The organism is Bacillus sp. JZ39 (genome assembly GCF_053903145.1).
In genome coordinates this window covers 2167916-2225586 of sequence record NZ_CP096389.1, presented here as the reverse complement: position 1 = coordinate 2225586, position 57671 = coordinate 2167916, and the positions used below count along the sequence as shown (strand labels likewise).

Sequence of the window (57671 nt, the reverse complement as noted above, 5' to 3'; positions counted from 1 at the left end):
TCGAAAATTATGCAGCACAATGCCGCAGATGGCGATGGGCTTCACTTATCTGCCTAGGCTTATTATGTGTTATGATCATGATCAAAAGCCCGGAGCCTCAGCTTATACTTCAAGAAATACTTAGCCATACCTTTTATTTATTTTGGATGCTGGCAACCGCTTTTGCCTACTGCACTTCATATTATTTCAAGAAAAAGGAAGAAAAATCCGAGACTGATTTCCATAAACTGAGATGTGAAATTATTCAGAAAAGTACTGATCTCTGGCCGCAGCCCGATAAATGGAAGGCGAGAGAGTCTGTTTTTCATATGATGAAGCACAAATATGACATTAATCTATATTTTGAAAGTAAATAAAATGGGGCGTTTTCTCAAACGATAGAAACGTCTTTTTTTTATTGTCCGTCTTATTGATAAGTTCTAAAAAGAATGGAGAGTTTTTTATGAAGCTATCAGTGAAAATTGCCGGTGTACTAACTGTTGCGGCAGCGGCAATGACGGCAAAAATGTATGCAACAGCAAAAGGCAATCATTTGAAGACACATACGTTTCCTTTATCAAAGATGAAGGGCAAGCCGCCTCTGACAATCTTTTTTATTTCAGACATTCACAAACGTCTCATTGATCAAGACCTTTTAGAAAAAGCGCGAAGCCATGCCCCTCACTTGGTTATAATCGGCGGTGATTTAGCTGAGGGCGGGGTGCCCAGTGCGAGAATCGAGGAAAACATCAAAAGGCTTGTACATTTCGGGGTCCCTATCGTGTTTGTGTGGGGGAATAATGATTATGAAGTCAGGCAGCATAAGCTGTATTCCATATTTAAAGCGCACGGCGTCATCACTCTGAGAAATGAGTCAGTCCCGTTTTCATACAATGGGCATACGATTGCGATTGCGGGGGTTGATGATATCAGGATGGAGATGGATCATTATGAGGAAGCCATCAAAGAACTTGATGAAAGCCAGCTGAATATTCTGGTTTGTCATAATCCGGAGATTCATGAACAAATCAATGAAGATGACGGTATTGATGTGATACTCAGCGGACATACCCATGGAGGCCAGATCAGGTTTGGAAAATTTGGCCCTTATGAACTGGGGAAAACAGGTATTGTTAAAAACGCGGCATATCTGATCAGCAACGGCTACGGCACGACAAAAGTGCCTCTTCGTTTAGGTGCTGAGCCTGAAACACACATTGTGACTCTTTGCGGGCCAGAATAACTTCTAAAAAGCAAAAATCAATATGGCAATAAAAACTGCATTGTGCTTGTCTTACTAGTGAACTCAGTGTAAACTGATAACAATTAAGAACCTATGACTCATCATCTCATATAATGTGTTATATGATTTGTGTGCAAGTAGAGGCAGGAGGGAACGTTATGCGGCTTGAGCGTCTGAATTATAATAAGATCAAAATCTTTTTAACCCTCGATGATTTGACAGACCGGGGATTGACAAAAGAAGACCTCTGGAAGGACTCATTTAAAGTCCACCAGTTATTTAAAGATATGATGAATGAAGCAAATACAGAGCTCGGCTTTGAAGCGAATGGACCGATTGCAGTGGAAGTGTATTCTCTCCAAGCACAAGGGATGGTCGTGATTGTAACAAAGAACCAAGACGCCGATTCAGAAGACGATGAGTATGATGATGATTACATCGAAATGCAAGTCAAGCTTGATGAAAGCGCGGACATCATATATCAATTCCATTCCTTTGAAGATATCATTCAGCTTTCAGAAAGCTTACAGCGAATCGGTATCACAGGGGGAACTGTCTACCACTATGACGGGCAGTACTTTTTAAGCCTTGAAGATCTAGGGTCACATACGGCTGAAGGGGTTGTGGCGGTTCTGGCTGAATACGGCAATCCGACAACTTTAACGATTTATCGCCTGCAAGAGTATGGTAAGCTCATTATGGACGGTAATGCCGTAGAAACGATACAAACTCATTTTTCATAAGAATGCAACGGAAAACTGCTGATTTCAGCAGTTTTTTTTCGTTAAAAAACATGGAAAAACATAACGTTTATTCTATGCACAGATCATATGAAGGTGTATACTATTCTCTGAAAGGGAGCATGTGAGAAACAGAAGATTCTAGGAGGTTAACTCAAATGGCAGCCGATCGAAACACCGGTCATACAGAAGAGGACAAACTTGATGTATTAAAATCAACCCAAACCGTAATACATAAGGCTCTGGAAAAATTGGGATATCCCGAAGAGGTATACGAATTGTTAAAAGAGCCGATGAGATTATTAACGGTAAAAATACCTGTTCGTATGGACGACGGTTCAGTAAAGATTTTCACAGGATATCGTGCGCAGCACAATGACTCTGTCGGTCCAACGAAAGGCGGGATACGTTTTCACCCGAACGTAACAGAAAAAGAGGTGAAGGCGCTTTCAATTTGGATGAGTTTAAAATGCGGCATAATTGATCTTCCATATGGCGGTGGTAAAGGCGGAATTGTTTGTGATCCAAGGGATATGTCGTTTAGAGAGCTGGAGCGTCTGAGCAGAGGGTATGTCAGAGCGATCAGCCAAATTGTCGGCCCGACAAAAGACGTGCCGGCACCGGATGTATTTACAAACTCACAAATCATGGCTTGGATGATGGATGAGTATTCAAGAATTGATGAATTTAATTCGCCTGGATTTATTACAGGCAAACCGCTTGTGCTTGGCGGATCTCACGGGAGAGAATCTGCGACAGCAAAAGGTGTTACCATCTGTATTAAAGAAGCGGCTAAGAAGAGAGGCATCGATATTAAAGGTGCGCGTGTCGTTGTCCAAGGCTTCGGAAACGCGGGAAGCTATTTGGCAAAATTTATGCATGATGCGGGGGCAAAAGTTGTCGGCATCTCAGATGCGTATGGCGGACTTTATGATCCGGAAGGCCTTGATATCGATTATTTACTCGACCGACGCGACAGCTTCGGTACCGTAACAAAGCTTTTCAACGATACCATTACCAACCAAGAGCTGCTGGAGCTGGATTGTGATATTCTCGTTCCTGCTGCGATTGAAAATCAAATTACAGAAGAAAATGCCCATAATATCCGGGCTAAAATTGTCGTTGAAGCAGCGAACGGACCAACAACGCTTGAAGGAACAAAAATTCTTTCAGACCGGGACATTCTGCTTGTACCAGACGTGCTGGCAAGTGCCGGTGGCGTAACAGTTTCTTATTTTGAATGGGTTCAGAATAACCAAGGCTTCTACTGGAGTGAAGAAGAGGTAGAAGAAAAATTAGAAAAAATGATGGTCAAATCATTTAACAATATTTATGAAATGGCTAACAACCGAAGAATTGACATGAGGCTCGCTGCATATATGGTCGGCGTTCGCAAAATGGCTGAAGCTTCGCGTTTTAGAGGCTGGATATAAGTTGATGATTTGCATAAAAATAAAAAATCTCCTATGATAAAATAGGAGATTTTTTTATTCGGAAATAGAAAATATGAAGTGGAATGCCAATCGCAGGAGTTGACAGAAATGATTCAAGAAAAAGCAATTATTATAGGCGGAGGGCCTTGCGGACTATCTGCTGCCATTCACCTAAAACAAATTGGCATTGATGCCCTCGTCATCGAAAAAGGCAATGTCGTTAACAGTATTTACAATTATCCGACGCATCAAACCTTTTTCAGCTCAAGTGAAAAGCTCGAAATCGGAGATGTGGCATTTATTACGGAAAACAGGAAGCCTGTCAGAATTCAGGCTTTATCGTATTACCGGGAAGTCGTCAAACGGAAAAACATCCGTGTTAACGCATTTGAAATGGTGCATAAAGTGACGAAAACGGAAAATAACACATTTGTTATTGAGACGTCAAAAGAGACCTACACGACGCCATATTGTATCATCGCCACAGGCTATTATGATCATCCAAACTATATGAATGTACCCGGTGAGGATTTGCCGAAAGTATTTCATTATTTTAAAGAAGGCCACCCGTATTTTGATAAAGATGTTGTTGTTATCGGCGGGAAAAATTCAAGCGTGGACGCTGCCCTTGAACTCGTGAAATCTGGAGCGCGTGTCACAGTTTTATATAGGGGCAATGAGTATTCTCCAAGCATTAAGCCGTGGATTCTGCCGGAATTTGAAGCCCTCGTCAGAAACGGTACAATCCGTATGGAATTTGGCGCTTGTGTCGAAAAAATCACCGAGGATGAAGTTGTGTTTCGCTCCGGAGAGAAAGAACTCATTACCATTAAAAATGATTTTGTATTTGCCATGACAGGCTATCATCCTGATCATCAATTTCTTGAAAAAATTGGTGTTGAAATTGATAAAGAAACAGGGCGTCCATATTTCAACGAAGAAACGATGGAAACGAACGTTGAAGGTGTCTTTATTGCCGGTGTTATTGCTGCGGGAAATAATGCAAATGAAATATTTATTGAAAACGGCAGGTTTCACGGGGGGCATATCGCAGCGGAAATCGCCAAAAGAGAAAACCATTAAAGATGAGGAGCATATGATGCATTCGTATGCTCTTTTTGTTTTTTTAAGTGCAGACAGATGTAAAATTTTAAACAACATGGTAGGATAGACGTAGGAATATAAAGGAAAGAGGTTGCCTGATGTTTGCAATCATCTCTGCAGGAATTGCCCCCGGCATCGCGTTATTAAGTTATTTTTATTTAAAAGATCAGTATGATAATGAACCTGTACATATGGTGCTACGGTCGTTTTTTCTCGGGGTTGTTCTTGTATTTCCCATCATGTTTATCCAGTATGTACTTGAAAAAGAGAATGTAGGAGGCGGAAGCTTTTTCGTTTCTTTTTTATCTTCGGGGTTTTTGGAGGAATCATTAAAATGGTTTATACTGATGATCAGTGTTTACCCGCACGCCCACTTTGATGAGCATTATGACGGGATTGTGTACGGTGCAAGTGTATCACTCGGTTTTGCAACCCTCGAAAATATTCTTTATTTAATTGGCCACGGCGTGGAGCATGCGTTTGTCAGGGCGCTGCTGCCTGTTTCATGCCATGCCTTGATTGGCGTTATAATGGGATTTTACCTTGGAAAAGCCCGTTTTTCCGCTGATAAGGCGCGTGTAAAGTGGCTTACTCTTTCTTTAGTTGTCCCATCCCTTTTGCATGGATCATATGATTTTATCCTAACAGCGCTTAGCAATTGGATTTATTATATGCTTCCATTTATGGTGTTTTTATGGTGGTTTGGTTTGCGTAAAGCGAAAAAAGCCCGTTCCGTTAATATGATGCAAGTATAGAAGCCGCACAGCAACCGTGCGGCTTTTTTGTGTGCAGTTTTTATGTTCTGAGGGATAACAAGGAAAGAGTGTATAAAAATAACCTCGTTACAGAAAATACGATTACACTTAAAAATTTGCAGTAGGAGGCTTGAAAAGATGAAGTCCAAAGGATCGATTATGGCATGTCTCATCCTTTTTTCCTTTACAATAACGACGTTTATTAATACTGAAACGATCTCTGCCTTTTCGAATCAGGTCATTCAAAGAGGGGCAACCGGGGATGATGTGGTCGAGCTTCAGGCGCGTCTTCAATACAACGGATATTATAACGGAAAAATTGACGGGGTTTATGGATGGGGGACGTACTGGGCAGTTCGGAATTTTCAGGATCAATTCGGGTTAAAAGAGGTTGACGGCCTTGTAGGAGCTAAAACAAAGCAAACCTTAATATGTAAATCAAAATACTATCGTGAATATGTTATGGAACAGCTCAATAAAGGGAATACATTCACGCATTACGGAAAAATCCCGCTGAAGTATCAGACGAAACCGTCAAAAGCAGCAACACAAAAAGCAAGACAGCAAGCGGAAGCGAGGCAGAAACAGCCTGCGGAAAAAACAACGCAGCAGCCTAAAGCGAATGCGAATAAACAGCAAAACAATACACCAGCAAAAGCAAGAAAACAGGATGCGGTAGCAGCGAACATGCCTGGTGGATTTTCCAACAACGATATCAGGCTGCTTGCTCAAGCGGTTTATGGCGAAGCCCGGGGCGAGCCGTACGAGGGGCAGGTTGCTATTGCAGCAGTCATTTTAAACCGTTTGAACAGCCCGTTATTTCCAAATTCAGTAGCGGGGGTTATTTTTGAGCCGCTTGCCTTCACAGCAGTAGCCGACGGACAAATTTACATGCAGCCGAATGAAACGGCACGAGAAGCAGTGCTGGATGCCATCAATGGCTGGGACCCATCAGAGGAAGCACTTTACTACTTTAATCCGGATACGGCTACAAGTCCGTGGATTTGGGGGCGTCCGCAGATTAAAAGAATCGGTAAACACATTTTCTGTGAGTAGCAGATATGAGAAAGCATAAAAAGAGGTGTGATAAATGATCAGAGGAATTTTAATCGCCGTGCTTGGTATTGCAATAGTCGGTACAGGCTACTGGGGATACAAAGAACACCAGGAAAAAGACGCAGTTCTTCTTCATGCTGAAAATAACTATCAGCGGGCGTTTCATGAGCTTACCTATCAGGTGGATCAGCTTCATGATAAAATCGGAACAACACTTGCCATGAACAGCCAAAAATCACTGTCGCCTGCATTGATCGATGTGTGGAGGATTACATCAGAAGCTCATAACAGCGTCAGTCAGCTGCCGCTTACATTAATGCCGTTTAATAAAACTGAAGAGCTATTATCAAAGATCGGCGATTTCAGCTATAAAACGTCAGTCAGAGATTTGGACCAAAAGCCGCTTGATAAAAACGAGTATACATCACTAAATAAGCTATATCAGCAGTCCGAAGATATACAAAATGAATTGCGTCATGTTCAGCACCTTGTCATGAGCAAAAACCTTCGCTGGATGGACGTAGAAATGGCTCTGGCTTCTGACGAAAAACAAAGTGATAATACGATTATCAACAGCTTTAAAACAGTCGAAAAAAATGTTGGTGCATTCTCCACTGGCACTGATCTTGGCCCGAGTTTCACCAGTACGAAAAAAGAAGAGAAAGGCTTCAGCCATCTGAAGGGAAAACAAATTTCCGAACAGGAAGCAAAACAAATTGCTGAGCGCTTTGCCCCAGATGACAATTATTCAATTAAAGTGGTAAAGAGCGGAAAAAAAACAAATCGCGATGTATATAGCATCAGCATGAAAGACCCAGACCATAAAGCAGTGATTTATATGGATATTACGAAGAAGGGCGGGCATCCGGTATACTTGATCCAAAACAGAGAAGTGAAAGATCAGAAAATCAGTTTAAATGACGGATCGAACCGAGCGCTTGCATTTTTAAAGAAAAACGGATTTGAAACAGATGATTTGGAAATTGATGAAAGTGCCCAATATGATAAAATCGGTGTATTTTCATATGTTCCTGTTGAAAATAAAGTCCGGATGTACCCCGAGGCAATTCGTATGAAAGTGGCCTTGGATGACGGTGAGGTTGTCGGCTTTTCAGCAAGAGACTTCCTCACATCTCACAGAAAAAGAACCATACCTAAGCCTGCAATTACTGAAGCAGAGGCAAAGTCTAAATTAAATAAAAATGTACAAGTGAGAGAAACAAGGCTCGCTTTGATTACAAATGAACTAGGTCAAGAAGTGTTATGCTACGAAATGCTTGGGACAATTGAAAATGACACATTCAGAATGTATATCAATGCCAAAGACGGATCGGAAGAAAAGGTTGAAAAACTAAAAAATGCAGAACCTATATATAAAGACCTATAAAAAACAGGAGGAAAGGACTAAATGTCTTTTCCTTTTTTTCATTACGTGCTTTAATAAAAACGTGAGTATATTGAATGCGAAAGAGTGAAGTCAATGATAGAGATTGGAGAAAATGTACTTTTAGAATATATAGAAGAAAATGAATTGAAAAAGGCAAAAAGCAAGGCGGTCAGCATCGAAAACAATGAACTTTTGATCGCGTATCCTGTTGATGTAGTTACAGGGCGAACTGTGATTTTACATAACGATATGGAAGTAACGGTAGAGTTTGTGGGAAAAGACGAAGTTCCTTATCGCTTTATAAGCCGTATAAAAGGTAAAGTGAAGGACAAACTTCAAATGATCTGTCTTGAAATGCCTCCCCGTGAAAAAATGAAAAGAATCCAGCGCCGCCAATATGTAAGAACTGATGCGGTATTAGATGTGCAAATTCAGCCGGGAAATGAAGAAGAGTTCCGCACACTATCCTATAACATCAGTGCAGGCGGCATCGCCGTGGTTTTAGATGATGGCCTTTCTTTTCAATCGGGGGAATCATTGCGCCTGATCATCCGTCTTCCTGAAGAGGAGCACACACGTCAAATAGAAACAGAAGCAGTTGTCAGACGAATCTTTAATGACCCCAAGTCAGGAAAACGCAAAATGACTTTAGAGTATTCAGAAATTGCAGCAGGTGACCAGCAGGCTTTGCTTCAATACTGCATCAGGCGCCAGTTAAATAAGAGAAGAAAGGCCCGAATGGAATAAACATCGGCAAACACTTCCATACTATTTGTAATGGAGGTGCTCCAATGAAAACATTTGAACGGTTGCTGATCAAATTATTGTTCATTCAGGCCATCATTTTATTTGGTGTCCAATTTCTTTTTTACTACCAGCATATTGAACCATACGTATCAAAAGTGATTCAATATGAAGGGGTGGATAACATGGAGGGGGACAATAAGATTGAAACCTTCAAACATTAATTTTTCATCAATTTTTCACCCTTTTTCATAAAGTTCGTGATACAATCCATAGAGGAGAAAAGAGCAAGGAGAGGAATTATGGAAAAGAAATTATCGATTGCAATTGACGGCCCGGCAGCTGCAGGGAAAAGCACCGTTGCCAAAATTGTGGCTGAGAAAAAATCGTACATATATATTGATACAGGAGCAATGTATCGAGCAATTACGTACGCGGCTTTACAAGAAAACGTTGAGCTGACAAATGAAGAAAAACTGGCTGAGCTGCTAAAGCGGACAGACATTGAGCTGATTACAACAAAAGATGGACAAAAAGTGCTTGTAAACGGTACCGATGTAACTGATGCGATCAGAACAGATGAAGTCAGCAACCAAGTTTCAATTGCGGCCAAGCACAGAAGTGTCAGAGAAGAAATGGTGAAACGCCAGCAGCAGCTTGGGGAAAAAGGCGGCGTCGTCATGGATGGTCGTGACATCGGGACGCATGTGCTGCCAAATGCAGAAGTAAAAATCTTTCTTTTGGCATCTGTTGAAGAGAGAGCGAAACGCCGTTATGAAGAAAATGTGAAAAAAGGCTTTGATGTCAACTACGAAACATTAATTGAGGAAATTGCAAGAAGAGACAAGCTTGATTCAGAGCGCGAAGTATCTCCGCTGCGTAAAGCAGAAGACGCTATTGAAATCGACACGACATCGCTTTCCATTCAAGAGGTAGCTGATAAAATCCTCGAGGCTGTGGAGCAAAAGTCCCACTGAGGATGGCAAATGCCACTTTTTTTGAATTTTTCAACGAAGATAGAATGTTATTGCTTGACAAACCTGTCCTTTTATTAGAAGTTAATACTAATAAAACTTTTTATTGATCATTCAAAAAACTTTTTTGGATGATTCTTTAATACATATTCGGCTAAAAGCGGGCATGTTATATGTTCAGCTTTCAAACCGTTTTAATTAAGCTGTGTAGGTTTGGACCAAGGAGGTTATTCAAATGACAGAGGAAATGAATCAAATTGATGTTCAAGTGCCAGAGGTTGGAGATGTAGTTAAAGGGATTGTGACAAAGGTAGAAGACAAACATGTAGATGTAGAAATTATCAATGTCAAACAATCCGGTATTATTCCAATCAGTGAATTATCAAGTCTTCATGTAGAGAAAGCATCGGATGTTGTTAAAGTAGACGACGAGCTTGACCTGAAAGTAACAAAAGTGGAAGACGATGCTTTGATTTTATCTAAACGTGCTGTTGATGCAGACCGCGCTTGGGAAGACCTTGAGAAAAAATTTGAAACAAAAGAAGTGTTTGAAGCTGAAGTGAAAGATGTCGTGAAAGGCGGCCTTGTCGTTGATATCGGCGTTCGCGGTTTTATTCCGGCATCGCTTGTTGAAGCACATTTCGTTGAAGACTTCACTGACTATAAAGGAAAAACACTGTCACTGCTCGTTGTAGAGCTTGACCGTGATAAAAACCGCGTGATCCTTTCACACCGTGCTGTTGTTGAAAGTGAACAAGCGAATAAAAAACAAGAACTTCTTCAGTCTCTTGAAGTTGGAAGTGTACTTGATGGCAAAGTACAGCGCCTGACTGATTTTGGCGCGTTTGTTGATATCGGCGGCATCGACGGACTTGTACACATTTCACAGCTTTCCCACTCTCATGTAGAGAAGCCGTCTGACGTTGTTGAAGAGGGGCAAGAAGTAAAAGTGAAAGTGTTATCGGTTGACCGTGATAATGAACGTATTTCTTTATCAATCAAAGATACACTGCCTGGACCTTGGAGCCAAATCGGCGAAAAAGTGAAGCCTGGAGATGTGCTTGAAGGAACTGTACAGCGTCTTGTAAGCTTCGGTGCCTTTGTTGAAATCCTTCCAGGTGTTGAAGGTCTCGTTCATATTTCTCAAATTTCCAATAAACACATCGGCACGCCGCATGAAGTCCTTGAAGAAGGACAGACTGTAAAAGTGAAGGTTCTTGATGTGAATGAAAATGAGGAGCGCATTTCACTAAGCATGCGTGAACTTGAAGAAACGCCTAAAGCTGACCAGGAAGATTACCGTCAGTATCAAGCGAAGGAAGAAACAAGCACTGGCTTCCAGCTTGGAGATCTGATCGGAGATAAGCTGAATAAACTAAAATAATTGGTGATAAACGTGACTCGAGCAGAACGAAAAAGACAACACATCAATCATGCCTTGTCCACCGGCCAAAAGCGGGAAACAGGTCTTGATGATATTACGTTTGTTCACGTCAGTCTGCCCGATCTTGCATTAGAACAAGTAGATATTTCCACAAAAATCGGCGAACTTTCAAGCAGTTCGCCGATTTTTATCAATGCAATGACTGGCGGCGGCGGAAAACTTACATATGAGATTAATAAATCGCTTGCGCGAGCGGCTTCTCAGGCTGGAATTCCCCTTGCTGTGGGATCGCAAATGTCAGCATTAAAAGAGCCATCAGAGCGTCTTTCCTATGAAATTGTTCGAAAGGAAAACCCAAACGGGCTGATTTTTGCCAACCTGGGAAGCGAGGCAACGGCTGCTCAGGCAAAGGAAGCCGTTGAGATGATTGGAGCAAATGCGCTGCAGATCCACCTCAATGTGATTCAGGAAATTGTGATGCCTGAAGGAGACAGAAGCTTTAGCGGCGCACTGGAACGTATTGAACAAATTTGCAGTCATGTCAGTGTACCAGTCATTGTGAAAGAAGTCGGATTCGGTATGAGCAAAGAATCAGCAGGAAAGCTGTATGAAGCTGGTGCTGCAGCTGTTGACATAGGTGGTTACGGGGGAACAAATTTCTCGAAAATTGAAAATCTCCGAAGACAGCGGCAAATCTCCTTTTTTAACTCGTGGGGCATTTCGACAGCTGCAAGTTTGGCGGAAATCCGCTCTGAGTTTCCTGCAAGCACCATGATCGCCTCTGGCGGTCTGCAAGATGCACTTGACGTGGCAAAGGCAATTGCGCTTGGGGCCTCTTGCACCGGAATGGCAGGGCATTTTTTAAAAGCGCTGACTGACAGCGGTGAGGAAGGACTGCTTGAGGAGATTCAGCTGATCCTTGAGGAATTAAAGATGATTATGACCGTGCTGGGTGCCAGAACGATTGCCGATTTACAAAAGGCGCCCCTTGTGATCAAAGGTGAAACCTATCATTGGCTCACAGAGAGAGGGGTCAATACATCAAGCTATAGTGTGCGATAAATGATGAAAGCCCAAAACCGTATGTGGTTTGGGCTTTTTGTATTATGATTTTCGCTTTTTGAATCTTCCGTTTTGTTCAAGGCTTGTCGCTCCGTCATAGTGAATGGACTGGTCGCGGTCTGATTCGACTCTGCCTGAAGCTTTGAGTTTTTTCTCTTGTCTGTCTTTTCCCATGATCATACTCCTTAATGTGAGATCGATTGTTTAAAAAATGTGCTTGAACTCCATACTGGGAATATGGAGGAAGTAAAATGGAACAATTTTATTACTATTGGTCAATGTGGTTTCTGTGGGTTCTGACAACATTTATTTTTGAAAAGACGAAAAGACGAATTGCCGTCTCTGTCTTTATTTTAACTAATATTATTCTAAGCATACATGACATCGCTTTATATTTTTCCCTGAATGCTGCATATTTGATGTTTTTCGTTTGCGGATGTGTCTATGCCGGGTATTTGGGAATGTATCGTTTTCGTTATATCATGGTCTATCTGACGCTTGTTGCCGCGTATGCGTTTGTTTATCTTTTTGCATTATATGACCCGGTTTGGTTCATCATAAAACCTGAGTGGGCTGCTGTTATATTAATAGTGCTTTTAACAGCTTCTGTTGAAAGGAATTTTGAGAAGCAGCTTGTCTTATTTGTCCTAGGGATGTGCCAAGGCGAACTGGTGTATTCATTTGTGATCCAGAAGTTGGCCGGGGCTATGGCTGTCGGCGGCTTTCAATGGCTGAATGCGTGTTCTGCGGGGATGATATTGCTGTTTGGCATATCTAAATACGAACACCTCGCAAGCCAGATTGGTCAGAAAAGCAAAAGATCAAACAAAGGAGCTACCAAAATGTCATGAGTGATTACATCTATCCGATTATTGCTGGGGTCATTGCCGGAATTGCGACAAGGCTTTATATGCTGAAAACGGATTACCGCCAGTATCCGACCTATGTTCATGGGAAAGTGATTCACATCGCGCTGGGGTTGATAGCGGCTGGTTTAGGTGCAATTATTATGCCGGCGCTTTTGCAGGAGGAATTTACGGCCATCACATTTTTAACATTGGCAGCGACGCAATTTAGAGATGTCCGAAACATGGAGCGGAACACATTGACGCAAATGGATTCGTATGAACTTGTCTCAAGGGGAAGCACATATATTGAGGGGATTGCCATTGCGTTTGAAAGCAGAAATTATATTGTGATCTTTACAGCGCTTTTGACAACCTCTGCGTATGTGTTTTTATCCATCTGGGCTGCTGTCATAGCGGCTGTCGTTTGTTTTTTACTGGCCATGAAATTTATGTCGGGCAGTGTGTTGAAGGATATTGTAGACATCGAGTACATAAAGCCGCGCTTTGACGGTCCGGGACTGTTTGTTGATAATATTTATATGATGAATATCGGGCTTCCAGAGAAACAGGAACTGATTTTAAAGCATGGCATGGGCTTTATTTTAACGCCAAAAAACTTTAATTCAGCAGCGACGATAGCAAATTTAGGGCAGCGTCAGGCCATTTTATTTGATGTTTCCAATGTGCTTGGGGTTTATCGGGATTCAGGAGAGCCATCTTTGACACCAATTGCAAAACGGGATTTAAATGATGGGAGAGTGGCGGTATTTGTTCTCCCGCAAATTCACCATCCCGAAACGGCTGTTCAAATTATTAGCAATGTTCCAACCCTGGAAAATGCGATTAGAATGCCGACTGAATTTATCAAGAATCAGGATAAGGTGATAGGATGAGTGAATCTCTTACGAAAGTGATTTTGTCTGTAATCACGACAAATCCAAACCGGGCTGCAGGGGGAGCACCTGTCTTTTTTTGCAATGACCAAAAGGAGATGGAGCTTTTCGCTAAAAATCTTGAGGCGATCCTTGATGGAATAGCACACAGAATCGGAGATGACGTGTATTTGATCGTGAAACATTTTTAAGAATAGTTGTGATCCCAGTAAAAACTGATATAATAAATGAGTTAAGCCCTTCCTCTGAAGGGTTTCTTTTCATAAAAGTGAATGAAATGATTTTAATAACCGGTTGAAAATTTATGTAAAAATGAAAGCGGCTGGATTGAAAGGAAGGGTACTATGGGTAAACCTGTCGTAGCCATTGTCGGGAGACCAAATGTAGGAAAATCCACAATCTTTAACCGGATTGCGGGAGAAAGAATTTCAATAGTAGAAGATACCCCTGGCGTGACAAGGGATCGGATATACAGCTCGGCTGAATGGCTGAATTATGATTTTAATTTGATTGATACGGGCGGTATTGATATCGGTGATGAGCCGTTCTTAGCGCAGATTCGCCAGCAGGCTGAAATCGCCATGGATGAAGCGGACGTGATTATTTTTATGGTGAACGGCCGTGAAGGCGTGACAGCTGCTGATGAAGAAGTGGCGAAAATTTTGTACCGCACAAAAAAGCCTGTTGTTTTAGCGGTTAATAAACTGGATAACACAGAAATGAGAGCGAATATGTATGATTTTTATTCGCTAGGCTTTGGTGAGCCGTATCCAATTTCGGGAACACACGGACTCGGACTGGGTGATTTACTGGATGCCGTTGCAGAGCATTTTAAAAACATTCCAGAAACGAAATACAATGAGGAAGTTGTTCAATTCTGTCTGATCGGACGTCCGAATGTCGGAAAGTCTTCACTTGTGAACGCAATGCTCGGCGAAGAACGCGTTATTGTCAGCAACGTGGCTGGAACGACAAGAGATGCTGTTGATACGTCATTTACTTACAACCAGCAGGAGTTTGTCATTGTCGATACTGCAGGTATGCGAAAAAAAGGGAAAGTCTATGAAACGACTGAGAAGTATAGTGTACTGCGGGCGCTGAAAGCGATTGACCGCTCAGAAGTCGTGGCAGTTGTGCTGGATGGCGAAGAAGGCATTATTGAACAGGACAAGCGTATCGCCGGTTATGCACACGAAGCGGGCAAGGCCGTCGTAATCGTCGTAAACAAATGGGATGCTGTTGACAAAGATGAGAGCACAATGAAAGAATTTGAAGAAAATATTCGCGATCATTTTCAATTTCTGGATTATGCGCCAATCCTATTTATGTCTGCCTTAACGAAAAAACGGATCCATACGCTGATGCCTGCGATTATTAAAGCAAGTGAAAATCATTCACTTCGAGTTCAAACAAACGTCTTAAATGATGTCATTATGGACGCTGTGGCAATGAATCCGACACCGACTCATAACGGTTCTCGTTTGAAGATTTACTATGCGACTCAAGTGTCGGTAAAGCCGCCAAGCTTCGTTGTGTTTGTAAACGATCCGGAATTGATGCATTTTTCATACGAACGGTTTTTAGAAAACCGAATCAGAGACGCGTTCGGTTTTGAGGGGACACCAATCAAAATATTTGCAAGAGCTAGAAAATAAAAAGGTGTGAATCAAACATGAAAAAAGTCACAATGCTTGGAGCAGGGAGTTGGGGAACAGCACTGGCTTTAGTTCTAACTGATAATGGAAATGAAGTGTGTGTGTGGGCTCACCGTGCAGATTTAATTCATCAAATTAATGAGTTGCATGAAAACAAAGATTATTTGCCGAATGTTAAGCTGTCTACATCCATTAAAGGAACAACAGATATGAAAGAGGCTGTTTCAGACGCAGATGTCATTATCGTTGCGGTCCCGACAAAAGCAATTCGGGAAGTGCTGAGACAGGCTGTCCCTTTTATAACGAAAAAGGCAGTCTTTGTTCATGTCAGCAAGGGTATTGAGCCAGATTCACTTCTGCGCATTTCTGAAATTATGGAAATTGAGCTCCCGAGTGATGTCAGAAAAGATATCGTTGTCCTTTCCGGCCCGAGTCATGCGGAAGAAGTAGGGTTGCGGCACCCCACAACTGTTACTGCATCTTCAAAGAGCATGAGGGCAGCAGAAGAGGTGCAGGATCTATTTATTAATCACAATTTTCGGGTGTACACAAATCCTGACATTATCGGAGTTGAAATCGGAGGGGCTTTAAAAAATATTATTGCCCTTGCTGCAGGAATTACAGATGGTTTAGGGTACGGCGACAATGCCAAAGCTGCTTTGATTACACGCGGACTTGCCGAAATCGCGAGACTCGGAACGAAAATGGGCGGAAATCCCTTGACGTTCTCTGGATTGACAGGAGTAGGCGATCTGATTGTGACGTGCACAAGTGTTCATTCCAGAAACTGGCGTGCGGGCAATTTGCTCGGAAAAGGGTACAAGCTTGAAGATGTTCTTGAAGAGATGGGAATGGTAGTCGAAGGCGTCCGCACGACGAAAGCGGCTTACCAGCTTTCGAAGAAATATGATGTTAAAATGCCGATTACAGAAGCTCTCCATCAGGTCCTATTCAACGGACAAAAAGTGGAAACCGCTGTTGAATCTTTAATGGCGAGAGGGAAAACCCACGAGATGGAGGATTTGGTAAATACGTTTGAAAATCAAGTGAAGTAAAAGTGTCAATCGTATGATGAAACGCATATCTTAATTGAACGAAAGCCCGAAAAACAGAAGAACACCCAAGTCTTGGGATCTCCTGAAACATTTTGCCGATTTAGGCAATAGAGGATGCATCTGTATGCCAAGTCGCATACTATAGCATCGAAGTCCAAGAGAGTGTTTCTTAAACGTGCAGGTGAATATAGTCAAGTTGACTGAAGCGAAGGTCCCCCTCTTTGCTTCAGTTTTTTTGTTCTATCAAAGGATGGAAAATCCGGTTGATCTTTTCCGGCGCTGTATATTAAAATATAATATAACGCTTACATCATACATATCGGGGAGGCGCACGTCATTGAATCTGGCATTGATGAAAATGTGGTTTGCTCTAGGGTCCATGGGTCTGATGTTTCTGGCTGTAGCTTCCATCTATTTAAGCCGCTTTAAGTGCCAAAACCGTTTTTTGAAGATTACGATTTCATCATTCGCATACATGTGTATGCTCATATCTGGAATTATTGTGTTTGTCGTGGTTTTTAGCGGCCCTGTCAATGAATAAAGCTGTAAAAGGAAGTGCTGTATGGGTAAACTGAAGTGCGCAATCATTTTTGCGGCAGTCGTGTTTTTATCCGGATGTTTATATCCAAATGAACGGAAAAGCAGTGTGCATGCCATTCCTTATCAAGACCAGCTAAAGCAGGTTCAATCTGCTGTTGATGAATTTCAAAAGGCAAATGGAGGGCTGCTTCCCATTCAAACAAAAGATATGTCGACACCGCTATATCAAAAATATCCGATAGACTTTAACCGGTTAGCGCCAAGATACATAGCTGAACCTCCAAGTACGGCATTTGAAAGCGGGGGAGACTATCAATATGTGCTTGTTGACGTAGAGAACGATCCGACTGTTAAATTAATTGATCTAAAGATGGCAGAAAAAATTCGCGATGTGAAATTGCGCATCCAAATGTATCGTCAGGAGCATCAATATCCGCCTTACAAGGATGTGCTATCTCGCGATTTATTTACACTCGATGAGAAGAAGCTTGGGGATGGAAGCTCTCTTACAGTGACAAGCCCAATCTCAGGGAATTCCTTGCCGCTTATGATTGACGGAGACGGAGAAATATATGCTGATTACCGGACTGAGCTGGCTTCTTGCCTCAAAAAAAGCAAAAAAACGTTTAAACCCGGGACTGAAATCCAGGATATGATTTGGGAGGAAACCCCCTTTGTCCCCGCGTTTTCTGTAAAATATACGGTAAATGACAAACAGGAACCTGTTTTTTTAGAAAATGATATGAAAAAGGAATGAACCTTTCTCCCTTGCATACAAATAGGGAGAAAGGTTTTTTTATATTAATAGATTGAGGATGAGAAATTTTCTAAAGATGTCATATTCAAATAGGACAACGTCATACACATATAGTGTCCTGTGTTTGATTGAAAGAGCTTAATAAAATTGAAAAGGATAGGAAGTCCGGGAGGGGATCACTTGGAAAAGGTCGATATTTTCAAGGATATCGCTGAACGAACAGGAGGCGATATATACTTAGGAGTCGTAGGTGCTGTCCGTACAGGAAAATCCACGTTCATTAAAAAATTTATGGAGCTTGTGGTGCTCCCGAATATCAGTAACGAAGCAGACCGGGCCCGAGCGCAGGATGAACTGCCGCAAAGCGCAGCCGGCAAAACCATTATGACTACAGAGCCTAAATTTGTTCCGAATCAGGCGATGTCTGTTCATGTGTCAGACGGACTCGATGTGAATATAAGATTAGTAGATTGTGTAGGTTACACAGTGCCCGGCGCTAAAGGATATGAAGATGAAAACGGGCCGCGGATGATCAATACGCCTTGGTACGAAGAACCGATCCCATTTCATGAGGCTGCTGAAATCGGCACACGAAAAGTCATTCAAGAACACTCGACCATCGGAGTTGTCATTACGACAGACGGCACCATTGGAGATATCGCCAGAAGTGACTATATAGAGGCTGAAGAAAGAGTCATTGAAGAGCTGAAAGAGGTTGGCAAACCTTTTATTATGGTCATCAACTCAGTCAGGCCGTATCACCCGGAAACGGAAGCCATGCGCCAGGATTTAAGCGAAAAATATGATATCCCGGTATTGGCAATGAGTGTAGAGAGCATGCGGGAATCAGATGTGCTGAATGTGCTCAGAGAGGCCCTCTACGAGTTTCCGGTGCTAGAAGTGAATGTCAATCTCCCAAGCTGGGTAATGGTGCTGAAAGAAAACCATTGGCTGCGTGAAAGCTATCAGGAGTCCGTAAAGGAAACGGTTAAGGATATTAAACGGCTCCGGGACGTAGACAGGGTTGTCGGCCAATTCAGCGAGTTTGAATTCATTGAAAGTGCCGGATTAGCCGGAATTGAGCTGGGCCAAGGAGTGGCAGAAATTGATTTGTACGCGCCGGATCATCTATATGATCAAATCTTAAAAGAAGTTGTGGGCGTCGAAATCAGAGGAAGAGACCATCTGCTTGAGCTCATGCAAGACTTCGCCCATGCGAAAACAGAATATGATCAAGTGTCTGATGCCTTAAAAATGGTCAAACAGACGGGATACGGTATTGCAGCGCCTGCTTTAGCTGATATGAGTCTCGATGAGCCGGAAATTATAAGGCAGGGCTCGCGATTCGGTGTGAGGCTGAAAGCTGTCGCTCCGTCGATCCATATGATCAAAGTCGATGTCGAAAGCGAATTCGCCCCGATTATCGGAACGGAAAAACAAAGTGAAGAGCTTGTACGCTATTTAATGCAGGACTTTGAGGATGATCCGCTCTCCATCTGGAATTCCGATATCTTCGGAAGGTCGCTGAGCTCAATTGTGAGAGAAGGGATTCAGGCAAAGCTGTCATTAATGCCTGAAAACGCACGGTATAAATTAAAAGAAACATTAGAAAGAATCATAAACGAAGGCTCTGGCGGCTTAATCGCCATCATCCTGTAATACCGGTAGACCTCTTTATAGAATGGGAGGTCTTTTTTCTTTGCTCTTAATAATGGAAAAGGATCAAGGAATAGGATGAAAAAAGGAAAAAAAGGAATATTTGTTCGGTAAATCACCTTAAATCCTTGACGAGCAAGGGATTGACGCTTTAAAATGCTTGATATGGCTTTTTATATGTGTTACTCTACATACAGAAATTCTTCACTTTGTTGGACAAACATTCCTCAGAGTGCAGTTTTTCTTAAAAAGCCGTTTAATTGTCTTTCTCTTGCCTGCTCTCATTTTTTTGTGAGACAGGTTTAGAATCAGACTGAACTGTGAAGAAATGATAATAAACGAACTGAATGTATCCTTTTGGGAGGAGGTGAAAGGCATGAACAAAACAGAACTTATCAATGCGGTTGCTGAAGCAAGCGAATTGTCTAAAAAAGACGCTACAAAAGCAGTTGACTCTGTTTTTGATACGATCTTAGATGCACTTAAAAACGGTGATAAAATCCAACTGATCGGTTTTGGTAACTTCGAGGTGCGTGAACGTTCTGCACGTAAAGGACGCAACCCTCAAACAGGTGAAGAAATCGAAATTCCAGCAAGCAAAGTACCTGCTTTCAAACCAGGTAAAGCGCTTAAAGACGCAGTTGCCGGAAAATAATTGTGAATATAGATCGTGTATGCATCTAGCTTACATACACTTTATTTCTTCACAGAAAAGCCCCTTTCTAAGGGGCTTTTCATATTTCAAGAGCATGGGCTTCCTGACAGGGCATTCACTTTGCTTTTAGCGGGACATATGTGCTAGAATCGAAATTAAATGTATTCATTGGTGGAGGACATAGAACATGAAAGAAGTTAATAAAGAGCAAATCGAACAAGCTGTTCGTCAAATTTTAGAAGCGATCGGAGAAGACCCGAATAGAGAAGGGCTTCTTGATACTCCGAAAAGAGTCGCAAAGATGTATGCCGAAGTATTCTCCGGCTTGAATGAAGATCCAAAAGAACATTTCCAGACTATCTTCGGTGAAAACCATGAGGAGCTTGTTCTTGTAAAAGATATCGCGTTTCATTCTATGTGTGAGCATCACCTTGTTCCCTTTTATGGAAAAGCACATGTTGCATATATCCCGCGAGGCGGAAAGGTCACAGGACTCAGCAAACTGGCACGTGCCGTTGAAGCCGTTGCAAAGCGCCCGCAGCTTCAGGAACGCATCACTTCTACAATTGCAGAAAGCATCGTAGAAACGCTTGATCCGCATGGCGTAATGGTAGTGGTTGAAGCGGAACACATGTGCATGACGATGCGCGGTGTAAGAAAACCGGGTGCGAAAACTGTGACTTCAGCAGTCAGAGGCGTTTTTAAAGATGATGCCGCTGCCCGTGCAGAAGTATTGGAACATATTAAACGCCAGGACTAATAAAGATAGAGGGTGCTATAAATGAACCAAAAGCATTCAAGTGATTTTGTCGTCATTAAAGCCGTTGAGGACGGAGTGAATGTGATCGGCCTGACAAGAGGAACAGACACAAAGTTTCACCATTCCGAAAAACTCGACAAGGGAGAAGTGATCATCGCTCAGTTTACAGAGCATACTTCTGCCATTAAAGTCAGAGGAGAGGCACTGATTCAAACCGCGTACGGAGAAATGAAAAGCGAAAAAAAATAAGCTGGCTGTCCCCGCTGTTAAAAGCAAATGCTCGCAAACAGCGGGAGGATACAGCCAATTTCTTTTTTTTATGCTATAATGATACCTGCGTAAGCGAATGAAAAGATAAAACTCATACATAGATTAAGAAATAAATGTGAATTTGGGGACAAGGGTGATATTTTTGCAAGACATCTACGGAACTTTAGCCAATCTGAACACGAAATTAAAACAAAAGCTGTCTCATCCTTATTTAGCGAAGCATATTTCTGCGCCGAAAATTGATGAGGATAAGCTTCTTCTTTTTCATGCTTTATTTGAAGAAGCTGACATAAAAAACAACGACAGAGAAAATTATATTGTAACAGCGATGCTTGTACAAAGCGCCCTTGATACCCATGATGAAGTGACGACAGCTAGAGTCATAAAACGAGACGAAAACAAAAACCGCCAATTGACTGTTCTCGCGGGCGATTATTTCAGCGGGCTGTACTACTCTTTACTATCTGAAATGAAGGATATCTACATGATTCGGACGCTTGCTACAGCCATTAAAGAAATCAACGAACATAAAATTCGTCTGTATGACCGTTCTTTCAAGGACGAAAACGATTTTTTCGAAAGTGTCGGCATCGTTGAATCAGCTTTATTCCATCGTGTGGCGGAACACTTCAGCCTCCCGCGCTGGAAAAAGCTGTCGAGTGATTTTTTTGTATTTAAGCGGCTTATGAACGGAAATGATGCATTTCTGGATGTGATCGGCAGTTTTATACAGCTGGGAAAAACAAAAGAAGAGATATTAGAAGATTGTTTTAAAAAAGCGAAAAACAGCATTGAGTCACTTCTGCCTCTAAATTCACCTATTCAGAACATTTTAATAAACCGTCTGAAGACAATCAGCCAAGATCAAACCTATCATCAGAAAGTGGAAGAAGGGTAAACCATTATGCAGGACTCAAAAGAACAGCGCGTACACGGAGTATTTGAAAAAATATATAAAAACTATGACCAAATGAACTCTGTCATCAGTTTTCAGCAGCATAAAAAATGGCGCGATAAAACGATGCGCATCATGAATGTAAAAGAAGGCGCAAAAGCACTTGATGTCTGCTGCGGAACGGCTGACTGGACGATCGCTCTTGCAAAAGCGGCCGGCAAAAGCGGCGAGATCAAGGGCTTGGATTTCAGTGAAAATATGCTGAGTGTCGGCGAGCAGAAAGTAAAAGACGGCGGATTCAGCCAAATTGAACTGCTGCACGGAAATGCGATGGAGCTTCCTTTTGATGATGATACATTTGATTATGTCACCATTGGCTTCGGACTCCGCAATGTCCCTGATTACTTGACTGTACTGAAAGAGATGAGACGTGTAGTGAAGCCGGGTGGGCAGGTGGTATGTCTGGAAACGTCCCAGCCGGAAATGTTCGGATTCAGACAGGCTTACTTTATGTACTTTAAGTATATTATGCCGTTTTTCGGGAAACTGTTTGCGAAGAGCTATAAAGAATATTCTTGGCTTCAAGAATCAGCCAGAGATTTCCCTGGAATGAAGGAACTGGCAGGCCTGTTTGAAGAGGCGGGCCTGAAAAATGTTAAATATCATTCGTTTACTGGCGGAGTCGCTGCCACGCATATCGGATGGAAATGAAAACACAGATGTTTGGGTGAATGATATGAAATTTAAAATGGCCTACTCTTTTTTAAATGACGATATTGATGTAATCGAAAGAGAACTGGAACAAACCGTACGTTCCGATTACCCGCTTTTAAGCGAGGCAGGTCTTCACCTGCTGCAGGCCGGAGGGAAACGTATTCGGCCTGTTTTCGTGCTGCTTTCCGGCATGTTTGGCGATTACGATATTAATAAGATTAAATATGTCGCCGTCACTCTGGAAATGATTCACATGGCATCTTTGGTCCATGATGATGTCATTGATGATGCGGAGCTTCGCCGAGGAAAACCGACAATCAAAGCAAAGTGGGACAATCGTATTGCGATGTACACAGGCGATTATATGCTTGCGGGATCTCTTGAAATGATGACGAGAATTAACGAACCGAAAGCCCATAGGATTTTGTCACAGACGATCGTTGAAGTTTGTCTAGGGGAAATTGAGCAGATCAAAGACAAATACAACATGGAACAAAATCTCAGAACGTATCTCCGGCGTATCAAAAGAAAAACGGCTCTCTTGATCGCGGTCAGCTGCCAGCTTGGTGCCATTGCGTCTGGAGCTGATGAGAAGATTCATAAGGCATTGTACTGGTTTGGGTATTACGTCGGCATGTCTTATCAGATTATTGATGATATTCTTGATTTTACTTCAACTGAAGAAGAGCTGGGTAAACCCGTTGGAGGAGATTTGCTTCAAGGAAACGTCACATTGCCAGTGCTGTATGCCCTGAAAAATCCTGCATTAAAAAACCAGCTTAAATTGATTAACAGTGAGACAACGCAGGAACAGCTTGAACCAATCATTGAAGAAATCAAAAAAACAGATGCAATTGAAGCATCTATGGCAGTAAGCGAAATGTATCTGCAGAAAGCTTTTCAGAAATTAAACACGCTTCCTCGAGGGCGCGCACGCTCGTCTCTTGCAGCCATCGCAAAATATATCGGTAAAAGAAAATTTTAATTTTTGTAGATATTAAGAAATTTCTCCGCCCCGGATTGATTAATTATCAGAAAGATGTTACGATTTCGGTGTGCAGTGTGAAAGCCTATACATACATAATGATGGGGTGGAGAATATGATGGAAAAGACTTTTATCATGGTGAAACCAGACGGTGTCCAACGTCAGCTCATTGGGGACATTTTATCTAGATTCGAACGTAAGGGCTTACAATTAGCTGGCGCCAAGTTAATGAGAGTGACTGAACAAATGGCTGAGAAACACTACGCCGAACATCAAGGAAAGCCTTTCTTCGGAGAGCTCGTTGAGTTTATTACTTCAGGACCTGTATTCGCAATGGTGTGGGAAGGCGAAAATGTCATTGAAGTGACGAGACAGCTGATCGGAAAAACAAACCCTAAAGAAGCTTTACCTGGTACGATTCGTGGGGATTATGGCATGTTTGTCGGAAAAAACATCATCCACGGCTCTGATTCTCTCGAAAGTGCAGAACGCGAGATTAACATTTTCTTTAAGAATGAAGAATTAGTATCATATCAGCAGCTTATGGCAGGCTGGATCTATTAATCATTGTGAAAATAAGTAACAGAGCCGGCATCATATAACGCCGCCGGTTTTTGATCTGTTTTGTAAAGGTTTACATTAAAGTGAATAAAGGGTTGAATGGCAGTGTGCATCAGACCTCTGCCTTTCCCAACGATCTAAAATCAGCTGAAAAGCTGATTTTTTTATTGAAACAATACAATTTCCTGATAAAACAAGCTATACTAGGACAAAAAGACAGCGAGACTGGGAGAGTAGAGATGGATACATACAGCGTATTTACAACGAAATGGAAACAATTAACCGGAGTCGATTTAACATTATATAAAGAAGCACAAATGAAGAGAAGGCTAACGTCACTTTATGAGAAAAAGGGGTTCCAAAGCTTTAAGGACTTTGCTGCGGCATTGGAAAAGGATCAAGCTCTCTTAAATGAAACATTGGACAGAATGACGATCAATGTTTCAGAATTTTATCGTAATTATAAAAGATGGGAAGTTCTTGAGACTGCAATTCTGCCGTTAATCAAGAGCTCTAGGCCTTTAAAGATTTGGAGTGCCGCCTGCTCAACGGGTGAGGAGCCATACACGCTTGCCATGCTTTTGGACCAGCAAAAAGGTCTTCCGGGTTATCAGATTTTGGCGACGGATATTGATGAAAAAGCATTGGAAAAAGCGAAAAAAGGCGTTTATCAGGAGCGGTCTTTACAGGAAGTGCCGCTATCTGTGAAAGATCGTTATTTTACGCAAAACGCAAATAGAAGTTATGAAGTGAAACCGGAAATCAAAAAGAATATTACATTCAAAAAGCACAATTTGCTGGCGGATCGTTATGAACAAGACTTTGACTTAATCGTGTGCCGCAATGTATTTATTTATTTTACAGAAAGCGCGAAGGAAGAGCTGTATTTAAAAATGGCACATAGCTTGAAGAAGAATGGAGTTCTTTTTGTCGGCAGCACCGAGCAAATCTTCAATCCCGAAAAATTTGGCCTAGTCCCAGCCGATACATTCTTTTATCAAAAAAGATAGACTGACTTTTTGCTGAAAAATATGTTATAGTAGTCTTACTTAAAAGCGTTAATGCGATGAAGGGAGAAGAAGTCATGAGATATTTAACAGCCGGAGAATCACACGGCCCCCAACTGACAACCATTATTGAGGGTGTACCTGCCGGGCTTTACATAACGGAGGAAGATATCAATTTTGAGCTTGCCAGACGCCAAAAAGGACACGGCCGCGGCCGCCGCATGCAGATCGAAAAAGACCAGGCCAAAATTATGAGCGGGGTGCGCCATGCACGTACACTCGGTTCACCAATTGCTCTCGTAGTTGAAAATAACGATTGGAAGCATTGGACAAAAATCATGGGCGCCGCTCCAATTACAGAAGATGAAGAAAAGGAAATGAAGCGCCAGATTTCCAGACCGAGACCTGGGCACGCTGACTTAAACGGTGCAATTAAATATAATCATCGTGATATGAGAAATGTGCTTGAGCGTTCTTCAGCAAGGGAAACAACTGTCAGAGTGGCGGCAGGGGCTGTAGCTAAAAAGATTCTTTCTGAGCTTGGCATTAAGGTGGCGGGCCACGTGTTGCAAATTGGCGCTGTTAAAGCTGAAAAAACAGAATATACGTCAATTGAAGACCTGCAGCGCGTAACGGAAGAGTCTCCTGTCAGATGCTACGATGAAGAGGCAGGCAAAAAAATGATGGCTGCCATTGATGAAGCAAAGGCAAACGGAGATTCCATCGGCGGAATAGTAGAAGTCATTGTCGAGGGAATGCCGGTAGGCGTGGGCAGCTATGTCCATTATGACCGCAAGCTGGATAGCAAGCTTGCTGCCGCTGTACTGTCAATTAATGCATTTAAAGGTGTGGAATTCGGGATCGGATTTGAGGCGGCAGGCCGAAATGGAAGCGAAGTCCATGACGAGATCATTTGGGACGAGGAAAAAGGATACACCCGTGCTACTAACAGACTTGGCGGACTGGAAGGCGGCATGACGACAGGGATGCCGATTGTTGTCCGCGGAGTCATGAAGCCGATTCCGACTTTGTATAAACCGCTGAAAAGTGTCGATATTGAAACGAAAGAACCGTTTTCTGCCAGCATTGAACGTTCAGACAGCTGTGCTGTTCCTGCGGCAAGTGTAGTCGCTGAAGCGGCTGTCGCTTGGGAAATTGCGAACGCAGTCGTTGAACAATTCGGATTAGATCAAATTGACCGCATTAGAGAAAATGTGGAGAATATGAGAAAACTGTCGAGGGAATTTTAATGAAGACACTGCATGTTCAAACTGCTTCCTCGTCATATCCTGTTTTTATCGGACAAGGTATCAGAAAAAAGGCCTGCGAACTATTAACCTCTTTAAACAGGCCTTTAACAAGGATTATGCTTGTCACGGATGAAGAAGTGGACCGCCTGTATGGTGATGAAATGCTCCATTTGCTGCAAGAAAAATGGCCTGTGAAAAAAGTGACGGTACCGAGTGGAGAGCAGGCAAAATCCATGGACATGTACACAAAGCTGCAGAGTGAAGCGATTCGATTTCATATGGATCGCTCCTCATGCATCATTGCTTTTGGAGGCGGTGTTGTAGGAGATCTTGCCGGTTTTGTGGCTGCCACTTTTATGCGCGGCATTGATTTCATCCAAATGCCTACGACGCTCTTGGCGCATGACAGCGCAGTCGGAGGAAAAGTAGCCGTGAACCATCCGCTTGGAAAAAATCTAATCGGTGCGTTTTATCAGCCGAAAGCCGTGCTCTATGATACAGATTTCCTGAGGTCTCTGCCTGAAAAAGAGCTTCGGTCCGGAATGGCAGAAGTGATTAAACACGCGTTTATCTATGACAGAGCGTTTCTGGAGGAGCTGCTGAATATCCACTCACTGCGTGATATCACAAGTGATCAGCTGAATGACATGATTTTTAAAGGTATTTCAATTAAAGCTTCTGTCGTTCAGCAGGATGAAAAAGAAGAGGGGATAAGAGCTTACTTAAACTTTGGGCATACGCTCGGTCATGCCGTTGAGGCGGAATATGGATACGGGCAGATCACTCACGGTGATGCCGTAGCCCTCGGAATGCAGTTTGCTTTATATATAAGCGAAAAGACTGTAGGCTGTGAAATGGACAGAAAACGTTTGGTCGGCTGGCTAAAAAGCCTGGGTTATCCAAGTCAAATCAGAAAAGAGACGGAAACTTCGGTTCTCTTGGACCGCATGATGAATGATAAGAAAACCCGCGGCGGGAAGATTCAGTTTATTGTGCTCAACGAATTAGGGAAAGTTGCTGATCATACATTTTCCAGAAATGAACTTGAGAGCTGGCTGAACAAATGGCGATTGGAGGAGACATCATGATGATTCGCGGAATTCGCGGAGCAACTACAGTTGAACGGGATACTGAAGAAGAAATTTTACAAAAAACAAAACAGCTGTTAGAGAAAATCATAGAAGAAAATCATACAAAACCGGAAGATGTTGTTCAAATGCTTCTTTCGGCTACACCTGATTTGCACGCTGTTTTCCCGGCAAAAGCTGTTCGCGAGCTTTCAGGATGGCAGTATGTACCGGTAACATGTATGCAGGAAATGGACGTAACAGGCGGTCTGAAAAAGTGCATAAGAGTCATGATGACCGTCCAGACAGATGTCCCTCAGGACCAGATCAGACATGTATATTTAGAAAAAGCCGTCGTATTGAGGCCCGATTTATCATTGACAAAAAATACTGAATTGTAATACGATAAGAATAGCTTAGAAATACACAAGAGTGTGTATAAAGCGATTAGAATGAGTTGAGTTAGAGAATAGGGTAGCAGAGAATGAGTTTAGTTGAGCTGAGACATGTATGTTTATTCTACCCAAAAGAAGTCTTTCTTTTGGGTTTATTTGTTATATAGTATTTTATCCTCTCATGCCATCTTCTCATTCTCCTTGCCATAAGGAGTGAGAGCAATGAATTTCCAATCAAACATTTCCGCATTTTTAGAGGACAGCTTGTCCCACCACACGATACCGATTGTGGAGACCTTCACAGTCGATACACTGACACCCATTCAAATGATAGAGAAGCTTGACAGGGAGATTACGTATCTTCTTGAAAGCAAGGACGATACATCCACTTGGTCCAGATATTCGTTTATCGGCCTGAATCCATTTCTCACAATTAAAGAAGAGCAGGGCCGTTTTTCGGCCGCTGATCAGGACAGCAAATCTCTTTACACAGGAAAAGAACTAAAAGAAGTGCTGAACTGGATGAATACCACATACAAAATCAAAACACCTCAGCTTGGCATTCCTTTTGTCGGCGGAGCTGTCGGGTACTTAAGCTATGATATGATCCCGCTGATTGAGCCTTCTGTTCCTTCGCATACAAAAGAAACAGACATGGAAAAGTGTATGCTGTTTGTTTGCCGGACATTAATTGCGTATGATCATGAAACCAAAAACGTCCACTTTATCCAATATGCAAGGCTTAATGGAGAGGAAACAGAAAACGAAAAAATGGATGTATTCCATCAAAATCATCTGGAGCTTCAAAATCTCATTGAAAAAATGATGGGCCAAAAAAACATAAAAGAGCTGTTTCTCTCTGCTGATTCATACAAGACACCCAGCTTTGAGACGGTATCTTCTAATTATGAAAAATCGGCTTTTATGGCTGATGTAGAAAAAATCAAAAGCTATATAAAAGCAGGCGATATCTTCCAGGGTGTTTTATCACAAAAATTTGAGGTGCCGATAAAAGCAGATGCTTTTGAGTTATACCGAGTGCTTAGGATCGTCAATCCTTCGCCGTATATGTATTATATGAAACTGCTAGACAGAGAAATAGTCGGCAGCTCTCCGGAACGGTTAATACACGTTCAAGACGGGCACTTAGAAATCCATCCGATTGCCGGTACGAGAAAACGCGGTGCAGACAAAGCTGAAGATGAGAGACTGAAGGTTGAGCTCATGAAGGATGAAAAAGAAAAAGCGGAGCATTACATGCTCGTTGATCTTGCCCGAAACGATATCGGCAGAGTAGCAGAGTATGGTTCTGTTTCTGTGCCGGAGTTCACAAAAATTGTTTCCTTTTCACATGTCATGCACATTATCTCGGTGGTTACAGGCCGATTGAAAAAAGGGGTTCATCCTGTCGATGCACTGATGTCTGCTTTCCCGGCGGGGACTTTAACAGGCGCACCCAAAATCCGTGCCATGCAGCTTTTGCAAGAGCTCGAGCCAACACCGAGAGAGACATACGGAGGATGTATTGCCTACATTGGGTTTGACGGGAATATCGACTCTTGTATTACGATTCGCACGATGAGTGTAAAGAACGGCGTTGCATCGATACAGGCAGGTGCTGGCATTGTTGCTGATTCTGTTCCGGAAGCCGAATACGAAGAAAGCTGTAATAAAGCCGGTGCGCTGCTGAAAACGATTCATATTGCAGAAGACATGTTTCATAGCAAGGAGGATAAAGCTGATGAACAGATTTCTACAATTGTGCGTTGACGGAAAAACCCTTACTGCCGGTGAGGCTGAAACGCTGATGAATATGATGATGGCAGGGGAAATGACTCCTTCTGAAATGGGTGGTATATTGTCTATTCTTGCTCATCGGGGGGAGACGCCAGAAGAGCTTGCGGGTTTTGTGAAGGCAATGCGGGCACACGCTCTTACAGTCGATGGACTTCCTGATATTGTTGATACATGCGGAACAGGGGGAGACGGTATTTCCACTTTTAATATCTCAACGGCCTCGGCAATTGTTGCCTCGGCAGCTGGCGCGAAAATCGCTAAGCATGGCAATCGCTCTGTCTCTTCTAAAAGCGGAAGCGCTGATGTTTTAGAGGAGCTAGAGGTTTCTATTCAAACCACTCCCGAAAAGGTCAAAAGCAGCATTGAAACAAACAACATGGGATTTCTTTTTGCGCCGCTTTACTATTCGTCTATGAAACATGTAGCAGGTACTAGAAAAGAGCTAGGTTTCAGAACGGTATTTAATCTGCTTGGGCCGCTCAGCAATCCTTTACAGGCGAAGCGTCAGGTGATTGGGGTCTATTCTGTTGAAAAAGCTGGACTGATGGCAAGCGCACTGGAGACGTTTCAGCCGAAGCACGTTATGTTTGTATCAAGCCGTGACGGTTTAGATGAGCTTTCAATTACAGCACCGACCGACGTGATTGAATTAAAGGACGGAGAGCGCCGGGAGTATACCGTTTCACCCGAAGATTTCGGTTTCACAAATGGCAGACTTGAAGATTTACAGGTGCAGTCTCCGAAAGAGAGCGCTTATCTCATTCAGAATATTTTTGAAAATAAAAGCAGCAGTTCCGCTTTATCTATTACGGCTTTTAATGCGGGTGCTGCGATTTACACGGCGGGAATTACCGCCTCACTGAAGGAAGGAACGGAGCTGGCGTTAGAGACGATTACAAGCGGAGGCGCTGCCGCGCAGCTTGAACGACTAAAGCAGAAAGAGGAAGAGATCTATGCTTGAAAAAATCATCAAACAAAAGAAAGAAGAAGTGAAAACACTGGTTCTGCCGGTAGAGCAGCCTTTCGAGAAACGTTCATTTAAGGAGGCGCTGGCAAGCCCGAATCGGTTTATCGGGTTGATTGCCGAAGTGAAGAAAGCATCGCCGTCAAAAGGGCTTATTAAAGAGGATTTTGTGCCTGTGCAGATTGCAAAAGACTATGAGGCTGCGAAGGCAGATGCGATTTCCGTTTTAACAGACACCCCGTTTTTTCAAGGGGAAAACAGCTATTTATCAGACGTAAAGCGTGCTGTTTCGATTCCTGTACTTAGAAAAGATTTTATTATTGATTCTCTTCAAGTAGAGGAATCAAGAAGAATCGGAGCGGATGCCATATTGTTAATCGGCGAGGTGCTTGATCCCTTACACCTTCATGAATTATATCTTGAAGCAGGTGAAAAGGGGATGGACGTGTTAGTGGAGGTTCATGATGCATCAACGCTAGAACAAATATTGAAAGTGTTCACACCCGACATTCTCGGCGTAAATAATCGAAACCTAAAAACGTTTGAAACATCCGTAAAGCAGACAGAACAAATCGCATCTCTCGTTCCGAAAGAATCCTTGCTTGTCAGCGAAAGCGGAATCGGTTCTTTAGAACATTTAACCTTTGTCAATGAACATGGGGCGCGAGCTGTACTTATCGGTGAATCATTGATGAGACAAACTTCTCAGCGTAAAGCAATCCATGCTTTGTTTAGGGAGTGAGGTTTTGAAGAAACCGGCATTAAAATATTGCGGTATTCGGTCACTAAAGGATTTGCAGCTTGCGGCGGAATCACAGGCTGATTACCTAGGATTTATTTTTGCTGAAAGCAAACGAAAAGTATCTCCGCAAGATGTGAAAAAATGGCTGAACCAAGTTCGTGTCAAAAAACAGGTTGCAGGTGTTTTTGTTAATGAATCAATAGAGACGATGTCACGTATTGCCAAGAGCTTGAAGCTCGACGTCATTCAGCTTCACGGTGATGAAAAACCGGCGGATGCTGATGCTCTTCACAAGCTGACAGGCTGTGAAATATGGAAGGCGCTTCACCATCAAGATAACACAACTCAAGAAATAGCCCGCTTTAAAGATAATGTTGACGGCTTTGTGATTGATTCATCTGTAAAAGGGTCTAGAGGCGGAACTGGTGTTGCATTTTCTTGGGAATGTGTGCCGGAATATCAGCAGGCGGCTATTGGTAAACGCTGCTTTATCGCTGGCGGCGTGAATCCGGATAGCATCACAGGCCTATTGAAATGGCAGCCAGAAGGAATTGACCTTGCCAGCGGAATTGAAAAAAACGGACAAAAAGATCAGAATCTGATGAGGCTTTTAGAAGAAAGGATGAACCGATATGTATCCATATCCGAATGAAATAGGCAGATACGGTGATTTTGGCGGAAAGTTTGTTCCGGAAACACTCATGCAGCCGTTAGATGAAATAGAAACAGCATTTAAGCAAATCAAGGATGATCCTGTTTTTCGTGAAGAATATTATAAGCTGTTAAAGGACTATTCCGGACGGCCGACTGCATTAACATACGCTGATCGAGTCACTGAATACTTAGGCGGCGCGAAAATCTATTTGAAACGAGAAGATTTAAACCATACAGGTTCTCATAAAATCAATAATGCGCTAGGTCAAGCGCTGCTTGCTAAAAAAATGGGCAAAACGAAAATCATTGCTGAAACTGGTGCCGGCCAGCATGGCGTTGCCGCTGCAACAGTTGCAGCCAAATTCGGCTTTTCCTGTACTGTGTTTATGGGTGAAGAGGATGTTGCCCGCCAGTCTCTGAACGTTTTCCGCATGAAGCTTCTTGGAGCGGAGGTAGTGCCTGTAACAAGCGGAAACGGAACATTGAAGGATGCCACAAATGAGGCGATCCGGTACTGGGTTCAGCATTGTGAGGATCACTTTTATATGATTGGATCAGTTGTCGGCCCGCATCCTTATCCGCAAGTGGTCCGTGAATTTCAAAAAATGATCGGAGAGGAAGCGAAGGACCAGTTGAAACGTATTGAAGGCACTCTGCCTGATAAAGTAGTGGCATGTGTAGGCGGAGGAAGCAATGCGATAGGTATGTTTCAGGCATTTTTAAATGAAGATGTTGAACTGATCGGCGCTGAAGCAGCAGGAAAAGGAATTGATACGCCTCTTCATGCCGCCACTATTTCGAAAGGAACCGTAGGGGTTATTCACGGTTCATTGACTTATCTCATTCAGGATGAATTCGGGCAAATTATTGAGCCCTACTCTATTTCAGCCGGTCTCGACTATCCTGGAATCGGTCCGGAGCACGCACACTTGCATAAGAGCGGCCGTGTCACTTATGACAGTATCACTGATGAAGAAGCGGTGGATGCATTAAAGCTTTTGTCAGAAAAAGAGGGGATTTTGCCGGCAATCGAATCTGCCCATGCGTTAGCGAAAGCATTCAAACTCGCCAAAGGAATGGATCGCGGTCAACTCATTCTCGTCTGTTTATCAGGACGGGGAGACAAGGATGTCAACACATTAATGAAGGTATTGGAAGAAGAGGTGAAAGCCCATGTTTAAATTGGATCTTCAACCATCAGAAAAATTGTTTATCCCGTTTATTACGGCGGGCGATCCAGTTCCTGAGGTTTCGATTGAACTGGCGAAGTCGCTTCAAAAAGCAGGCGCCACTGCATTGGAGCTTGGTGTTGCATACTCTGACCCGCTTGCAGACGGTCCGGTGATCCAGCGGGCTTCAAAGCGGGCACTTGATCAAGGAATGAATATCGTAAAGGCAATCGAATTAGGCGGAGAAATGAAAAAAAACGGAGTGAATATTCCGATTATCCTCTTTACGTATTATAATCCTGTGTTACAATTGAACAAAGAATACTTTTTCGCTTTACTGCGGGAAAATCATATTGACGGTCTGCTTGTTCCGGATCTGCCACTAGAAGAAAGCGCCAGCCTTCAAGAGGAATGTAAAAGCCATGAGGTGACGTATATTTCTTTGGTTGCGCCGACAAGCGAAAGCCGTTTGAAAACCATTATTGAACAAGCCGAGGGCTTCGTCTACTGTGTGTCTTCTCTGGGTGTGACCGGTGTCCGCAATGAGTTCAATTCATCCGTGTACCCGTTCATTCGGACAGTGAAGAATCTCAGCACTGTTCCGGTCGCTGTAGGGTTCGGTATATCAAACCGTGAACAGGTCATAAAGATGAATGAAATTAGTGACGGTGTCGTAGTGGGAAGTGCGCTCGTCAGAAAAATAGAAGAATTAAAGGACCGGCTCATCAGCGCTGAAACGAGAAATCAGGCGCTGCAGGAGTTTGAGGATTATGCAATGGCGTTTGGCGGCTTGTACAGTTTAAAATGAGGTGACTGATTTGCGTATCAAAGAACATTTAAAACAGCTGAAGCCTTATCAGCCTGGAAAGCCGATTGAAGCAGTGAAATCAGAATATGGCTTGGATAAAGTTGTGAAGCTTGCTTCAAACGAGAATCCTTACGGCTGTTCAGAGGCTGCAAAAGAGGCGCTTCATCATGAGATTCAACAGCTAGCCCTTTACCCGGACGGGTATAGCGCCGCTTTGCGGACAAGGCTCAGTAAGCACCTCGATGTCAGCGAAACATCACTTATTTTCGGCAACGGTTCCGATGAAATCATTCAGATCATCTGCCGGGCATTTCTAAACAATAAAACCAATACGATCACTGCTGCCCCGACTTTTCCGCAATATAAACATAATGCGGTTATTGAAGGTGCTGAAGTACGTGAAATTGCACTTCGTCCCGACGGCTCACATGATTTAGACGCCATGTTAGAAGCCATCGATGAACAGACACAAGTCGTTTGGATATGCAGCCCGAATAATCCGACTGGCACTTATACATCTGAAGGAGAATTACTCACATTTCTGGAGCACGTTCCTTCTCGTGTCCTTGTCGTTCTTGACGAAGCATATTATGAATATGTAACAGCAGAGGATTACCCGGAAACCGTGCCGCTCTTAAGCAAGTATTCCAATTTGATGATTTTGCGCACATTTTCAAAGGCATACGGTCTGGCAGCGCTCAGAGTCGGATACGGAATTGCTGACGAGAACCTGATTCGCCAGATAGAGCCGGCGAGAGAGCCGTTTAATACGAGCCGTCTGGGCCAGGCTGCGGCGATTGCCGCTCTTGATGATCAAGCGTTTATTGCTTCCTGTATCGAGCAAAATAATGCAGGCCTTCAGCAGTATTATGATTTTGCAAAAACTCATGGTTTAAAGTGCTACCCTTCACAGACAAATTTTGTGTTAATTGACTTTAAACGTCCTGCTGATGAACTGTTTCAGGCTCTGCTGGAAAAAGGCTATATCGTCCGGTCAGGAAATGCATTAGGTTTCCCGACATCACTCCGGATTACGATCGGAACAAAAGAGCAAAATGAAGAAATACTTGCCATTTTAGCTGAAATTTTATAAGAGGTGATCAAATATCACCTCTTTAGTCTATAAACCAGGTGATGACGTATGAATCAAATGAAAGATACAATATTGCTCGCCGGTCTCGGATTGATAGGCGGTTCGATTGCCCTAGCCATCAAAAAAAATCATCCCGGCAAACGGATTATCGGAATCGACATCTCTGATGAACAGGCGGTAGCGGCATTAAAATTAGGTGTGATAGACGATCGTGCTGATTCGTTTATTAGCGGTGCGAAAGAGGCAGCTACAGTAATCATTGCGACACCTGTTGAACAAACACTGGTTATGCTTGAAGAGCTGGCTCATTCAGGAATTGAACATGAGCTTTTGATTACGGATGTAGGAAGCACAAAGCAAAAAGTGGTTGATTACGCTGATCAAGTGCTGCCTAGCCGCTATCAATTTGTCGGAGGACATCCGATGGCGGGTTCACATAAATCAGGAGTGGCCGCTGCGAAGGAGTTCCTGTTTGAAAATGCATTTTATATTTTAACGCCAGGCCAGAAAACGGACAAACAAGCTGTGGAACAGTTAAAAAACCTGCTGAAGGGAACGAATGCCCATTTTGTGGAAATGTCGCCGGAGGAGCATGATGGCGTTACAAGTGTAATCAGTCATTTTCCGCATATTGTAGCAGCCAGTCTTGTTCACCAAACCCATCATTCGGAAAACCTGTATCCGCTTGTTAAGCGTTTTGCTGCCGGCGGGTTCAGAGATATTACAAGGATTGCATCAAGCAGCCCGGCAATGTGGCGGGATATTTTATTACATAATAAAGATAAAATCTTAGACCGTTTTGATGAGTGGATTCGTGAAATTGACAAGATCCGTACATATGTAGAACAAGAAGATGCGGAAAATCTATTTCGTTATTTTAAAACCGCCAAGGATTATCGCGACGGGCTGCCGCTTCGGCAGAAGGGAGCGATACCTGCATTTTATGATTTATATGTGGATGTACCCGATCATCCGGGTGTAATATCCGAGATAACAGCGATCTTAGCTGCGGAGCGCATCAGTATCACGAATATCCGCATTATCGAAACACGAGAGGATATTAACGGGATTTTAAGGATCAGTTTTCAGTCTGATGACGACCGCAAAAGGGCAGAACAATGCATTGAAGCCCGGGCGGAATATGAAACTTTTTATGCTGATTGAGGTGGAAAAAATGAAACGAGAAAAGGTGCAGACCTTACATGGAGAAATACATATTCCCGGTGATAAATCCATTTCTCACCGCTCTGTTATGTTTGGCGCACTAGCGGCAGGCACAACAACAGTTAAAAACTTTCTGCCGGGAGCAGATTGTCTGAGTACGATCGATTGCTTTAGAAAAATGGGTGTTCACATTGAGCAAAGCGGCAGCGATGTCGTGATTCACGGAAAAGGAATCGATGCCCTGAAAGAGCCAGAAAGCCTTTTAGATGTCGGAAATTCAGGTACAACCATTCGCCTGATGCTCGGAATATTGGCGGGCCGTCCTTTTTACAGCGCGGTAGCCGGAGATGAGAGCATTGCGAAGCGCCCAATGAAGCGTGTGACTGAGCCTTTGAAAAAAATGGGGGCTAAAATCGACGGCAGAGCCGGCGGAGAGTTTACACCGCTGTCAGTGAGCGGCGCTTCATTAAAAGGAATTGATTATGTATCACCTGTTGCAAGCGCGCAAATTAAATCTGCTGTTTTGCTGGCCGGATTACAGGCTGAGGGCACTACAACTGTCACAGAGCCCCATAAATCTCGGGACCACACTGAGCGGATGCTTTCTGCTTTTGGCGTTAAGCTTTCTGAAGATCAAACGAGTGTTTCCATTGCTGGTGGCCAGAAACTGACAGCTGCTGATATTTTTGTTCCTGGAGACATTTCTTCAGCCGCGTTTTTCCTTGCTGCTGGCGCGATGGTTCCAAACAGCAGAATTGTATTGAAAAACGTAGGTTTAAATCCGACTCGGACAGGTATTATTGACGTCCTTCAAAACATGGGGGCAAAACTTGAAATCAAACCATCTGCTGATAGCGGTGCAGAGCCTTATGGAGATTTGATTATAGAAACGTCATCTCTAAAAGCAGTTGAAATCGGAGGAGATATCATTCCGCGTTTAATTGATGAGATCCCTATCATCGCGCTTCTTGCGACTCAGGCGGAAGGAACTACCGTTATTAAGGACGCGGCAGAGCTAAAAGTGAAAGAAACAAACCGTATTGATACTGTTGTTTCTGAGCTTCGCAAGCTGGGTGCTGAAATTGAACCGACAGCAGATGGAATGAAGGTTTATGGCAAACAAACGTTGAAAGGCGGCGCTGCAGTGTCCAGCCACGGAGATCATCGAATCGGAATGATGCTTGGTATTGCTTCCTGTATAACGGAGGAGCCGATTGAAATCGAGCACACGGATGCCATTCACGTTTCTTATCCAACCTTCTTCGAGCATTTAAATAAGCTTTCGAAAAAATCCTGAAGTTTTACTTCAGGATTTTTTATGCAGATCATAATTCGAGGCGAAAAAACATAGCTTGTCTTATAGAGGGGATAGAAAAACAAAAAGGGGGGATGTGCTTTACTTACAAGCCGGCAGGTCAAAGAGCTGCTTTACTGTACAGAGGGCGATCTTCCTTTTTTCATTTTCTATCTCAAGATCTTTTGGTAAACTAATAAGACTCAATAATTCCCTTCCGTACAGAAGCATCTTATTTGCCGGGGGCATTCGTCTGAATTATGATAAGATTAACCCGAACAAATAAAGCTTTTTTGTATGGTTGATGTTGTATAGGAAAAGAAAGGACCGGTCCGATTTGAATACATTGATTCAAGAAGCCATAAAATTAGTTGAAGCAGGTGAAACAGAAAAAGGCCTCAACACGCTCTCGAAGGCTGAAAAACAGCTGCATGATGAAGATAAAGCCATTGCAGCCCAGCTTTATTACGAGTGGGGCGATGTAGAAAAAGCAATTTCACTGATTAGTGATCTACATGATTTATATCCAAATGAAACAGAACTGACGAATTTCTACGCTGAACTTTTAATAGATATTGACGAAGAAGAAAAAGCCCTCGCTGTGCTGGAGACTATTCCGGAAACAGATCCATCATATCCGGAAAGTTTGCTGCTTATGGCGGATCTTTATCAGATGCAGGGGTTATTCGAAGTCAGTGAACAAAAGCTTTTACAGGCAAAGTCCATTCTGGACAATGAACCTGTTATTGATTTTGCACTGGGAGAACTTTACTTTGCTCAGGGAGCCTATGCAAAAGCGGTTCAATATTTTAAAACAACGGCTGAGGAGCAGAGTGAGATCGGAGGCGTTAATGTCCATCAAAGACTGGCAGAATCGTTAAGTGCCTCAGGTGAATTTGAGGATGCCATTCCATGGTATGAGAAAGCTGTCGATGAGAATCCTGATCCTAATACGATTTTCGGCTATGGTTTTACAGCCTTACAGGCGGGGCTTGTGAAAACAGCTATTAAGCAGCTGTCTGATTTAAAGGAGCTTGATCCATCTTATACTTCACTTTATATGCCGCTCTCGAAAAGCTATGAAGCTGAAGGGATGTATGAAGAGGCATTAAAAACGGCAAAAGAGGGGATCAGATATGATGAATATAACAAAGAACTTTTCCTTTATGCCGCCAAAATGGCCTTAAAAATCGGGAAGTCAGAAGAGGGGAAAAAGCTGCTTCAGGAGGCGCTTGCGCTTGATCCGGGCTTTGTCGAGGCGCTTCATACACTTCTTGCCGTGTATCACAAAGAAGAGGATTATGATCAGATCATTGATCTTATTCAAGAGGTTCGAAGCTACGGTGAAGAAGATCCGAAATACAATTGGTATCTTGCAAGCGCATATACTGAATTAGAGCAATACGAGGAAGCAAAACAATCCTTTGAGGCTGCCTATCTTCATTATCGGGAGGATAGAGATTTCTTATATGAATACGCAAGCTTCCTATTAGAAGAAGGCCTTCAAAAAGAAGCGCTGCCGCTTTTGAAAAAGGTTCTTGAAATGGACGGAGCCAATGAAGAGCTTGAAGAAACGATTTTGCGAATCGAGGATGAATTTTCTAGATAAGCAGGAATATTAACCATTCATGTGGAACATATAAGTATATAGATTATACGAACGATAGAGGAGGGAATTACATGCAGACCCCTGTTTCTGTCAATGAGAAAAAAGATTTTATCCGTTGGTTTTTAAACCATTATCAGTTAAAGCGCCGAGAGTGCGTTTGGATCTTGAACTACTTAATGAGCCATGATTCTCTCATGGAGAAGGTTCATTTTGTGGAGCAGGCTGAATTTTGCCCGAGAGGCATTATAATGTCAACACATTGTGTTGAAGAAGTTCCGTTCCGGTTCTATAAAGAGAATGTCATGACTACCGACGCGGAAAAATCTTTTCATGATATTAGATTAAATAAACAGCAGGATTTGTTTATCCAGCTTAATTTCCGTTCGGCTTACAGCTCACCTGAATATGCGGCGGTGCTGGAGTCCAACCCGCATATTCCGAAAAACCTTTTTGAGAATAAAAAAGATCAGGGATTGGCGGAACAGATTTTAGAGCACGCTATTTCCACATTCCAAAGAGAAAAATTATTAAAAGACATTGACGACGCGTTAGATCGTCATGATAAAGAGGCATTTGAACAATTATCGCGCCAATTAAATCAGCTCACATAATATGACCAGCCTTGCAGTGAATTGCAAGGCTTGTTGCCGTAAAGGGGGAGAACGATGAGGTGGAGAATCACTGATGCCAAGGACTATTTACAAGCTAAGGATTACATTGATACCGCTGTCATACCATTAATTAACATAAGGGTTAATAACCATTTTAAAATGGCGGCGGAGAAAGGCGAGTTTACGCAGCTTCTCTCAGAAGAACTTGAAAGGCAGTTAAAGGGACGGGTATATTTACTTCCGCCTTATACATATGTTGATAGAAATGAAATAACCGTTCAAGGGCTTAAGGATTTGCGGGAAGAGCTGATAACGGAATTTCCGCATGTTGTCCTGCTCACATCTGACGAAAGTTGGAGAGCTGAGGATGCGTTAGGCAAAATGATTGTTACACCGTCTGTTCCATTAGAGCATTTAAATGACTCTTTAAAAAGAAAAATATTGGATGAACGCACTGCTGAAATTTTGAACGTTTTGTTACAGTTATGGAGCACTTCATAAAAACACTTACATTTCCTTATGAACAATATTTTGGCTATATTGACCTTGCTGAGAGATTCATATATTATGAGGGTGTCTAGAGTTATTGCAATATTTTCTATTTTAGTCAGTTTGCAGGGGTGACCTAGAGGGGGGAGAAGAGATGGGCGGAAAACATGATATATCCAGACGTCAATTTTTGAATTACACGCTCACAGGCGTAGGAGGTTTTATGGCGGCTAGTATGCTCATGCCTATGGTTCGCTTCGCACTCGACCCGGTATTAAAATCGACAGGGAAGCAGGATATGGTTCAGGTTGTCAGCGTTGATGAGTTGACAAAAGAGCCGCAGCGCTTTGATTTTAAAATTAATCAAGTCGATGCCTGGTATGAGTCAGAAGAGTCAAGATCAGCCTGGGTCTTCAAAAACGGGGATGAAATTGTAGCACTTTCGCCAATTTGTAAACATTTAGGGTGTACGGTGAACTGGAATAGTGATCCTAAAAACCCGAATAAATTCTTTTGTCCATGCCATTACGGACTCTATGAAAAGGACGGCACCAATGTCCCTGGCACGCCGCCGCTTGCGCCTCTTGATCATTATGAGCAAGAAGTAAAAGACGGCTTCCTGTATCTTGGAAAAGCAAAGCCTAAGGGGGAAGGGTGACATGCTGAACAAAATTTATGACTGGGTAGACGAGCGGCTTGATATTACACCGATGTGGAGGGATATTGCCGATCACGAAGTACCGGAACATGTGAATCCCGCCCATCATTTCTCTGCGTTTGTGTATTGCTTTGGGGGACTGACGTTTTTTGTAACCGTTATCCAAGTATTATCTGGAATGTTTTTAACGATGTATTATGTGCCTGATATCAAAAATGCCTGGGAATCGGTATATTATTTGCAAAATGAAGTGGCATTCGGCCAGATTGTCAGGGGGATGCACCACTGGGGTGCGAGCCTGGTCATTGTGATGATGTTTTTACATACGCTGAGGGTCTTTTTCCAAGGCGCGTATAAAAAACCGCGCGAGCTGAACTGGATTGTCGGTGTGCTGATCTTTTTTGTTATGCTCGGTCTTGGCTTTACAGGCTACTTGCTTCCTTGGGATATGAAGGCTCTGTTTGCAACAAAAGTCGGGCTGCAGATCGCCGAAGCCACGCCTTTGATCGGAACGCAAGTTAAAACGCTCCTTGCAGGGCATCCGGATATTGTAGGCGCCCAAACGCTGACTAGGTTTTTTGCGATCCATGTATTTTTTCTTCCTGCCGCATTGTTCGGGCTGATGGCTGCACATTTTATTATGATCCGGAAGCAGGGGATTTCAGGACCGCTTTAAACTCTTGATCTGCGAATAAAAGGGAGGGGATGACATGCACCGGGGCAAAGGGATGAAATTTGTAGGCGACTCAAGGATACCGGCTGAAAAAAAGCCGAATATACCGAAGGATTATTCGGAGTATCCCGGTAAAACAGAGGCTTTCTGGCCAAATTTCTTGTTAAAGGAATGGATGGTTGGAGCTGTCTTTCTCATCGGTTTTCTCGTTTTGACGATTGTGCATCAGCCGCCTTTGGAGCGGATGGCGGACCCGACTGATACTGGTTATATTCCGCTGCCGGATTGGTATTTTCTTTTCTTATACCAGCTGTTGAAATATGAATACGCCGCTGGAAGCTTTACAGTGGTCGGCGCCATGATTATGCCAGGTCTCGCTTTTGGGGCCCTGCTATTGGCTCCATTCCTAGACAGAGGGACAGAAAGAAGGCCGTGGAAGCGTCCGGTCGCTGTCGGTATGATGCTTCTGGCCATTTCCGCTGCTGTATTTTTGACGTGGCAGTCAGTTGCTACTCATGACTGGGCCAAGGCAGAAGAACAGGGGAAAATTACAAAAGAAGCCGACATTGACACCAATGCAGAAGGATATAAGGTTTTTAAGGAACAGGGCTGTATTTCTTGCCATGGGGATAACCTTCAGGGAGGAGCGGCCGGGCCTTCATTGGTTGACAGCGGGCTGAAACCGGATGAAATCAAAAAAATAGCTGTAGAAGGGAAAGGCAAAATGCCGGCGGGTGTGTTCAAAGGAAATGATAAGCAACTCGAAGAACTTGCAAAATTTATTTCTGAAACAACCGCAAAATAACGTATTGTGAATTGTCAAATGGAAGGATATACTTTTATTATCAAAAGCTGACCCGGCGTCAGCTTTTTTATATGGACATATTATTTTTACAGACTGAGAGTTGATTCGATGTGAAATGGTTTCAATATGTATTAGGGCAGCGGCCGATGCTTATTCTTGTCTTAGCCATTAATTTTCTGGGAACGGTTTACGGCTACTATTGGTACTTGCCGCAGCTTTTGGAGACACCGGCCCGTTTCCTGATTTTTGTTCCGGACAGTCCCACAGCAACGTTTTTCTTTCTGTTTGTGCTGCTTGCCTTTCTCATGAAACGGAATGCTCCGTTCTTTGAGGCGCTTGCGCTAGTTACCCTCGTAAAGTATGGCCTATGGGCGGTGGCTATGAATTTTCTTGTGCTTGCAGTAACTGGTGACTTGCCGTGGGAGGGCTACATGCTAATTGCTTCGCATTTTGCAATGGCAGTTCAAGGCGTATTATACAGTCCGTATTTTCGTTTTTCATTTTGGCATCTTGCAATTGCTGCAGTCTGGACACTGCATAACGATGTCATTGACTACTTGTTTGATATGATGCCGCGATATTCAATGCTTTCTGATTATATGACTGAAATAGGATACGGAACATTTTGGCTAAGCATCTTCTCAATCGCGCTTGCTTACTTTCTTGTGGTCTCAAAAAAGCAAACGAAGCTTGAGCTGATGTAAAGACAATGTTGGTCTATCCTTGTCCCTTTCTTCATATTCTGTAAGGAGAGAGAGTGGGAGGGACCTGCATGAAACGAAAGCTGACGATCTGTTTGTTGATTGCACTTATTTTTTATAATGGAAATGCCAAGGCTGCAGAGCGGGGAAGCCTCGAGGAATTGAATGATTTATCCGATACAGTCTTTCAAATGACCCGACAGGCGAAATATGAAGAGGCGCTTCAAGTCTTGGAGTATTTTGAAAAAACATTAAAATCCGCTGAGAAAAAACAGCAAGACCCCATGCTAACGGGAGCCCAAATTCGTCAAATCACATTGGGCTATAATGATATGGTTCGGAGTTTAAAGCAAGCTGATACATCAGACACACAAAAACTCAGAGCAGCCGCGCAGTTCAGGATGCTGATGGATGCGGTTGACAATCGGTCTGATCCGCTATGGGGCTCACTGGAAAAACCGATTATGGAAGCTTTTACTGAGCTGAAGCGAGATGTCCAAAAGAATGGAAGCACAAGCTTTCATGAAAAATGGAATGAATTTATCAGTTTATATGACTTGATTTACCCCAGTCTTACAATCGATGTATCAGAGGATCAGCTTAAAACAGTCGGAAAACATATAGACGTCATTGAGCAAGAGGAATTTCAGCAAATGACAGAGAGCACGAAGCTTGAACGGCTTTCCCTTCTTCAGCATGACCTGAAAAATGTGTTTGACAGGGTGGAGGAGGATGATGCCGATCCGTCTTTACTCTGGGTGATGATTACAACCGGCAGTATCATCATTACTGCTCTTACCTATGTCGGTTACAGAAAGTACAAGGCGGAAAAAAACAAGCTGAAAAAAAGGGACTACCCTAAATAAGGATGAGGGGCGGCGGTCAGCCGCCTTTTTTCTATTACATGTCAGCGCGGAAGCGGATTTTTATTTTCATCAAGCGTAAATCCTTCTCCGAGCACATCGTGAACATCGCTTACCGCTACAAAGGCATGGGGATCAATGGAGTTAATCACGCTTTTCAGCATCACCAATTCGTTTTTCGGCACCACACAATAAAGTACATCTATATCCTCTTTTGTGTAGGAACCTTGTCCTTTCAAAATGGTGACGCCTCGTTCCATTTCTTCAAGAATCTTTTTCTGAATCAGGTCGTTTTTCGAAGAGATGATCGTAGCGCCTTTAGCAGCGTATCCGCCTTCCTGAATAAAATCGATTAATCTTGCCGCTACAAATACAGCTACCAGCGTATACATCGCTTCTTTATAGGAGAGATAAGTAAGCAAAGACAAAATGATGACGCAGGCATCGAAAGCAAACATCGTTCTGCCCATCGGGATCCCAAAATACTTATTCACTAAACGTGCGATGATATCAACACCGCCTGTCGTTCCGCCGAACTTGAAAATAATTCCCAGTCCGGCTCCGATGAATACGCCGGCAAATAAAGCGGCGAGCGCTAAGTCGTGCTGAAGGGGCATATGTATTTCATATCGCTGAAAGATGCTGAGGAACAAAGACAATGCTACAGTGCCGACAAGGGTATAAACAAACATTGTCCTGCCGAGCAAACGCCAGCCAATAAAAAAAATCGGAATGTTCAACACCAGGTTCGAGATAGAGGGGCTGATGTGGAAAAGGGCATAAAGCAAAAGTGTAATACCTGTAAAACCGCCCTCAGCCAGATTGTTCTGCATATTGAAATGAACCAAGCCAAATGAAAAAATTGCCGCTCCGATTAAAATAAAAAATATGTTTTTTAATCTAATTTCTCCAAGCATCACACAAAACCCCTTTTCCTTCCATTAGATAGCGTTTATATTATAGTGGATGAAAAAGAAAACAGCAAACGTGCTTAAACATTTGTCAAACGTATCTGAATTAGCTAACATGTAAGAGGATGATAGGAGGTTTCGTTCAGTGAGTGATAAAACAATGAAAGACATACAGGCTGAAGTAGACCGTTACATCGGCCAATTTAAAGAAGGATATTTCAGCCCGCTGGCCATGATGGCGAGGCTGACTGAAGAACTGGGCGAGCTTGCCAGAGAAGTGAATCACCGTTATGGAGAAAAACCAAAAAAAGCGACTGAAGATGATAAAAGCATGGAAGAGGAAATGGGCGATGTGCTATTTGTATTGGTTTGTTTAGCCAACTCCCTTGATATCTCTTTAGAGGAAGCCCACGACCGAGTCATGCATAAATTTAATACAAGAGATAAAGATCGCTGGACCAGAAAAGAAGAAGGAAAGTAGAGGAGATCGAGATGTCAAACGAAACAATTAAAGTAGTCATTGCGGGACCGCGTGGAAGAATGGGGCAGGAAGCTGTTAAATTGGCAGAACGAACACCTCATTTTGACCTTGTCGGGGCCATAGACCATACATACGATCAGCAAAAATTATCTGATGTGATGCCTGTTGAGTCAGATGCTTTCATTTACACAGATATCCATGCCTGCTTTACAGAAACACAACCGGATGTTTTGATTGATTTAACAACGCCCGAAATCGGAAAAGTACATACAAAAATTGCATTAGAGCACGGAGTCCGTCCAGTTGTCGGAACAACCGGTTTCTCAGAAGCTGATTTAAAAGAGCTCACGTCTTTAACAGAAGAAAAAGGGATCGGAGCCATCATTGCGCCAAATTTTGCGCTCGGTGCGATACTGATGATGAAATTTTCAAAAATGGCTGCCAACTATTTTGAGGATGTTGAGATTATTGAGCTTCATCATGACCAGAAGCTTGACGCACCAAGCGGAACTGCGCTTAAAACAGCGGAAATGATTTCAGAAGTCCGTAAAGAAAAGCAGCAAGGACATCCGGATGAAAAAGAAATTCTCCCAGGAGCAAGAGGAGCGGAGCAAAACGGCATTCGCTTGCACAGCGTCCGTCTTCCGGGACTGATCGCGCATCAGGAGGTCATGTTCGGCATGGATGGCCAAACGCTTCAGATACGCCATGATTCTTATAACCGTGCTTCTTTCATGTCAGGCGTTAAACTGTCAGTCGAACAAGTCATGAAGATTGATCAGCTTGTGTACGGTTTAGAAAATATCATTGATTAGACGGGGGGATAAACAATGAAAATTGCTTTGATCGCGCATGACAAGAAAAAACAGGATATGGTTCAATTTACGACTGCCTATCGGGATATTTTAAAGAATCATGATCTATACGCAACCGGAACCACAGGGTTGAAAATTCAAGAGGCGACAGGTCTTAAAATTGAACGTTTTCAATCCGGCCCTTTAGGGGGAGACCAGCAAATCGGTGCACTGATCGCTGCCAATGCACTCGATCTTGTCATTTTTTTGCGCGACCCGCTGACCGCGCAGCCGCATGAACCGGATGTCTCGGCATTAATCCGGTTATGTGATGTGTATTCCATTCCGCTCGCCACAAATATGGGTACTGCGGAAATTCTCGTCCGCACACTTGATGAAGGTGTTTTCGAATTCCGTGACCTTCTTCGGGGAGAAGAGCCGAATGTATAATGCTGACGTTCTTGCTTTTGGTGCCCACAGTGATGATGTCGAGATCGGAATGGGCGGCACAATAGCGAAGTTTGTCAAACAGGAAAAAAAAGTAATGATATGCGATTTGACAGAAGCGGAACTCTCTTCTAACGGTACGGTCAGTTTGCGTAAAGAAGAAGCAGCTGAAGCAGCCCGCATATTAGGCGCAGATAAAAGAATTCAGCTAACGCTTCCAGACCGCGGCCTAATAATGAGTGATCAGGCAATTCGGTCGATTGTCACTGTCATCAGAACCTGTCGGCCAAAAGCGGTTTTTATGCCGTATAAAAAGGATCGCCATCCGGATCACGGCAATGCGGCTGCACTGGTGGAAGAAGCGATCTTTTCCGCCGGAATCCATAAATATAAAGACGAAAAAAGCCTTCCGGCGCATAAAGTCAGCAAGGTTTACTATTATATGATAAATGGTTTTCATCAGCCGGATTTTGTTATTGATATCTCGGATACAATAGAGGCAAAGAAACAAAGCCTCAACGCCTACAAAAGCCAGTTTATCCCGTCAAAGGATTCCGTTTCTACTCCTCTGACGAATGGGTATATTGAAATCGTTGAAGCGAGAGAAAAGCTTTACGGTAAAGAAGCGGGCGTGGAGTATGCCGAAGGTTTCTTTTCCAAACGGATGCTGATGCTTGATCATGATGTGCTTGGGGGCGAACAATGAGAAAACTAAAAATAGGAATCACATGCTATCCGAGCGTTGGAGGCTCAGGTATCATTGCGACAGAACTGGGGAAGCAGCTTGCTGAAAAGGGACATGAAATCCATTTCATCACATCAAGCATTCCGTTTAGACTGAATACATATCATCCCAATATTCATTTTCATGAAGTTGAGGTTAATCAATATGCTGTTTTTAAGTATCCTCCGTATGATTTGACATTGGCAAGCAAAATCGCAGAGGTGGCGGAACGGGAGAATTTAGACATTATCCATGCTCACTATGCTCTCCCGCATGCCGTTTGCGCCTATCTTGCAAAACAAATGCTGAAACGCAATATCGGCATTGTTACCACTTTGCATGGCACGGATATCACGGTGTTAGGTTATGATCCGTCTCTAAAAGATCTGATCCGTTTTGCCATTGAGTCATCAGACAGGGTGACTGCCGTCTCCTCAGCGCTTGCGGCTGAAACATACGATTTAATTAAACCGGAGAAAAAAATTGAAACGATTTATAACTTTATAGACGAGCGTGTGTATCTGAAGAAAAACACAGCGGCAATTAAAGAGAAACATGGAATTTTACCAGATGAAAAAGTCGTCATCCATGTGTCCAACTTCAGAAAAGTTAAACGCGTGCAGGATGTCATCCGTGTGTTCCGCAATATCGCTGGCAAAACGAAAGCGAAGCTGCTTTTAGTCGGAGACGGTCCGGAGAAATCGACAGCCTGCGAGCTTATCAGAAAATATGGCTTGGAAGACCAAGTCTTAATGCTTGGAAATCAAGACCGTGTTGAAGAGCTTTATTCTATTAGCGATTTGAAGCTGCTGCTATCTGAAAAAGAAAGCTTCGGTCTTGTCCTGCTTGAAGCGATGGCTTGCGGAGTGCCTTGTATCGGAACAAACATTGGCGGTATCCCTGAGGTTATTAAAAACAATGTGAGCGGATTTTTGGTGGATGTCGGTGATGTTGCGGCTGCAACAGCCCGCGCGATGAGCATTTTAGAAGATGAACAGCTAAGCAATCGTTTTACAAAGGCGGCAATAGAGATGCTTGAAAATGAATTTTCTTCCCAAAAAATTGTCAGCCAGTATGAACAGATTTATGGCGATTTAGCAGAACCGGAGTGATCACATGGAAAAAGTTTTTATCAAAGCACTTCCCGTGCTCCGCATCTTAATCGAAGCGGGCCATCAGGCTTATTTTGTCGGGGGCGCAGTTCGTGACAGCTATATGAAACGAACGATCGGAGATGTCGATATCGCGACAGATGCGGCACCTGATCAAGTAGAACGGCTGTTTCAGCGAACTGTTGATGTAGGCAAAGAGCACGGGACCATTATTGTGCTCTGGGAGGATGAAACCTATGAAGTCACGACATTCCGAACTGAATCTGATTATGTTGATTTCAGAAGACCGTCAGAAGTGCAATTTATCTCATCATTAGAAGAGGATCTAAAACGAAGAGATTTAACGATCAATGCGATGGCCATGACAGCGGACGGGAAGGTGCTTGATTATTTTGGCGGCAAGAAAGATATTGATCAGAAAGTGATTCGAACCGTTGGAAAGCCTGAGGATAGATTTCAAGAGGATGCGCTTCGTATGCTGAGAGCCGTACGCTTTATGAGTCAGCTTGGCTTTACGCTTTCACCGGAAACAGAAGAAGCCATTGCGAAAGAAAAATCACTCCTCTCCCATGTTTCAGTCGAACGAAAAACTATAGAGTTCGAGAAATTGCTGAAGGGAAGAGCTTCTCGCCAGGCGCTTCAAACGCTCATTCAAACGAGATTGTATGAAGAGCTTCCTGGTTTTTATCATAAACGAGAAAACCTGATTTCAACGAGTGAGTTTCCATTCTTCTCTTTAACATCCCGTGAGGAGCTTTGGGCTGCTCTTTTAATTAACCTTGGCATAGTTTTAAAAGACGCGCCCCTTTTCCTGAAAGCCTGGAAGCTCCCGGGAAAAGTGATCAAGGAAGCCATTCACATTGTCGATACGTTTGGCCAGAGCCTTGACGCAATGACAATGTACAGAGCTGGGGAAAAAGCACTGCTCTCAGCGGCCAAAATATCGCAGCTTCGTCAAAACGAAAAACTGGATGAAAAGAAACTGAAGGACATTCAGTACACTTATCAAAACCTGCCGATCAAAAGCCTTAAGGATCTTGATATCACGGGTAAGGACTTGCTTGCGCTTCGAAACCAGCCGGCCGGAAAATGGGTGTCGGAAGAATTACAGCGGATCGAGCAGGCTGTTGTGACAGGGAAGCTCTCCAATCAAAAGAAACACATAGAGGAGTGGCTGAAGACATGCGGTCAACATTAAGAAAAGACCTTATTGAATTATTTTCTCAGGCCGGCAATGAATTTATTTCCGGCCAAAAAATCAGTGATGCTCTCGGCTGTTCAAGAACTGCTGTGTGGAAGCATATTGAAGAGCTTCGGAAAGAGGGTTATGAAGTAGAAGCCGTTAGAAGAAAGGGATATCGGCTCATCAAAAAGCCCGGAAAACTCAGTGAAAGCGAAATTCGTTTTGGATTAAAAACGGAAGTGATGGGCCAGCATCTTATTTACCATGACGTTCTTTCAAGCACGCAAAAAACGGCTCATGAGCTCGCGAATAATAACGCACCGGAAGGCACCCTCGTGGTGGCTGACAGACAAACAGCCGGAAGGGGCCGAATGTCTAGGGTATGGCATTCTCAAGAAGGAAACGGTGTTTGGATGAGCCTGATTTTGCGGCCTGACATTCCGCTCCAAAAAACACCGCAGCTGACTCTTCTTGCTGCAGTAGCTGTTGTGCAGGGAATAGAAGAGGCAGCAGGCATCCAAACGGATATTAAATGGCCAAATGATATTTTGATTAACGGAAAAAAAACAGTCGGTATTCTAACGGAAATGCAGGCTGAAGAAGACCGCGTACGTTCAGTGATCATTGGGATCGGCATTAACGTTAACCAGCAGCCTAATGATTTTCCAGATGAATTGAAGGACATCGCGACAAGCCTCAGCCAAGCTGCTGGGGAAAAAATTGATCGGGCCGGCGTCATCCAGCATATTTTACTATGCTTTGAGAAACGGTACCGGGATTATATGACGCACGGATTTACGCCGATTAAGCTTTTATGGGAAAGCTATGCGCTCGGTATTGGCACTAATATGAGAGCCAGAACGTTAAACGGAACCTTTTACGGGAAGGCGTTAGGTATAGATGATGAAGGCGTTCTGCTTTTAGAAACGAACGAAGGCATTAAAAAAATCTATTCTGCCGATATCGAATTGGGCTAATGTGTTGGTACAAGCCCGTTGATTTTGGTATACTTCCATTGGGCAGTATCGCCTGCGAACTGCACCTATTATTAAAATAGATAGACATTGCAGCAGTCTGCCTTGATCCAAAAAAGGACTGGGACAGAGGGATGAAACTCGCCGAACTTTAGAAAGTGAAGAATCCTTCTCGTTGTAACGGAAGGTTTTTTGGCTTGCAGAAGAAAACGGCAGATCATCTCCTCTAAACATGAGGAGGAGAAAACATGAAAACAAAACTGGATTTTCTAAAAATGAAGGAGTCTGAAGAACCGATTGTCATGCTGACCGCTTATGATTATCCGGCAGCTAAACTTGCTGAACAAGCGGGAGTTGACATGATTTTAGTCGGTGATTCACTTGGAATGGTCGTCCTCGGCCTTGATTCAACTGTCGGTGTGACAGTTGCGGACATGATTCATCATACAAAAGCCGTTAAAAGGGGTGCGCCGAATACCTTTATTGTGACAGATATGCCGTTTATGTCTTATCACCTATCTAAGGAAGATACGCTGAAAAATGCAGCGGCTATCGTTCAGGAAAGCGGAGCTGACGCACTGAAGCTTGAGGGCGGAGAAGGCGTGTTTGAATCCATTCGCGCATTGACGCTTGGAGGCATTCCAGTAGTCAGTCACTTAGGTTTGACACCGCAGTCAGTCGGCGTACTGGGCGGCTATAAAGTACAGGGCAAAGACGAACAAAGCGCCAAAAAATTAATAGAAGACAGTATAAAATGCGAAGAAGCAGGAGCTATGATGCTTGTGCTGGAATGTGTGCCGGCAGAACTCACAGCCAAAATTGCCGAGACGCTAAGCATACCGGTCATTGGAATCGGTGCTGGTGTGAAAGCGGACGGACAAGTTCTCGTTTATCATGATATTATTGGCCACGGTGTTGAGAGAACACCTAAATTTGTAAAGCAATATACGCGCATTGATGAAACCATCGAAACAGCAATCAGCGGATATGTTCAGGATGTAAGACATCGTGCTTTCCCTGAACAAAAGCATTCCTTTCAAATGAACCAGACAGTGCTGGACGGCTTGTACGGGGGAAAATAAGATGAGACAGATTACTGATATTTCACAGTTGAAAGAAGCCATAAAACAATATCATTCAGAGGGCAAGTCAATCGGATTTGTCCCGACGATGGGGTTTCTGCATGAGGGCCATCTAACCTTAGCAGACAAAGCAAGACAAGAAAACGACGCCGTTATTATGAGTATTTTTGTGAATCCTGCACAATTCGGCCCTAATGAAGATTTTAAAGCATATCCGCGCGATATTGAGCGGGATGCAGCTCTTGCAGAAAACGCCGGAGTCGATATTTTATTTACGCCAGATGCTCATGATATGTATCCCGGTGAAAAGAATGTCACGATTCATGTAGAAAGACGCACAGACGTGTTATGCGGGCGCTCAAGAGAAGGACATTTTGACGGGGTCGCGATCGTACTGACGAAGCTTTTCAACCTAGTCAAGCCGACTCGTGCCTATTTCGGTTTAAAGGATGCGCAGCAGGTAGCTGTTGTTGATGGGTTAATCAGTGACTTCTTCATGGATATTGAATTGGTTCCTGTCGATACGGTCAGAGAGGAAGACGGCTTAGCTAAAAGCTCTCGCAATGTATACTTAACAGCTGAGGAAAGAAAAGAAGCGCCTAAGCTGTATCGGGCCCTTCAAACAAGTGCGGAGCTGATCCAAGCCGGTGAAAGAGATCCTGAAGCGGTGATAAAAGCTGCAAAAGAAATCATTGAAACGACTAGCGGAACCATAGACTATGTAGAGCTTTATTCCTATCCGGAACTCGAGCCTGTGAATGAAATTGCTGGAAAGATGATTCTCGCTGTTGCAGTTGCTTTTTCAAAAGCGCGTTTAATAGATAATATCATTATTGATATTCGAGAAATGGAGAGAATATAATATGTATCGAACAATGATGAGCGGCAAGCTTCACAGGGCAACTGTTACGGAAGCAAACCTGAACTATGTGGGAAGCATTACAATTGATGAAGATCTCATTGATGCTGTGGGAATGCTTCCTAATGAAAAAGTACAAATTGTGAATAATAATAATGGAGCACGTCTTGAAACGTATATTATTCCTGGTAAACGGGGAAGCGGCGTCATATGCTTAAACGGTGCAGCCGCACGCCTTGTGCAGGAAGGAGATAAGGTCATTATTATTTCCTACAAAATGATGTCTGATCAAGAAGCGGCAAGCCACGAGCCGAAAGTGGCTGTTCTGAATGATCAAAACAAAATTGAACAAATGCTGGGGAACGAACCAGCCCGTACAATTTTGTAGAAGAAAAGCCCCCTTTATCGGGGGTTTTCTTTTAAGATTTTGAGAGTAAAACGGTTTTGCCGCTCCATTTCCGTACAAAACGTGTTACACTTTTGTCGTATGCAAGAATTGAGGTGTCCATTTTAATGAATAAGCAACGGTTCGTTGTTATAGATGTAGAGACAACAGGGAATTCGCCGAAGAAAGGCGATAAAATCATACAAATCGCAGCGGTTGTAATCGAAAATGGACAAATTACTGAGCGGTTTTCAAAATACATTAATCCAAATAAATCAATCCCTGCTTTTATTGAGCAGCTTACTGGAATCTCTAATCAAATGGTCGAGAATGAACAGCCATTTGAAGCAGTTGCTGAAGAAGTATTCCAATTGCTTGACGGCGCTTATTTTGTCGCACACAATATCCATTTTGACCTTGGATTTGTCAAGTATGAGCTACATAAGGCGGGCTTTCAGCTCCCAGATTGTGAAGTGCTTGATACTGTCGAGCTCTCACGTATTGTTTTTCCGGGATTTGAAGGGTATAAGCTGACGGAATTAAGCGAGGAGCTTCAGCTGCGGCATGATCAGCCGCACCGGGCTGACAGCGATGCTGAAGTGACAGGGCTTATTTTTTTGGAAATCCTTGAAAAGCTGCGGCAGCTTCCTTATCCGACATTAAAGCAGTTAAGAAGGCTTTCGCAGCATTTCATCAGTGATCTGACGCATTTGTTGGATATGTTCATTAATGAAAACAGACATACCGAGATACCGGGCTATACGCGCTTTTCTTCGTTTTCTGTCAGAGAACCTGAAGCTATCGATGTTCGTATAAATGAGGACGAGAACTTCTCATTTGAGATCGAAAGCTGGGAAGCGGGAAATGAAAAAGCGCTGTCAGAGTTAATGCCTGGGTATGAAAAAAGAGACGGCCAAATGATGATGATGAGAGAGGTGGCTGATGCGTTTGCCAATCGTGAGCATGCGCTGATTGAAGCTCCTCCAGGCATCGGAAAAACGATTGGCTATCTTATTCCGGCTGCGCTTTTTGCCAAGAAATCAAAAAAGCCGGTCATAATCAGCACGTATTCGACGCTTTTACAGCAGCAGATTCTCACAAAGGATTTGCCGATTGTCCAAGATCTGTTTCCATTTCCGGTAACAGCGGCGATTTTAAAAGGGCAATCGCATTATTTATGCCTGTATAAATTTGAGCAGGTGCTTCATGAAGAAGATGATAATTATGATGCCGTACTGACAAAGGCACAGCTTCTCGTTTGGCTGACAGAGACAAATACAGGAGATGTAGCGGAACTGAATTTGCCTTCAGGCGGAAAATTGCTGTGGGACAGATTGGCTTATGACGATGACTCCTATAAAAGAAGTCGCAGTGAGCATGTGATCGGTTTTTACGAGCGGGCCAAACAGATTGCTATGCGTTCCGATTTGGTGATCACCAATCATTCTCTTTTGCTGACCGATGAAGGCAGCCAGAAAAAAAGGCTTCCCGAAAGCGGCACATTTATTATTGATGAAGCACACCATTTTGAACGTGCGGCAAGCGAACATTTAGGGAAAAGAGCCACGTACATAGAATTGCATACGAAATTGAGCAGAATCGGCACTCTGAAGGAGCAGGGACTTCTAAAAAAGATGAGACAGCTATTCCAGCGAAACAGCCTGCCGGTTGATTCATTTTTCGAATTGGAAGAGTGGCTTCAGCACGTTCAAGCAGAAAGTGATGCTTTCTTCAGCTCTGTACATTCTTTTGTCAAACGAAGAAAACCTAAAGAAGACTTAAACCGTCTAGTGTTTAAGGTGAACAAAGAAAGCCAGGATAAAAGCTGGTCGATCTTAACAGATGGTGCGGAGAGGCTTTGTTCCATGCTGACACATTTGCAGCAGCTTTTTGAGGCGCAGTCATCCCTTATGGAAAAACATTTGAAGGGTATGAAGAGCAAAACCGTCTTTTTAGCCGATGAATACCAAAGAAGCATGAAAGGCTTGCAGCATTACTGTCAGACGTTGCAGAAGCTCTTCTTTGGGTCTGATGACGATGAAGCGGTTTGGATTGAAATAGATGCAAAGGGTGCGAAAAATGCAGTGGCCATTTACGCACAGCCTCTTGAACCTGGTGAACTTCTGGCTGATCAGTTTTTCGCGCGCAAAAATAGTGTGGTGCTGACATCTGCAACTCTTACAGTCGAAGGTTCTTTTCAATTTATGATTGAACGACTGGGACTGAGTGACTTTTTCCCGCGGACAATGAGAATTGAATCACCTTTTTCTTACGATGAGCGTATGCAGGTGATGATTCCAAAGGAAATGAAATCAATTCAGGATACAGGACAACCTGAATTTATACAGGATACAGCCCGTTATATCGAACTGATGGCAAAGGAAAAACAGCCTAAAATTCTTGTGCTGTTTACATCCCATGATATGTTGAAAAAGGTTCACCAGGAGCTTAAGCATAACATGAGTGCTTCCGGCATTCAGCTCTTGGCACAAGGGATTACAGGCGGAAGTCCCGGCAAGCTGATGAAGACTTTTAAAACATCCAATCAGGCGATCCTGCTCGGAACAAATCATTTTTGGGAAGGCGTTGATTTCCCTGGTGATGAGCTGACGACAGTAATGATCGTGAGGCTCCCATTCCGGTCCCCTGATCACCCGCTTCATGCTGCAAAATGTGAGCTTGCCCGCAAAAAAGGAAAGAATCCGTTTCAAACAGTGTCATTACCGGAAGCTGTGCTGACCTTCAGGCAAGGAATCGGACGCTTGCTGCGTTCTGCGGGAGACAAGGGAACGATTATGATATTGGACAGACGGATTAAAACCGCTGGTTACGGCCGGCTGTTTCTTGATGCCTTGCCGACAACCTCAGTATCCGAAATGACTGACAGCGAGCTTGAAGCTTATGTTGCAGGGGAAAAAGAATAAAAGCCGCATAAAGCGGCTTTTGCGGTGTGGGAGTAGGATGGTGTTTTATTTAAAAGCGGATTTCCCGCTCTGTGATACTAGTATGGCGTGTCCTGAAATGGAGTATGACTAACAATATTTGTTCAAACTGGAGGATGAAAAAATGGAAAGTAAAATCGAAATTCTTTCAACAATTAATGTAGAGCATTCTGATGATCTGTATAAAATTGTGGACACATTGAATCGTACACTGAAAAGAGAAAATCTGATGTTCGGCCTTGCGCTGGATGAAGAAAACAAAAACCAAGCCGTTTTTACCATTTATCGTACGTAGGTGAGAAGATGAGAAAAAAAGCATTAATATTTACCGTCATTTTTGGTATTATTTTTTTAGCAGTACTTCTTGTCTCGGCAAGCATTTATAAATCAGCCATGGCACAAAAGGAAGAGGGGCACGAAGCAGCAGCTGCTGAAGCTAAAAAAGAAACCGATCTCGCCCATGTTGATCAAGTCGAAACATTTGTCGGAAAAGAAAAATATTATGTTGTAAAGGGAACGGATAAAAAAGGCACTGCATTATATGTCTGGGTTCCTGCTGATAAAAAAGCAAAAATTCTCTCAAAAGAAGCGAAAGAGGGAATCTCTGAAGACAAAGCGGCGAAAATCATAAAGGGTGAAGGGCTGGTTTCAAAGCAAAAAGAGGTTCATCTGGCAAGAGAAGGAAACGTCCTGCTTTGGGAAGTGACGTACTTAAACAAAGAAGGGCAATACAGTTTAAGTTATGTGGACTTTACAACTGGAAAGATTCTCAAAAATATCACGCCTTAAGACGAATTAGGGGGAGTTCAAGTTGAAACTGGCAAAAAGAGTATCCGCATTAACACCATCAACCACACTGGCAATCACAGCGAAAGCGAAAGAACTGAAAGCCGCAGGCCATGATGTCATCGGCTTAGGAGCAGGCGAACCTGACTTCAATACACCGCAGCATATTATTGATGCCGCTGTGCGTTCGATGAACGAGGGCCATACGAAATACACGCCTTCCGGTGGTTTGGCTGAACTGAAAAACAGCATTGCAGAGAAATTTAAACGCGACCAGAATATTGAATACAAACCGTCTCAAATTATTGTCTGCACTGGTGCCAAACATGCTCTGTATACCCTTTTCCAAGTGATTTTGGATGAAGAAGATGAAGTTATTATTCCAACGCCTTACTGGGTAAGCTACCCGGAGCAGGTGAAACTCGCTGGCGGAAAGCCTGTTTATGTAGAAGGGCTTGAGGAAAATCACTTCAAAATTTCGCCTGAGCAGCTGAAAAATGCAATTACGGAAAAAACAAAAGCAATCGTTATTAACTCTCCAAGCAACCCGACTGGTGTCATGTATACGGAAGAAGAACTATCTGCGCTCGGTGAAGTGTGCCTTGAACATGATATCTTGATTGTGTCAGATGAAATTTATGAAAAACTTACATACGGCGGAAAGAAACATGTTTCCATTGCACAGCTGTCAGACAGACTGAAAGAGCAAACGGTCATTATAAACGGCGTATCGAAGTCCCACAGCATGACAGGCTGGAGAATCGGTTATGCGGCAGGCTCTGAAGACATTATTAAAGCGATGACGAACCTTGCAAGCCACAGCACGTCAAACCCGACATCAATCGCACAATACGGAGCGATTGCTGCTTATAACGGGCCTTCTGAGCCATTGGAAGAAATGAGAGAAGCATTTGAACATAGATTAAATACGATCTATGCAAAGCTCATAGAAATCCCAGGGTTCAGCTGTGTGAAGCCGGAAGGTGCTTTTTACTTGTTCCCAAATGCAAAAGAGGCAGCTCAATCTTGCGGTTTCAAAGATGTAGATGAATTTGTTAAAGCGCTTCTCGAG

General features: G+C 43.2%; 65 protein-coding genes (2 of these 65 running past the window's edge). 63 read left to right on the top strand and 2 right to left on the bottom strand.

Going from position 1 to position 57671, the window contains the following annotated elements; all coding sequences use genetic code 11:
• From M1D65_RS11275 to fni, 13 genes are all read left to right on the top strand, one after another.
• Positions 1 to 356: the 3' portion of a YpbF family protein gene (locus M1D65_RS11275; protein WP_003230531.1), read on the top strand. Its footprint begins 88 nt before the window's first position; 356 of the gene's 444 nt are visible here — the last part of the coding sequence; the start codon falls outside the window, past its left edge; the stop codon is at positions 354 to 356.
• Between the two features lie 86 nt (positions 357 to 442).
• Positions 443 to 1222 carry a metallophosphoesterase gene (locus M1D65_RS11270; protein ID WP_003230532.1) on the top strand — a complete coding sequence of 260 codons (780 nt, stop codon included), beginning with the start codon at positions 443 to 445 and terminating at the stop codon, positions 1220 to 1222.
• A 158-nt stretch (positions 1223 to 1380) separates the two neighbouring features.
• Positions 1381 to 1965, top strand: coding sequence for a genetic competence negative regulator (locus M1D65_RS11265; protein WP_003230533.1), 585 nt, complete (start codon positions 1381 to 1383; stop codon positions 1963 to 1965).
• Positions 1966 to 2120: 155 nt separating this feature from the next.
• On the top strand, positions 2121 to 3395 hold the full coding sequence (gene gudB / locus M1D65_RS11260; RefSeq protein WP_003230536.1) for an NAD-specific glutamate dehydrogenase: 1275 nt from the start codon (positions 2121 to 2123) through the stop codon (positions 3393 to 3395).
• Between the two features lie 108 nt (positions 3396 to 3503).
• Positions 3504 to 4478 carry a YpdA family putative bacillithiol disulfide reductase gene (locus M1D65_RS11255; RefSeq protein ID WP_049141259.1) on the top strand — a complete coding sequence of 325 codons (975 nt, stop codon included), beginning with the start codon at positions 3504 to 3506 and terminating at the stop codon, positions 4476 to 4478.
• 119 nt (positions 4479 to 4597) lie between these two features.
• On the top strand, positions 4598 to 5254 hold the full coding sequence (prsW, locus tag M1D65_RS11250; RefSeq protein WP_003230542.1) for a glutamic-type intramembrane protease PrsW: 657 nt from the start codon (positions 4598 to 4600) through the stop codon (positions 5252 to 5254).
• Positions 5255 to 5392: 138 nt separating this feature from the next.
• A complete protein-coding gene (gene sleB, locus M1D65_RS11245) occupies positions 5393 to 6310 on the top strand; it encodes a spore cortex-lytic enzyme (protein WP_015714181.1) in 918 nt (305 codons plus the stop codon).
• Positions 6311 to 6344: 34 nt separating this feature from the next.
• Positions 6345 to 7697 (top strand): germination protein YpeB, encoded by a 1353-nt coding sequence (ypeB, locus tag M1D65_RS11240; protein WP_003230547.1) that lies wholly within the window; start codon positions 6345 to 6347, stop codon positions 7695 to 7697.
• A 93-nt stretch (positions 7698 to 7790) separates the two neighbouring features.
• Positions 7791 to 8444 carry a cyclic di-GMP receptor DgrA gene (gene dgrA, locus M1D65_RS11235; RefSeq protein WP_124072987.1) on the top strand — a complete coding sequence of 218 codons (654 nt, stop codon included), beginning with the start codon at positions 7791 to 7793 and terminating at the stop codon, positions 8442 to 8444.
• 44 nt (positions 8445 to 8488) lie between these two features.
• Positions 8489 to 8665, top strand: coding sequence for a YpfB family protein (locus tag M1D65_RS11230; RefSeq protein ID WP_124072988.1), 177 nt, complete (start codon positions 8489 to 8491; stop codon positions 8663 to 8665).
• Between the two features lie 78 nt (positions 8666 to 8743).
• A complete protein-coding gene (gene cmk, locus M1D65_RS11225) occupies positions 8744 to 9418 on the top strand; it encodes a (d)CMP kinase (protein ID WP_124072989.1) in 675 nt (224 codons plus the stop codon).
• Between the two features lie 232 nt (positions 9419 to 9650).
• The gene (gene rpsA / locus M1D65_RS11220) at positions 9651 to 10799 is read left to right on the top strand and encodes a 30S ribosomal protein S1 (RefSeq protein ID WP_014477197.1); all 1149 of its coding nucleotides are present in this window, start codon (positions 9651 to 9653) and stop codon (positions 10797 to 10799) included.
• 12 nt (positions 10800 to 10811) lie between these two features.
• A complete protein-coding gene (gene fni, locus M1D65_RS11215) occupies positions 10812 to 11861 on the top strand; it encodes a type 2 isopentenyl-diphosphate Delta-isomerase (protein ID WP_124072990.1) in 1050 nt (349 codons plus the stop codon).
• A gap of 42 nt (positions 11862 to 11903) precedes the next feature.
• Here fni and M1D65_RS11210 read toward each other — a convergent pair whose 3' ends face one another.
• The gene (locus tag M1D65_RS11210) at positions 11904 to 12035 is read right to left on the bottom strand and encodes a YpzI family protein (protein ID WP_003225499.1); all 132 of its coding nucleotides are present in this window, start codon (positions 12033 to 12035) and stop codon (positions 11904 to 11906) included.
• Between the two features lie 77 nt (positions 12036 to 12112).
• Between M1D65_RS11210 and M1D65_RS11205 the strand changes: the two genes are divergently transcribed.
• The 36 genes from M1D65_RS11205 to ypjB all read left to right on the top strand — a co-directional run bounded on the left by M1D65_RS11205 (position 12113) and on the right by ypjB (position 43922).
• On the top strand, positions 12113 to 12712 hold the full coding sequence (locus M1D65_RS11205) for a YphA family membrane protein (protein WP_003230560.1): 600 nt from the start codon (positions 12113 to 12115) through the stop codon (positions 12710 to 12712).
• On the top strand, positions 12709 to 13602 hold the full coding sequence (locus M1D65_RS11200) for a YIEGIA family protein (protein WP_003230562.1): 894 nt from the start codon (positions 12709 to 12711) through the stop codon (positions 13600 to 13602). Before M1D65_RS11205 ends, M1D65_RS11200 begins: the two co-directional genes overlap by 4 nt.
• Positions 13599 to 13793 (top strand): capping complex subunit for YIEGIA, encoded by a 195-nt coding sequence (locus tag M1D65_RS11195; RefSeq protein ID WP_038828580.1) that lies wholly within the window; start codon positions 13599 to 13601, stop codon positions 13791 to 13793. Before M1D65_RS11200 ends, M1D65_RS11195 begins: the two co-directional genes overlap by 4 nt.
• Positions 13794 to 13946: 153 nt before the next feature.
• Positions 13947 to 15257 carry a ribosome biogenesis GTPase Der gene (gene der, locus M1D65_RS11190; protein ID WP_021481550.1) on the top strand — a complete coding sequence of 437 codons (1311 nt, stop codon included), beginning with the start codon at positions 13947 to 13949 and terminating at the stop codon, positions 15255 to 15257.
• Positions 15258 to 15274: 17 nt separating this feature from the next.
• The gene (locus M1D65_RS11185; RefSeq protein WP_003230566.1) at positions 15275 to 16312 is read left to right on the top strand and encodes an NAD(P)H-dependent glycerol-3-phosphate dehydrogenase; all 1038 of its coding nucleotides are present in this window, start codon (positions 15275 to 15277) and stop codon (positions 16310 to 16312) included.
• A 337-nt stretch (positions 16313 to 16649) separates the two neighbouring features.
• Positions 16650 to 16853 carry a DUF2768 domain-containing protein gene (locus M1D65_RS11180; RefSeq protein WP_014480133.1) on the top strand — a complete coding sequence of 68 codons (204 nt, stop codon included), beginning with the start codon at positions 16650 to 16652 and terminating at the stop codon, positions 16851 to 16853.
• A gap of 21 nt (positions 16854 to 16874) precedes the next feature.
• Positions 16875 to 17609: a hypothetical protein gene (locus tag M1D65_RS11175; protein ID WP_032726047.1), complete on the top strand. Its 735-nt coding sequence runs from the start codon at positions 16875 to 16877 to the stop codon at positions 17607 to 17609.
• 180 nt (positions 17610 to 17789) lie between these two features.
• Complete coding sequence (gene spoIVA / locus M1D65_RS11170; protein ID WP_014480131.1) at positions 17790 to 19268, top strand: stage IV sporulation protein A; 1479 nt, start codon at positions 17790 to 17792, stop codon at positions 19266 to 19268.
• A 373-nt stretch (positions 19269 to 19641) separates the two neighbouring features.
• Positions 19642 to 19920 (top strand): non-specific DNA-binding protein Hbs, encoded by a 279-nt coding sequence (gene hbs, locus M1D65_RS11165; RefSeq protein WP_003153447.1) that lies wholly within the window; start codon positions 19642 to 19644, stop codon positions 19918 to 19920.
• A gap of 187 nt (positions 19921 to 20107) precedes the next feature.
• Positions 20108 to 20680, top strand: coding sequence for a GTP cyclohydrolase I FolE (gene folE, locus M1D65_RS11160; protein ID WP_003225516.1), 573 nt, complete (start codon positions 20108 to 20110; stop codon positions 20678 to 20680).
• Between the two features lie 21 nt (positions 20681 to 20701).
• The gene (gene mtrB, locus M1D65_RS11155) at positions 20702 to 20929 is read left to right on the top strand and encodes a trp RNA-binding attenuation protein MtrB (protein WP_003230576.1); all 228 of its coding nucleotides are present in this window, start codon (positions 20702 to 20704) and stop codon (positions 20927 to 20929) included.
• A 163-nt stretch (positions 20930 to 21092) separates the two neighbouring features.
• Positions 21093 to 21848 (top strand): heptaprenyl diphosphate synthase component 1, encoded by a 756-nt coding sequence (hepS, locus tag M1D65_RS11150; protein ID WP_014480130.1) that lies wholly within the window; start codon positions 21093 to 21095, stop codon positions 21846 to 21848.
• 6 nt (positions 21849 to 21854) lie between these two features.
• Complete coding sequence (gene menG, locus M1D65_RS11145; protein WP_003230580.1) at positions 21855 to 22556, top strand: demethylmenaquinone methyltransferase; 702 nt, start codon at positions 21855 to 21857, stop codon at positions 22554 to 22556.
• 25 nt (positions 22557 to 22581) lie between these two features.
• Positions 22582 to 23544 carry a heptaprenyl diphosphate synthase component II gene (gene hepT / locus M1D65_RS11140; protein ID WP_003246013.1) on the top strand — a complete coding sequence of 321 codons (963 nt, stop codon included), beginning with the start codon at positions 22582 to 22584 and terminating at the stop codon, positions 23542 to 23544.
• A 115-nt stretch (positions 23545 to 23659) separates the two neighbouring features.
• Positions 23660 to 24109: a nucleoside-diphosphate kinase gene (ndk, locus tag M1D65_RS11135; RefSeq protein ID WP_010886554.1), complete on the top strand. Its 450-nt coding sequence runs from the start codon at positions 23660 to 23662 to the stop codon at positions 24107 to 24109.
• A gap of 236 nt (positions 24110 to 24345) precedes the next feature.
• Entirely contained in the window at positions 24346 to 25116 is a 771-nt protein-coding gene (gene cheR / locus M1D65_RS11130) for a protein-glutamate O-methyltransferase CheR (protein ID WP_064671069.1), read from the top strand.
• A gap of 74 nt (positions 25117 to 25190) precedes the next feature.
• On the top strand, positions 25191 to 26363 hold the full coding sequence (gene aroC / locus M1D65_RS11125) for a chorismate synthase (RefSeq protein ID WP_004398727.1): 1173 nt from the start codon (positions 25191 to 25193) through the stop codon (positions 26361 to 26363).
• Positions 26363 to 27451: a 3-dehydroquinate synthase gene (aroB, locus tag M1D65_RS11120; RefSeq protein WP_032726046.1), complete on the top strand. Its 1089-nt coding sequence runs from the start codon at positions 26363 to 26365 to the stop codon at positions 27449 to 27451. Before aroC ends, aroB begins: the two co-directional genes overlap by 1 nt.
• Positions 27448 to 27831: a chorismate mutase gene (gene aroH / locus M1D65_RS11115; RefSeq protein ID WP_004398675.1), complete on the top strand. Its 384-nt coding sequence runs from the start codon at positions 27448 to 27450 to the stop codon at positions 27829 to 27831. Before aroB ends, aroH begins: the two co-directional genes overlap by 4 nt.
• Before the next feature lie 216 nt (positions 27832 to 28047).
• On the top strand, positions 28048 to 29595 hold the full coding sequence (trpE, locus tag M1D65_RS11110) for an anthranilate synthase component I (RefSeq protein ID WP_124048161.1): 1548 nt from the start codon (positions 28048 to 28050) through the stop codon (positions 29593 to 29595).
• Positions 29567 to 30583, top strand: coding sequence for an anthranilate phosphoribosyltransferase (gene trpD, locus M1D65_RS11105; protein WP_021481542.1), 1017 nt, complete (start codon positions 29567 to 29569; stop codon positions 30581 to 30583). Before trpE ends, trpD begins: the two co-directional genes overlap by 29 nt.
• On the top strand, positions 30576 to 31328 hold the full coding sequence (trpC, locus tag M1D65_RS11100) for an indole-3-glycerol phosphate synthase TrpC (protein ID WP_003230601.1): 753 nt from the start codon (positions 30576 to 30578) through the stop codon (positions 31326 to 31328). Before trpD ends, trpC begins: the two co-directional genes overlap by 8 nt.
• A gap of 4 nt (positions 31329 to 31332) precedes the next feature.
• On the top strand, positions 31333 to 31980 hold the full coding sequence (locus tag M1D65_RS11095; RefSeq protein WP_456270577.1) for a phosphoribosylanthranilate isomerase: 648 nt from the start codon (positions 31333 to 31335) through the stop codon (positions 31978 to 31980).
• A complete protein-coding gene (gene trpB, locus M1D65_RS11090; protein WP_032726041.1) occupies positions 31961 to 33163 on the top strand; it encodes a tryptophan synthase subunit beta in 1203 nt (400 codons plus the stop codon). Before M1D65_RS11095 ends, trpB begins: the two co-directional genes overlap by 20 nt.
• Positions 33156 to 33959: a tryptophan synthase subunit alpha gene (gene trpA, locus M1D65_RS11085; protein WP_032726040.1), complete on the top strand. Its 804-nt coding sequence runs from the start codon at positions 33156 to 33158 to the stop codon at positions 33957 to 33959. The genes trpB and trpA overlap by 8 nt, the downstream gene beginning before the upstream one ends.
• Before the next feature lie 10 nt (positions 33960 to 33969).
• Positions 33970 to 35052 carry a histidinol-phosphate transaminase gene (hisC, locus tag M1D65_RS11080; protein ID WP_064671072.1) on the top strand — a complete coding sequence of 361 codons (1083 nt, stop codon included), beginning with the start codon at positions 33970 to 33972 and terminating at the stop codon, positions 35050 to 35052.
• Between the two features lie 48 nt (positions 35053 to 35100).
• On the top strand, positions 35101 to 36216 hold the full coding sequence (locus tag M1D65_RS11075; protein WP_014480118.1) for a prephenate dehydrogenase: 1116 nt from the start codon (positions 35101 to 35103) through the stop codon (positions 36214 to 36216).
• Between the two features lie 10 nt (positions 36217 to 36226).
• A complete protein-coding gene (aroA, locus tag M1D65_RS11070) occupies positions 36227 to 37513 on the top strand; it encodes a 3-phosphoshikimate 1-carboxyvinyltransferase (protein ID WP_032722382.1) in 1287 nt (428 codons plus the stop codon).
• Between the two features lie 334 nt (positions 37514 to 37847).
• Positions 37848 to 39119: a tetratricopeptide repeat protein gene (locus M1D65_RS11065; RefSeq protein ID WP_021481536.1), complete on the top strand. Its 1272-nt coding sequence runs from the start codon at positions 37848 to 37850 to the stop codon at positions 39117 to 39119.
• Positions 39120 to 39190: 71 nt separating this feature from the next.
• Positions 39191 to 39730: a ReoY family proteolytic degradation factor gene (locus M1D65_RS11060; protein ID WP_004399171.1), complete on the top strand. Its 540-nt coding sequence runs from the start codon at positions 39191 to 39193 to the stop codon at positions 39728 to 39730.
• Positions 39731 to 39784: 54 nt separating this feature from the next.
• Entirely contained in the window at positions 39785 to 40231 is a 447-nt protein-coding gene (locus tag M1D65_RS11055; RefSeq protein WP_014480115.1) for a YpiF family protein, read from the top strand.
• A 142-nt stretch (positions 40232 to 40373) separates the two neighbouring features.
• Entirely contained in the window at positions 40374 to 40877 is a 504-nt protein-coding gene (locus tag M1D65_RS11050; protein ID WP_003230627.1) for a ubiquinol-cytochrome c reductase iron-sulfur subunit, read from the top strand.
• 1 nt (position 40878) lies between these two features.
• Positions 40879 to 41553 carry a menaquinol-cytochrome c reductase cytochrome b subunit gene (gene qcrB / locus M1D65_RS11045; RefSeq protein WP_003225560.1) on the top strand — a complete coding sequence of 225 codons (675 nt, stop codon included), beginning with the start codon at positions 40879 to 40881 and terminating at the stop codon, positions 41551 to 41553.
• Between the two features lie 34 nt (positions 41554 to 41587).
• Positions 41588 to 42355 (top strand): menaquinol-cytochrome c reductase cytochrome b/c subunit, encoded by a 768-nt coding sequence (locus tag M1D65_RS11040; protein ID WP_003225562.1) that lies wholly within the window; start codon positions 41588 to 41590, stop codon positions 42353 to 42355.
• A 110-nt stretch (positions 42356 to 42465) separates the two neighbouring features.
• Positions 42466 to 43059 carry a lipoprotein heptaprenylglyceryl N-acetyltransferase LhaT gene (gene lhaT, locus M1D65_RS11035; protein WP_021481535.1) on the top strand — a complete coding sequence of 198 codons (594 nt, stop codon included), beginning with the start codon at positions 42466 to 42468 and terminating at the stop codon, positions 43057 to 43059.
• Positions 43060 to 43127: 68 nt separating this feature from the next.
• Positions 43128 to 43922, top strand: coding sequence for a sporulation protein YpjB (gene ypjB, locus M1D65_RS11030; RefSeq protein ID WP_456270576.1), 795 nt, complete (start codon positions 43128 to 43130; stop codon positions 43920 to 43922).
• Positions 43923 to 43963: 41 nt separating this feature from the next.
• On the opposite strand, the gene M1D65_RS11025 is transcribed toward ypjB, so the two are convergent.
• Positions 43964 to 44836: a YitT family protein gene (locus M1D65_RS11025; RefSeq protein WP_003230635.1), complete on the bottom strand. Its 873-nt coding sequence runs from the start codon at positions 44834 to 44836 to the stop codon at positions 43964 to 43966.
• Positions 44837 to 44975: 139 nt separating this feature from the next.
• Here M1D65_RS11025 and M1D65_RS11020 point away from each other — a divergent pair, with 139 nt between their 5' ends.
• From M1D65_RS11020 to aspB, 14 genes are all read left to right on the top strand, one after another.
• Positions 44976 to 45311 carry a nucleotide pyrophosphohydrolase gene (locus M1D65_RS11020; protein WP_004398044.1) on the top strand — a complete coding sequence of 112 codons (336 nt, stop codon included), beginning with the start codon at positions 44976 to 44978 and terminating at the stop codon, positions 45309 to 45311.
• 11 nt (positions 45312 to 45322) lie between these two features.
• Positions 45323 to 46126 carry a 4-hydroxy-tetrahydrodipicolinate reductase gene (dapB, locus tag M1D65_RS11015; protein ID WP_003230638.1) on the top strand — a complete coding sequence of 268 codons (804 nt, stop codon included), beginning with the start codon at positions 45323 to 45325 and terminating at the stop codon, positions 46124 to 46126.
• A gap of 15 nt (positions 46127 to 46141) precedes the next feature.
• Entirely contained in the window at positions 46142 to 46555 is a 414-nt protein-coding gene (gene mgsA, locus M1D65_RS11010; protein WP_032726032.1) for a methylglyoxal synthase, read from the top strand.
• Positions 46548 to 47258 carry a bacillithiol biosynthesis deacetylase BshB1 gene (bshB1, locus tag M1D65_RS11005; protein ID WP_015383958.1) on the top strand — a complete coding sequence of 237 codons (711 nt, stop codon included), beginning with the start codon at positions 46548 to 46550 and terminating at the stop codon, positions 47256 to 47258. The genes mgsA and bshB1 overlap by 8 nt, the downstream gene beginning before the upstream one ends.
• Positions 47255 to 48388 (top strand): N-acetyl-alpha-D-glucosaminyl L-malate synthase BshA, encoded by a 1134-nt coding sequence (gene bshA, locus M1D65_RS11000; RefSeq protein ID WP_021481533.1) that lies wholly within the window; start codon positions 47255 to 47257, stop codon positions 48386 to 48388. The genes bshB1 and bshA overlap by 4 nt, the downstream gene beginning before the upstream one ends.
• A gap of 4 nt (positions 48389 to 48392) precedes the next feature.
• A complete protein-coding gene (locus M1D65_RS10995; RefSeq protein WP_038828590.1) occupies positions 48393 to 49586 on the top strand; it encodes a CCA tRNA nucleotidyltransferase in 1194 nt (397 codons plus the stop codon).
• The gene (locus tag M1D65_RS10990) at positions 49571 to 50548 is read left to right on the top strand and encodes a biotin--[acetyl-CoA-carboxylase] ligase (protein ID WP_456270575.1); all 978 of its coding nucleotides are present in this window, start codon (positions 49571 to 49573) and stop codon (positions 50546 to 50548) included. Before M1D65_RS10995 ends, M1D65_RS10990 begins: the two co-directional genes overlap by 16 nt.
• Before the next feature lie 245 nt (positions 50549 to 50793).
• On the top strand, positions 50794 to 51627 hold the full coding sequence (panB, locus tag M1D65_RS10985) for a 3-methyl-2-oxobutanoate hydroxymethyltransferase (protein WP_003230652.1): 834 nt from the start codon (positions 50794 to 50796) through the stop codon (positions 51625 to 51627).
• A 1-nt stretch (position 51628) separates the two neighbouring features.
• The gene (gene panC / locus M1D65_RS10980; RefSeq protein ID WP_456270574.1) at positions 51629 to 52489 is read left to right on the top strand and encodes a pantoate--beta-alanine ligase; all 861 of its coding nucleotides are present in this window, start codon (positions 51629 to 51631) and stop codon (positions 52487 to 52489) included.
• A gap of 1 nt (position 52490) precedes the next feature.
• Positions 52491 to 52874 carry an aspartate 1-decarboxylase gene (panD, locus tag M1D65_RS10975; RefSeq protein ID WP_003225586.1) on the top strand — a complete coding sequence of 128 codons (384 nt, stop codon included), beginning with the start codon at positions 52491 to 52493 and terminating at the stop codon, positions 52872 to 52874.
• A gap of 125 nt (positions 52875 to 52999) precedes the next feature.
• The gene (gene dinG, locus M1D65_RS10970; protein WP_103330205.1) at positions 53000 to 55795 is read left to right on the top strand and encodes an ATP-dependent DNA helicase DinG; all 2796 of its coding nucleotides are present in this window, start codon (positions 53000 to 53002) and stop codon (positions 55793 to 55795) included.
• A 142-nt stretch (positions 55796 to 55937) separates the two neighbouring features.
• Positions 55938 to 56108 carry a YpmA family protein gene (locus M1D65_RS10965; RefSeq protein ID WP_015251828.1) on the top strand — a complete coding sequence of 57 codons (171 nt, stop codon included), beginning with the start codon at positions 55938 to 55940 and terminating at the stop codon, positions 56106 to 56108.
• Between the two features lie 8 nt (positions 56109 to 56116).
• A complete protein-coding gene (gene tseB / locus M1D65_RS10960; RefSeq protein WP_120028313.1) occupies positions 56117 to 56602 on the top strand; it encodes a cell wall elongation/penicillin-binding protein regulator TseB in 486 nt (161 codons plus the stop codon).
• Positions 56603 to 56624: 22 nt separating this feature from the next.
• Positions 56625 to 57671 carry the 5' portion of an aspartate transaminase AspB gene (aspB, locus tag M1D65_RS10955; protein ID WP_003230667.1) on the top strand. Its footprint extends 135 nt past the window's final position, so the window shows 1047 of its 1182 coding nt (coding positions 1–1047); it begins with the start codon at positions 56625 to 56627; its stop codon lies off the right edge, out of view.

Coding starts and splice junctions, on each gene's coding strand:
- M1D65_RS11270 (WP_003230532.1), top strand. CDS start 443: ATGAAGCTATCAGTGAAAATTGCCGGTGTACTAACTGTTGCGGCAGCG.
- M1D65_RS11265 (WP_003230533.1), top strand. CDS start 1,381: ATGCGGCTTGAGCGTCTGAATTATAATAAGATCAAAATCTTTTTAACC.
- gudB (WP_003230536.1), top strand. CDS start 2,121: ATGGCAGCCGATCGAAACACCGGTCATACAGAAGAGGACAAACTTGAT.
- M1D65_RS11255 (WP_049141259.1), top strand. CDS start 3,504: ATGATTCAAGAAAAAGCAATTATTATAGGCGGAGGGCCTTGCGGACTA.
- prsW (WP_003230542.1), top strand. CDS start 4,598: ATGTTTGCAATCATCTCTGCAGGAATTGCCCCCGGCATCGCGTTATTA.
- sleB (WP_015714181.1), top strand. CDS start 5,393: ATGAAGTCCAAAGGATCGATTATGGCATGTCTCATCCTTTTTTCCTTT.
- ypeB (WP_003230547.1), top strand. CDS start 6,345: ATGATCAGAGGAATTTTAATCGCCGTGCTTGGTATTGCAATAGTCGGT.
- dgrA (WP_124072987.1), top strand. CDS start 7,791: ATGATAGAGATTGGAGAAAATGTACTTTTAGAATATATAGAAGAAAAT.
- M1D65_RS11230 (WP_124072988.1), top strand. CDS start 8,489: ATGAAAACATTTGAACGGTTGCTGATCAAATTATTGTTCATTCAGGCC.
- cmk (WP_124072989.1), top strand. CDS start 8,744: ATGGAAAAGAAATTATCGATTGCAATTGACGGCCCGGCAGCTGCAGGG.
- rpsA (WP_014477197.1), top strand. CDS start 9,651: ATGACAGAGGAAATGAATCAAATTGATGTTCAAGTGCCAGAGGTTGGA.
- M1D65_RS11210 (WP_003225499.1), bottom strand. CDS start 12,035: ATGGGAAAAGACAGACAAGAGAAAAAACTCAAAGCTTCAGGCAGAGTC.
- M1D65_RS11205 (WP_003230560.1), top strand. CDS start 12,113: ATGGAACAATTTTATTACTATTGGTCAATGTGGTTTCTGTGGGTTCTG.
- M1D65_RS11200 (WP_003230562.1), top strand. CDS start 12,709: ATGAGTGATTACATCTATCCGATTATTGCTGGGGTCATTGCCGGAATT.
- M1D65_RS11195 (WP_038828580.1), top strand. CDS start 13,599: ATGAGTGAATCTCTTACGAAAGTGATTTTGTCTGTAATCACGACAAAT.
- der (WP_021481550.1), top strand. CDS start 13,947: ATGGGTAAACCTGTCGTAGCCATTGTCGGGAGACCAAATGTAGGAAAA.
- M1D65_RS11185 (WP_003230566.1), top strand. CDS start 15,275: ATGAAAAAAGTCACAATGCTTGGAGCAGGGAGTTGGGGAACAGCACTG.
- M1D65_RS11175 (WP_032726047.1), top strand. CDS start 16,875: ATGGGTAAACTGAAGTGCGCAATCATTTTTGCGGCAGTCGTGTTTTTA.
- hbs (WP_003153447.1), top strand. CDS start 19,642: ATGAACAAAACAGAACTTATCAATGCGGTTGCTGAAGCAAGCGAATTG.
- folE (WP_003225516.1), top strand. CDS start 20,108: ATGAAAGAAGTTAATAAAGAGCAAATCGAACAAGCTGTTCGTCAAATT.
- mtrB (WP_003230576.1), top strand. CDS start 20,702: ATGAACCAAAAGCATTCAAGTGATTTTGTCGTCATTAAAGCCGTTGAG.
- menG (WP_003230580.1), top strand. CDS start 21,855: ATGCAGGACTCAAAAGAACAGCGCGTACACGGAGTATTTGAAAAAATA.
- hepT (WP_003246013.1), top strand. CDS start 22,582: ATGAAATTTAAAATGGCCTACTCTTTTTTAAATGACGATATTGATGTA.
- ndk (WP_010886554.1), top strand. CDS start 23,660: ATGATGGAAAAGACTTTTATCATGGTGAAACCAGACGGTGTCCAACGT.
- cheR (WP_064671069.1), top strand. CDS start 24,346: ATGGATACATACAGCGTATTTACAACGAAATGGAAACAATTAACCGGA.
- aroC (WP_004398727.1), top strand. CDS start 25,191: ATGAGATATTTAACAGCCGGAGAATCACACGGCCCCCAACTGACAACC.
- aroB (WP_032726046.1), top strand. CDS start 26,363: ATGAAGACACTGCATGTTCAAACTGCTTCCTCGTCATATCCTGTTTTT.
- aroH (WP_004398675.1), top strand. CDS start 27,448: ATGATGATTCGCGGAATTCGCGGAGCAACTACAGTTGAACGGGATACT.
- trpE (WP_124048161.1), top strand. CDS start 28,048: ATGAATTTCCAATCAAACATTTCCGCATTTTTAGAGGACAGCTTGTCC.
- trpD (WP_021481542.1), top strand. CDS start 29,567: ATGAACAGATTTCTACAATTGTGCGTTGACGGAAAAACCCTTACTGCC.
- trpC (WP_003230601.1), top strand. CDS start 30,576: ATGCTTGAAAAAATCATCAAACAAAAGAAAGAAGAAGTGAAAACACTG.
- trpB (WP_032726041.1), top strand. CDS start 31,961: ATGTATCCATATCCGAATGAAATAGGCAGATACGGTGATTTTGGCGGA.
- trpA (WP_032726040.1), top strand. CDS start 33,156: ATGTTTAAATTGGATCTTCAACCATCAGAAAAATTGTTTATCCCGTTT.
- M1D65_RS11075 (WP_014480118.1), top strand. CDS start 35,101: ATGAATCAAATGAAAGATACAATATTGCTCGCCGGTCTCGGATTGATA.
- aroA (WP_032722382.1), top strand. CDS start 36,227: ATGAAACGAGAAAAGGTGCAGACCTTACATGGAGAAATACATATTCCC.
- M1D65_RS11060 (WP_004399171.1), top strand. CDS start 39,191: ATGCAGACCCCTGTTTCTGTCAATGAGAAAAAAGATTTTATCCGTTGG.
- M1D65_RS11055 (WP_014480115.1), top strand. CDS start 39,785: ATGAGGTGGAGAATCACTGATGCCAAGGACTATTTACAAGCTAAGGAT.
- M1D65_RS11050 (WP_003230627.1), top strand. CDS start 40,374: ATGGGCGGAAAACATGATATATCCAGACGTCAATTTTTGAATTACACG.
- qcrB (WP_003225560.1), top strand. CDS start 40,879: ATGCTGAACAAAATTTATGACTGGGTAGACGAGCGGCTTGATATTACA.
- M1D65_RS11040 (WP_003225562.1), top strand. CDS start 41,588: ATGCACCGGGGCAAAGGGATGAAATTTGTAGGCGACTCAAGGATACCG.
- ypjB (WP_456270576.1), top strand. CDS start 43,128: ATGAAACGAAAGCTGACGATCTGTTTGTTGATTGCACTTATTTTTTAT.
- M1D65_RS11025 (WP_003230635.1), bottom strand. CDS start 44,836: ATGCTTGGAGAAATTAGATTAAAAAACATATTTTTTATTTTAATCGGA.
- dapB (WP_003230638.1), top strand. CDS start 45,323: ATGTCAAACGAAACAATTAAAGTAGTCATTGCGGGACCGCGTGGAAGA.
- mgsA (WP_032726032.1), top strand. CDS start 46,142: ATGAAAATTGCTTTGATCGCGCATGACAAGAAAAAACAGGATATGGTT.
- bshB1 (WP_015383958.1), top strand. CDS start 46,548: ATGTATAATGCTGACGTTCTTGCTTTTGGTGCCCACAGTGATGATGTC.
- bshA (WP_021481533.1), top strand. CDS start 47,255: ATGAGAAAACTAAAAATAGGAATCACATGCTATCCGAGCGTTGGAGGC.
- M1D65_RS10995 (WP_038828590.1), top strand. CDS start 48,393: ATGGAAAAAGTTTTTATCAAAGCACTTCCCGTGCTCCGCATCTTAATC.
- M1D65_RS10990 (WP_456270575.1), top strand. CDS start 49,571: ATGCGGTCAACATTAAGAAAAGACCTTATTGAATTATTTTCTCAGGCC.
- panB (WP_003230652.1), top strand. CDS start 50,794: ATGAAAACAAAACTGGATTTTCTAAAAATGAAGGAGTCTGAAGAACCG.
- panC (WP_456270574.1), top strand. CDS start 51,629: ATGAGACAGATTACTGATATTTCACAGTTGAAAGAAGCCATAAAACAA.
- panD (WP_003225586.1), top strand. CDS start 52,491: ATGTATCGAACAATGATGAGCGGCAAGCTTCACAGGGCAACTGTTACG.
- dinG (WP_103330205.1), top strand. CDS start 53,000: ATGAATAAGCAACGGTTCGTTGTTATAGATGTAGAGACAACAGGGAAT.
- M1D65_RS10965 (WP_015251828.1), top strand. CDS start 55,938: ATGGAAAGTAAAATCGAAATTCTTTCAACAATTAATGTAGAGCATTCT.
- tseB (WP_120028313.1), top strand. CDS start 56,117: ATGAGAAAAAAAGCATTAATATTTACCGTCATTTTTGGTATTATTTTT.